General features: G+C 64.0%; 56 protein-coding genes, 1 tRNA gene, 1 pseudogene and 1 riboswitch (2 of these 59 cut by a window edge). Of the genes and pseudogenes, 26 read left to right on the top strand and 32 right to left on the bottom strand.

Features of this window, described 5'->3' with window-relative positions:
* From mce to X738_RS56050, 20 genes are all read right to left on the bottom strand, one after another.
* Window positions 1–295 carry the 5' portion of a methylmalonyl-CoA epimerase gene (gene mce, locus X738_RS56145; protein WP_023798869.1) on the bottom strand. Its footprint begins 110 nt before the window's first position, so 295 of the gene's 405 nt are visible here — the first part of the coding sequence; it begins with the start codon at window positions 293–295; its stop codon lies off the left edge, out of view.
* A gap of 97 nt (window positions 296–392) precedes the next feature.
* The gene (locus X738_RS56140) at window positions 393–2,063 is read right to left on the bottom strand and encodes a ribonuclease J (RefSeq protein WP_023798868.1); all 1,671 of its coding nucleotides are present in this window, start codon (window positions 2,061–2,063) and stop codon (window positions 393–395) included.
* A 117-nt stretch (window positions 2,064–2,180) separates the two neighbouring features.
* Window positions 2,181–3,002, bottom strand: coding sequence for a biotin--[acetyl-CoA-carboxylase] ligase (locus X738_RS56135; RefSeq protein WP_023798867.1), 822 nt, complete (start codon window positions 3,000–3,002; stop codon window positions 2,181–2,183).
* 4 nt (window positions 3,003–3,006) lie between these two features.
* A complete protein-coding gene (gene nuoN / locus X738_RS56130) occupies window positions 3,007–4,443 on the bottom strand; it encodes an NADH-quinone oxidoreductase subunit NuoN (RefSeq protein WP_023798866.1) in 1,437 nt (478 codons plus the stop codon).
* A 19-nt stretch (window positions 4,444–4,462) separates the two neighbouring features.
* On the bottom strand, window positions 4,463–5,968 hold the full coding sequence (locus X738_RS56125; RefSeq protein ID WP_023798865.1) for an NADH-quinone oxidoreductase subunit M: 1,506 nt from the start codon (window positions 5,966–5,968) through the stop codon (window positions 4,463–4,465).
* The gene (gene nuoL / locus X738_RS56120) at window positions 5,968–7,941 is read right to left on the bottom strand and encodes an NADH-quinone oxidoreductase subunit L (RefSeq protein ID WP_023798864.1); all 1,974 of its coding nucleotides are present in this window, start codon (window positions 7,939–7,941) and stop codon (window positions 5,968–5,970) included. Before nuoL ends, X738_RS56125 begins: the two co-directional genes overlap by 1 nt.
* Window positions 7,942–7,952: 11 nt before the next feature.
* Entirely contained in the window at window positions 7,953–8,261 is a 309-nt protein-coding gene (gene nuoK / locus X738_RS56115) for an NADH-quinone oxidoreductase subunit NuoK (protein WP_023798863.1), read from the bottom strand.
* A 1-nt stretch (window position 8,262) separates the two neighbouring features.
* Complete coding sequence (locus X738_RS56110) at window positions 8,263–8,883, bottom strand: NADH-quinone oxidoreductase subunit J (RefSeq protein WP_023798862.1); 621 nt, start codon at window positions 8,881–8,883, stop codon at window positions 8,263–8,265.
* A gap of 125 nt (window positions 8,884–9,008) precedes the next feature.
* The gene (gene nuoI / locus X738_RS56105) at window positions 9,009–9,500 is read right to left on the bottom strand and encodes an NADH-quinone oxidoreductase subunit NuoI (protein ID WP_023798861.1); all 492 of its coding nucleotides are present in this window, start codon (window positions 9,498–9,500) and stop codon (window positions 9,009–9,011) included.
* On the bottom strand, window positions 9,500–10,543 hold the full coding sequence (gene nuoH / locus X738_RS56100) for an NADH-quinone oxidoreductase subunit NuoH (RefSeq protein ID WP_023798860.1): 1,044 nt from the start codon (window positions 10,541–10,543) through the stop codon (window positions 9,500–9,502). The genes nuoI and nuoH overlap by 1 nt, the downstream gene beginning before the upstream one ends.
* Before the next feature lies 1 nt (window position 10,544).
* Window positions 10,545–12,626, bottom strand: a complete 2,082-nt coding sequence (gene nuoG / locus X738_RS56095) for an NADH-quinone oxidoreductase subunit NuoG (protein WP_023798859.1) — start codon at window positions 12,624–12,626, stop codon at window positions 10,545–10,547.
* The gene (locus X738_RS56090) at window positions 12,626–12,934 is read right to left on the bottom strand and encodes a pentapeptide repeat-containing protein (RefSeq protein WP_023798858.1); all 309 of its coding nucleotides are present in this window, start codon (window positions 12,932–12,934) and stop codon (window positions 12,626–12,628) included. The genes nuoG and X738_RS56090 overlap by 1 nt, the downstream gene beginning before the upstream one ends.
* An 8-nt stretch (window positions 12,935–12,942) precedes the next feature.
* A complete protein-coding gene (locus X738_RS56085; protein ID WP_023798857.1) occupies window positions 12,943–13,635 on the bottom strand; it encodes an NADH-ubiquinone dehydrogenase subunit in 693 nt (230 codons plus the stop codon).
* A gap of 104 nt (window positions 13,636–13,739) precedes the next feature.
* On the bottom strand, window positions 13,740–15,044 hold the full coding sequence (gene nuoF, locus X738_RS56080) for an NADH-quinone oxidoreductase subunit NuoF (protein WP_023798856.1): 1,305 nt from the start codon (window positions 15,042–15,044) through the stop codon (window positions 13,740–13,742).
* Between the two features lie 10 nt (window positions 15,045–15,054).
* On the bottom strand, window positions 15,055–16,386 hold the full coding sequence (locus X738_RS56075) for an NADH-quinone oxidoreductase subunit E (RefSeq protein ID WP_023798855.1): 1,332 nt from the start codon (window positions 16,384–16,386) through the stop codon (window positions 15,055–15,057).
* Window positions 16,387–17,577, bottom strand: coding sequence for an NADH-quinone oxidoreductase subunit D (locus tag X738_RS56070; protein WP_023798854.1), 1,191 nt, complete (start codon window positions 17,575–17,577; stop codon window positions 16,387–16,389).
* A gap of 48 nt (window positions 17,578–17,625) precedes the next feature.
* Entirely contained in the window at window positions 17,626–17,964 is a 339-nt protein-coding gene (locus tag X738_RS56065) for a four helix bundle protein (RefSeq protein WP_245277641.1), read from the bottom strand.
* 77 nt (window positions 17,965–18,041) lie between these two features.
* Window positions 18,042–18,641 (bottom strand): NADH-quinone oxidoreductase subunit C, encoded by a 600-nt coding sequence (locus tag X738_RS56060; protein ID WP_084833695.1) that lies wholly within the window; start codon window positions 18,639–18,641, stop codon window positions 18,042–18,044.
* Window positions 18,642–18,646: 5 nt separating this feature from the next.
* On the bottom strand, window positions 18,647–19,228 hold the full coding sequence (locus X738_RS56055) for a NuoB/complex I 20 kDa subunit family protein (RefSeq protein ID WP_023798851.1): 582 nt from the start codon (window positions 19,226–19,228) through the stop codon (window positions 18,647–18,649).
* A complete protein-coding gene (locus X738_RS56050) occupies window positions 19,219–19,584 on the bottom strand; it encodes an NADH-quinone oxidoreductase subunit A (protein WP_023798850.1) in 366 nt (121 codons plus the stop codon). The genes X738_RS56055 and X738_RS56050 overlap by 10 nt, the downstream gene beginning before the upstream one ends.
* A gap of 333 nt (window positions 19,585–19,917) precedes the next feature.
* Between X738_RS56050 and X738_RS56045 the strand changes: the two genes are divergently transcribed.
* The 8 genes from X738_RS56045 (at window position 19,918) to X738_RS56010 (ending at window position 30,142) form a co-directional block, all read left to right on the top strand.
* A complete protein-coding gene (locus X738_RS56045) occupies window positions 19,918–21,117 on the top strand; it encodes a winged helix-turn-helix domain-containing protein (protein ID WP_023798849.1) in 1,200 nt (399 codons plus the stop codon).
* A gap of 29 nt (window positions 21,118–21,146) precedes the next feature.
* Window positions 21,147–21,349, top strand: a riboswitch (cobalamin riboswitch).
* Window positions 21,350–21,387: 38 nt separating this feature from the next.
* Window positions 21,388–21,822, top strand: a complete 435-nt coding sequence (locus X738_RS56040; RefSeq protein ID WP_023798848.1) for a DUF1636 family protein — start codon at window positions 21,388–21,390, stop codon at window positions 21,820–21,822.
* Complete coding sequence (cobW, locus tag X738_RS56035) at window positions 21,819–22,856, top strand: cobalamin biosynthesis protein CobW (RefSeq protein WP_023798847.1); 1,038 nt, start codon at window positions 21,819–21,821, stop codon at window positions 22,854–22,856. Before X738_RS56040 ends, cobW begins: the two co-directional genes overlap by 4 nt.
* Window positions 22,857–22,874: 18 nt before the next feature.
* A complete protein-coding gene (gene cobN / locus X738_RS56030; RefSeq protein ID WP_023798846.1) occupies window positions 22,875–26,492 on the top strand; it encodes a cobaltochelatase subunit CobN in 3,618 nt (1,205 codons plus the stop codon).
* The gene (gene cobG / locus X738_RS56025; protein ID WP_023798845.1) at window positions 26,489–27,988 is read left to right on the top strand and encodes a precorrin-3B synthase; all 1,500 of its coding nucleotides are present in this window, start codon (window positions 26,489–26,491) and stop codon (window positions 27,986–27,988) included. The genes cobN and cobG overlap by 4 nt, the downstream gene beginning before the upstream one ends.
* A 2-nt stretch (window positions 27,989–27,990) precedes the next feature.
* Window positions 27,991–28,626 (top strand): precorrin-8X methylmutase, encoded by a 636-nt coding sequence (locus X738_RS56020; RefSeq protein ID WP_023798844.1) that lies wholly within the window; start codon window positions 27,991–27,993, stop codon window positions 28,624–28,626.
* Entirely contained in the window at window positions 28,623–29,381 is a 759-nt protein-coding gene (locus X738_RS56015; RefSeq protein WP_023798843.1) for a precorrin-2 C(20)-methyltransferase, read from the top strand. The genes X738_RS56020 and X738_RS56015 overlap by 4 nt, the downstream gene beginning before the upstream one ends.
* Window positions 29,378–30,142: a precorrin-3B C(17)-methyltransferase gene (locus tag X738_RS56010; protein WP_023798842.1), complete on the top strand. Its 765-nt coding sequence runs from the start codon at window positions 29,378–29,380 to the stop codon at window positions 30,140–30,142. The genes X738_RS56015 and X738_RS56010 overlap by 4 nt, the downstream gene beginning before the upstream one ends.
* On the opposite strand, the gene X738_RS56005 is transcribed toward X738_RS56010, so the two are convergent.
* Window positions 30,106–30,870, bottom strand: a complete 765-nt coding sequence (locus X738_RS56005) for a cobalt-precorrin-6A reductase (protein ID WP_023798841.1) — start codon at window positions 30,868–30,870, stop codon at window positions 30,106–30,108. The genes X738_RS56010 and X738_RS56005 overlap by 37 nt on opposite strands.
* A gap of 154 nt (window positions 30,871–31,024) precedes the next feature.
* Here X738_RS56005 and X738_RS56000 point away from each other — a divergent pair, with 154 nt between their 5' ends.
* From X738_RS56000 to X738_RS55965, 8 genes are all read left to right on the top strand, one after another.
* Entirely contained in the window at window positions 31,025–32,254 is a 1,230-nt protein-coding gene (locus X738_RS56000; RefSeq protein ID WP_023798840.1) for a bifunctional cobalt-precorrin-7 (C(5))-methyltransferase/cobalt-precorrin-6B (C(15))-methyltransferase, read from the top strand.
* A complete protein-coding gene (locus X738_RS55995) occupies window positions 32,251–32,637 on the top strand; it encodes a cobalamin biosynthesis protein (protein ID WP_023798839.1) in 387 nt (128 codons plus the stop codon). Before X738_RS56000 ends, X738_RS55995 begins: the two co-directional genes overlap by 4 nt.
* On the top strand, window positions 32,634–33,398 hold the full coding sequence (gene cobM, locus X738_RS55990; protein ID WP_023798838.1) for a precorrin-4 C(11)-methyltransferase: 765 nt from the start codon (window positions 32,634–32,636) through the stop codon (window positions 33,396–33,398). Before X738_RS55995 ends, cobM begins: the two co-directional genes overlap by 4 nt.
* Entirely contained in the window at window positions 33,395–34,213 is an 819-nt protein-coding gene (gene cobA / locus X738_RS55985) for a uroporphyrinogen-III C-methyltransferase (protein WP_023798837.1), read from the top strand. Before cobM ends, cobA begins: the two co-directional genes overlap by 4 nt.
* Entirely contained in the window at window positions 34,210–35,523 is a 1,314-nt protein-coding gene (locus X738_RS55980; RefSeq protein WP_023798836.1) for a cobyrinate a,c-diamide synthase, read from the top strand. Before cobA ends, X738_RS55980 begins: the two co-directional genes overlap by 4 nt.
* The gene (gene cobS / locus X738_RS55975) at window positions 35,520–36,281 is read left to right on the top strand and encodes an adenosylcobinamide-GDP ribazoletransferase (protein WP_023798835.1); all 762 of its coding nucleotides are present in this window, start codon (window positions 35,520–35,522) and stop codon (window positions 36,279–36,281) included. The genes X738_RS55980 and cobS overlap by 4 nt, the downstream gene beginning before the upstream one ends.
* 24 nt (window positions 36,282–36,305) lie before the next feature.
* On the top strand, window positions 36,306–37,316 hold the full coding sequence (gene cobT, locus X738_RS55970; protein ID WP_023798834.1) for a nicotinate-nucleotide--dimethylbenzimidazole phosphoribosyltransferase: 1,011 nt from the start codon (window positions 36,306–36,308) through the stop codon (window positions 37,314–37,316).
* A gap of 105 nt (window positions 37,317–37,421) precedes the next feature.
* On the top strand, window positions 37,422–37,958 hold the full coding sequence (locus X738_RS55965; protein ID WP_023798833.1) for an MgtC/SapB family protein: 537 nt from the start codon (window positions 37,422–37,424) through the stop codon (window positions 37,956–37,958).
* Window positions 37,959–38,069: 111 nt separating this feature from the next.
* On the opposite strand, the gene X738_RS55960 is transcribed toward X738_RS55965, so the two are convergent.
* A tRNA-Lys gene (locus X738_RS55960) sits at window positions 38,070–38,145 on the bottom strand.
* 105 nt (window positions 38,146–38,250) lie between these two features.
* Window positions 38,251–39,162 carry a PhzF family phenazine biosynthesis protein gene (locus tag X738_RS55955; RefSeq protein WP_023798832.1) on the bottom strand — a complete coding sequence of 304 codons (912 nt, stop codon included), beginning with the start codon at window positions 39,160–39,162 and terminating at the stop codon, window positions 38,251–38,253.
* A 126-nt stretch (window positions 39,163–39,288) separates the two neighbouring features.
* On the opposite strand from X738_RS55955, the pseudogene X738_RS55950 reads away from it, so the two are divergent.
* From X738_RS55950 to X738_RS55935, 4 genes and pseudogenes are all read left to right on the top strand, one after another.
* Window positions 39,289–40,532 (top strand): annotated as a pseudogene (locus tag X738_RS55950) (efflux RND transporter periplasmic adaptor subunit).
* Window positions 40,533–40,536: 4 nt separating this feature from the next.
* Window positions 40,537–41,241: an ABC transporter ATP-binding protein gene (locus X738_RS55945; RefSeq protein ID WP_031254763.1), complete on the top strand. Its 705-nt coding sequence runs from the start codon at window positions 40,537–40,539 to the stop codon at window positions 41,239–41,241.
* Between the two features lie 2 nt (window positions 41,242–41,243).
* Window positions 41,244–42,461, top strand: a complete 1,218-nt coding sequence (locus tag X738_RS55940; protein WP_023798830.1) for an ABC transporter permease — start codon at window positions 41,244–41,246, stop codon at window positions 42,459–42,461.
* 117 nt (window positions 42,462–42,578) lie between these two features.
* On the top strand, window positions 42,579–42,821 hold the full coding sequence (locus tag X738_RS55935) for a hypothetical protein (RefSeq protein WP_023798829.1): 243 nt from the start codon (window positions 42,579–42,581) through the stop codon (window positions 42,819–42,821).
* A 99-nt stretch (window positions 42,822–42,920) separates the two neighbouring features.
* On the opposite strand, the gene X738_RS55930 is transcribed toward X738_RS55935, so the two are convergent.
* Window positions 42,921–43,637: a hypothetical protein gene (locus X738_RS55930; RefSeq protein WP_023798828.1), complete on the bottom strand. Its 717-nt coding sequence runs from the start codon at window positions 43,635–43,637 to the stop codon at window positions 42,921–42,923.
* Between the two features lie 12 nt (window positions 43,638–43,649).
* On the bottom strand, window positions 43,650–44,762 hold the full coding sequence (locus X738_RS55925) for an endonuclease/exonuclease/phosphatase family protein (protein ID WP_023798827.1): 1,113 nt from the start codon (window positions 44,760–44,762) through the stop codon (window positions 43,650–43,652).
* Window positions 44,763–44,917: 155 nt separating this feature from the next.
* Here X738_RS55925 and X738_RS55920 point away from each other — a divergent pair, with 155 nt between their 5' ends.
* Window positions 44,918–45,559, top strand: coding sequence for a BA14K family protein (locus tag X738_RS55920; protein ID WP_023798826.1), 642 nt, complete (start codon window positions 44,918–44,920; stop codon window positions 45,557–45,559).
* A 180-nt stretch (window positions 45,560–45,739) separates the two neighbouring features.
* Window positions 45,740–46,024 (top strand): PilZ domain-containing protein, encoded by a 285-nt coding sequence (locus X738_RS55915; RefSeq protein WP_023798825.1) that lies wholly within the window; start codon window positions 45,740–45,742, stop codon window positions 46,022–46,024.
* A 206-nt stretch (window positions 46,025–46,230) separates the two neighbouring features.
* On the opposite strand, the gene ilvC is transcribed toward X738_RS55915, so the two are convergent.
* Both ilvC and X738_RS55905 read right to left on the bottom strand, forming a co-directional pair.
* The gene (ilvC, locus tag X738_RS55910) at window positions 46,231–47,250 is read right to left on the bottom strand and encodes a ketol-acid reductoisomerase (protein WP_023798824.1); all 1,020 of its coding nucleotides are present in this window, start codon (window positions 47,248–47,250) and stop codon (window positions 46,231–46,233) included.
* Between the two features lie 222 nt (window positions 47,251–47,472).
* A complete protein-coding gene (locus X738_RS55905; protein ID WP_023798822.1) occupies window positions 47,473–48,126 on the bottom strand; it encodes a TetR/AcrR family transcriptional regulator in 654 nt (217 codons plus the stop codon).
* Between the two features lie 179 nt (window positions 48,127–48,305).
* On the opposite strand from X738_RS55905, the gene X738_RS55900 reads away from it, so the two are divergent.
* Window positions 48,306–48,734, top strand: coding sequence for a DUF1772 domain-containing protein (locus tag X738_RS55900; RefSeq protein ID WP_023798821.1), 429 nt, complete (start codon window positions 48,306–48,308; stop codon window positions 48,732–48,734).
* 38 nt (window positions 48,735–48,772) lie between these two features.
* Here the strand turns inward: X738_RS55900 and X738_RS55895 are convergent, their stop codons facing one another.
* Complete coding sequence (locus X738_RS55895; protein ID WP_023798820.1) at window positions 48,773–49,225, bottom strand: MarR family winged helix-turn-helix transcriptional regulator; 453 nt, start codon at window positions 49,223–49,225, stop codon at window positions 48,773–48,775.
* 98 nt (window positions 49,226–49,323) lie between these two features.
* Between X738_RS55895 and X738_RS55890 the strand changes: the two genes are divergently transcribed.
* Complete coding sequence (locus tag X738_RS55890; protein ID WP_084833688.1) at window positions 49,324–50,085, top strand: glutathione S-transferase family protein; 762 nt, start codon at window positions 49,324–49,326, stop codon at window positions 50,083–50,085.
* Here the strand turns inward: X738_RS55890 and X738_RS55885 are convergent.
* Both X738_RS55885 and X738_RS55880 read right to left on the bottom strand, forming a co-directional pair.
* Window positions 50,048–51,319 carry an FAD-dependent oxidoreductase gene (locus tag X738_RS55885; RefSeq protein ID WP_023798818.1) on the bottom strand — a complete coding sequence of 424 codons (1,272 nt, stop codon included), beginning with the start codon at window positions 51,317–51,319 and terminating at the stop codon, window positions 50,048–50,050. The genes X738_RS55890 and X738_RS55885 overlap by 38 nt on opposite strands.
* 57 nt (window positions 51,320–51,376) lie before the next feature.
* Complete coding sequence (locus X738_RS55880) at window positions 51,377–51,787, bottom strand: winged helix-turn-helix transcriptional regulator (RefSeq protein WP_023798817.1); 411 nt, start codon at window positions 51,785–51,787, stop codon at window positions 51,377–51,379.
* Window positions 51,788–51,923: 136 nt separating this feature from the next.
* Here X738_RS55880 and X738_RS55875 point away from each other — a divergent pair, with 136 nt between their 5' ends.
* Window positions 51,924–52,814 (top strand): SDR family oxidoreductase, encoded by an 891-nt coding sequence (locus X738_RS55875; protein WP_023798816.1) that lies wholly within the window; start codon window positions 51,924–51,926, stop codon window positions 52,812–52,814.
* A 219-nt stretch (window positions 52,815–53,033) separates the two neighbouring features.
* Here the strand turns inward: X738_RS55875 and X738_RS55870 are convergent, their stop codons facing one another.
* Entirely contained in the window at window positions 53,034–54,947 is a 1,914-nt protein-coding gene (locus X738_RS55870) for a potassium transporter Kup (protein ID WP_023798815.1), read from the bottom strand.
* Window positions 54,948–55,049: 102 nt separating this feature from the next.
* Window positions 55,050–55,790: a pyridoxine 5'-phosphate synthase gene (locus X738_RS55865; protein ID WP_023798814.1), complete on the bottom strand. Its 741-nt coding sequence runs from the start codon at window positions 55,788–55,790 to the stop codon at window positions 55,050–55,052.
* Window positions 55,791–55,902: 112 nt separating this feature from the next.
* On the opposite strand from X738_RS55865, the gene X738_RS55860 reads away from it, so the two are divergent.
* Window positions 55,903–56,056, top strand: the beginning of a protein-coding gene (locus X738_RS55860) for an STAS/SEC14 domain-containing protein (RefSeq protein ID WP_023798813.1). It continues 251 nt past the right edge of the window; the window shows 154 of its 405 coding nt (coding positions 1–154); the start codon lies at window positions 55,903–55,905; its stop codon lies beyond the right edge, outside the window.

Below are 56,056 nucleotides of genomic sequence, written 5' to 3'. Positions count from 1 at the left end.
CGCCGCTGGCCTTGAGGTGATCTCGCGCGGCAAGAATGTCGTCGACCTCATAGCACAGATGATGCATGCCGCCCGATGGGTTCTTCTCGAGGAATGCCGCGATCGGCGAACCCTCACCAAGCGGCTCCAGCAATTCGATCTTGGTATTGCCGACATCGACGAACACCACCGTCACGCCATGCTCCGGCAGCGCCTGCGGCGCGGTCACCCGGGCGCCGAGCGTGTCGCGATAAGCCGCTGTCGCCGCAGCCAGATCCGGCACGGCAAGCGCGACATGGTTCAGGCGTCCAAGCATTGGTTTTCCTCAGGGCAGCAAGGCAATAGGGCAGTATGGGAGGAGGGAAAAACGACTTTCTCCCCCTACTGCCGTACTGCCCTACTCCCCTATTCCCTTACCTTGTGACGAACACCGTCACCAGCGGCTTCTTGCCCCAGGCTTCATTGGCGGCGCCACGGACGGCGCGGCGCACTGCCTCCTGCACGAGGTCGAGATCTCTTCGGCGCTGACGGGGGATGGAGTCCACGGCGCCGATTGCCGCATCGATCATCAGGTCCTCCAGGCTCTCGCCGCGGCCATCGGCCTCGGCGACGCCGATGGCGACCAGATCGGGATCGCCGGCGAGCTCATATTTGTCGTCGAGCACGACATTGACCGCGACATGGCCGGCGAAAGACAGCTTGCGCCGGTCGCGAATGCCCATCGCCTGGTCGGTGCCGATCAGCCTGCCGTCCTTGTAGATGCGGCCGAACGGCACCTGGTCGATGATCGCCGCCGCACCGGGATAGAGCCGCAGCATGTCGCCGTTGCGCACCTGCGCCACCTGGCCGATGCCGGACACCGACATCAGCGATCCCTGCGCCACCAGATGCGCCGCCTCGCCATGCACGGGAACGCCGATCTGCGGCCGCACCCATTCATACATCTTGCGCAGCTCGGTGCGGCGCGGATGGCCCGAGACATGCACCAGCGCATCACCGTCCTCGATGATCTTGATACCGAGATCGATCAGACGGTTCTTGATCTCAAGGATACCCTTCTCGTTGCCGGGAATGGTACGCGAGGAAAACACCACCGTATCGCCTGCCGTCAGCGACACCGATTTCATCTCCTCGCGCGAGAGTTTCGCCAGCGCCGCAAGCGGCTCGCCCTGGCTGCCGGTGCAGATGATGACGAGGTTTTCGCGCGGGATGAAGCCAAAGTCCTCCTCGGCGATGAATTCGGGCAGCCCATCCATGTAGCCGAGTTCGCCGGCAACATCGATGACCCGCTTCAGCGAGCGGCCGAGCACCAGGCACTGCCGGCCGGCATCGCGTGCCGCCTTGGCAATGGAGACGATGCGTCCGACATTGGAGGAAAAGGTGGTGACCGCAACGCGGCCCTTGGCGCTCTGGATGACGCCCTTGAGGCCCTCGCCAACCGCGACTTCCGACGGCGACACCCCTTCCCGCAGCGCATTGGTGGAATCGCAGATCAACGCCAGCACGCCCTTGTCGCCATGGGCGCGAAAGCGCGCCTCGTCGGTCAGCGGTCCGATCGTCGGCGCCGGATCGATCTTCCAATCACCGGTGTGGATGACGGTGCCGGCCGGCGAGGTGATCGCCAGCGACATCGGTTCGGGGATCGAATGCGCGACCGGGATGGCCTCGATCTCGAACGGGCCGACGCTGAACTTTTCACCGGCGCGGTAGATCGTCACCGGGATCTTTGGTGCGCCTTGCTCGCCCTGCCGCTTGGCTTCCAGCAATCCAGCGCCGAACGGCGTCATCCAGACCGGCGCCTTGAGCTTCGGCCATGTGTCGAGCAGCGCGCCGTAGTGGTCCTCATGCGCGTGCGTGATGACGATGCCACGCAGATTGGCGATGTTCTCCTCGATGAAGCGCGTGTCGGGCAGCACCAGGTCGACGCCAGGCAGGCTGGCATCGGGAAAGGTCACGCCGACATCGACGACGATCCATTCGCGCGCATTGGCCGGCCCGTAGCCATAGAGGGCGAAGTTCATGCCGATCTCGCCGACGCCGCCAAGCGGCACGAAGACGAGTTCGGCGTTTTCCGCTGTCGCCATGATCATTCCTTTCCTGGCCGGTCAACCCAAGCCCGTCAAACTCTGGGGCCAGTCAAACCTGAGCCCGTAAAAAACTTGGCCTGTCAAAACCTTGGCCTGCCAAACCTGGGGGGCCTGTCAAACCTTGGCCGACGCGACCGCACCGAAATGCACGTCGCCGGCGGCGATCGTCAGAACCGAACCCTCATCGTCGCGGATCACGAAACGGCAGTCCTCGTCAATGGTCTCGAACGTGCCGCGCACCACATTACCGTCAATTCTGACAGCAACCTGCCCGCCAAGCCCTGCCGCGCGCGCCAGCCAGCGCCGCCTGACGGCCGACAGCCCGCGCCCATCGTTCCACAGCCGCACATTCTCGCTCCAGGCATCCGACAGTGCCAGAAACAATGTCTCGGCATCGCAAGCAGCGCCCAGCGCGCCAAGCGATGTCGCGGGATAAGGCAAATCCTTGGGGTATGCCACCACATTGACACCGATGCCGACCGCCACCGCAAAGCGATCGCCTTCGAGTATCGCCGATTCCAGCAGGATGCCGGCAAGCTTGGCGCCGGAGGCAAGCACATCGTTCGGCCATTTCAGCTCGAAACGGTTTTTTCCATCGCTGCCGCCGTCGAGGCCGATTGCGATCCTGCCCTTCGGCACGACGGCGTCGAGCGCATCGGCCAGCGCCAGCCCGGCGACGAAGCCGAGCGTCGCGGCCAAGCGAAGCTCGGCATTGGTGACCACCAGCAGGGTCGCCGCCAGATTGCCCTCGGGCGTCGCCCAGACCCGGCCGCGCCGGCCACGCCCGCTTTCCTGTTTTTTCGAAACGACCCAGAGCTTGCCCGGATCTCCCGCCCGCGCACGGTCGAGCGCCAGCGCATTGGTCGAACCGACGGTGTCATGTGCCTCGAGCCGGAACCCTTCCGAGGCCGCTGTTGGAGCCAGCCGAAATGCCATCCTGTCAGAAGAATGTCTTGGCGGCGGCTTCGGCATAGGTGCCGATCGGCCCGCCGATCAGCACATAGAACAGCACGAAGGCGCCGCAGACGCCAAGCACGATGCGAAGCTCGGTCGCCATCGGCACGAAGCCGCCGACCGGTTCGTCGAACCACATGATCTTGATGATCCGCAGATAATAATAAGCGCCCACCACCGAGGCCAGCACGCCGATGATCGCCAGCGCGTAGAGGTTGGCGTTGATGGCGGCAAGGAACACGTACCATTTCCCCCAGAAGCCGGCGAGCGGCGGAATGCCGGCCAGCGAGAACATTAGGATGGTCAGGATCGTCGCCATGATCGGATTGGTCGATGACAGCCCGGCGAGATCGCCGATCTGTTCGACATTGCCTTCCTTGCGCCGCATGGCGAGGATGAAGGCGAAGGTGCCGAGCGTCATCACCAGATAGATCAGCATGTAGATGGCGACGCCGCGAACGCCGGCCTGGCTGTTGGCGGCGAGGCCGACCAGGGCGTAGCCCATATGGCCGATCGAGGAATAGGCCATCAGCCGCTTGATGTTGGTCTGGCCGATAGCCGCAAAGGCGCCGAGCAGCATCGAGGCGATCGAGATGAAGACGATGATCTGCTGCCAGTCGGCGGCGATCGGCTGGAAGGCGTCCATGGTGACGCGCACGATCAGCGCCATCGCCGCCATCTTCGGCGCCGCAGCGAGGAAGGCCGTCACCGGCGTCGGCGCGCCTTCATAGACGTCGGGCGTCCACATGTGGAACGGCACCGCCGATATCTTGAAGGCAAGGCCGGCCAGCACGAAGACCAGGCCGAAGACCAGGCCAAGCTGCCGCTCGCCGCCGCCAAGTGCTGCGGCGATCTCCTGGAAGCCGGTGTTGCCGGTGTAGCCGTAGACGAGGCTGATGCCGTAGAGCAGCATGCCCGACGACAGCGCCCCAAGTACGAAGTACTTGAGTCCCGCCTCGGTCGAGCGCAGATTGTCCCGGTTGATCGCCGCCAGCACGTAGATCGCCAGCGACTGCAGTTCGAGGCCGAGATAAAGCCCGATCATGCCGTTGGCCGAGATCATCAGCATCATGCCGAGCGTGCACAGCAGGATCAGCACCGGATACTCGAACTTGTCGAAATGCTCCGCCTTGGCGAAGCGCATCGACATGACCAGCGTCACCGCCGACCCGATCAGCGCCAGCACCTTCATGAAGCGGGCGAAGGGATCCTGGACGAAGGCTTCGCCGTAAGCGTTGCCCTGCCCGGTGGAAAGGATCGTCCAGAGGCCGGCAACCACCAGGACGGCGACGGCAAGGCCGCTGACCGTGGTGGTGGTGTTGGCGCGCGAATAGGCGCCGAGCATCAGCAGCGCCAGGGCGCCGACGGCGAGGATCAGCTCTGGCGTCGACAGCGACAGGCTGGAGAGAAGGTCCGGCGTCATGGTTCGCAAACCTCTCGGGTCAGTTCGCCGCCGCGGTCTGCGCGGTGTCGATGGATGCGGTGACATTGGTGACGAGCGCCTTGACCGATGCGGCGGTCGCGTCGAAGACCGGCGCCGGGTAGACGCCGAAGAAGATGACCAGCACGGCCAGCGGGTAGATGATCACCTTCTCGCGCGTCGACAGGTCGAGCAGGCCTTTCAGGCTGTCCTTGGTCAGCGCGCCGAAGATCACCCGGCGATACAGCCACAGCGCATAGGCCGCCGACAGGATGACGCCGGTGGCGGCGAAGAACGCCACCCAGGTGTTGACCCGGAACACGCCGAGCATGGTCAGGAACTCGCCGACGAAGCCGCTGGTGCCGGGCAGGCCGACATTGGCCATGGTGAAGATCATGAACACGGTGGCGTATTTCGGCATGTTGTTGACCAGCCCGCCATAGGCGTCGATGTCGCGCGTGTGCATGCGGTCGTAGATGACGCCGACGCACAGGAACAGCGCGCCGGAGACCAGGCCGTGCGACAGCATCTGGAAGATCGCCCCCTGGACGCCTTCCTGGTTCATCGCGAAGATGCCCATGGTGACGAAGCCCATATGGGCGACCGACGAATAGGCGATCAGCTTCTTCATGTCCTCCTGCATCAGCGCCACCAGCGAGGTGTAGATGATGGCGACGACGGACAGCGCGAAGACCAGCGGCGCAAACATCTCCGAGGCGATCGGAAACATCGGCAGGGAGAAGCGCAGGAAGCCGTATCCGCCCATCTTCAGCAGGATGGCGGCCAGGATCACCGAACCGGCCGTCGGCGCCTCGACATGCGCGTCCGGCAGCCAGGTGTGCACCGGCCACATCGGCATCTTCACGGCGAAAGACGCGAAGAAGGCGAGCCATAGCCAGGTCTGCATGGAGGCCGGGAAGTTGTGCGTCAGCAGCGTCGGGATGTCGGTGGTGCCGGACTGGAAGAACATCGCCATGATGGCAAGCAGCATCAGCACCGAGCCGGCCAGCGTATAGAGAAAGAACTTGAACGAGGCGTAGACGCGCCGTTTGCCGCCCCACACGCCGATGATGATGAACATCGGGATCAGGCCGGCCTCGAAGAAGACGTAGAACAAGACGATGTCGAGCGCGCAGAACACGCCGATCATCAGCGTCTCCAGCAGCAGGAAGGCGATCATGTAGGCCTTAACGCGCTTCTCGATCGATTCCCACGAAGCCAGGATGCAGAGCGGCATCAGGAAGGTGGTCAGGATGACGAACAGCATGGAGATGCCGTCGACGCCCATATGGTAGGAGATGCCGGAATCCAGCCAGGCAAACTTCTCGACGAACTGGAAGCCGGGCTCCGCATTGTCGAAGCCGGTCCAGATGAACAGCGAGATGATGAAGGTGATACCAGTCGTCCACAAGGCAATGGCGCGGATGTTGCGGCGGGCATTCTCGCTGTCGTCGTTGATCAGCAGAATGAACAGCACACCAACCAGCGGCAGGAAGGTGACCAGCGAGAGGATCGGCCAGGCGGTCATCAGAGCATCATCCAGGTGACGAATGCGGCAACGCCGATCAGCATGGCGAAGGCATAGTGGTAGAGGTAGCCGGTCTGCAGTTTGACGACCCGGTTGGTGACGTCGACGACGCGCGCCGAAACCCCGTCAGGACCAAGTCCGTCGATCACGGTGCCGTCGCCGGTCTTCCACAGGAAGTGGCCGAGGCGTTTTGCCGGCCGCACGAACAGGAAGTCGAAGAGTTCGTCGAAATACCACTTGTTGAGCAGGAAGGCGTAGAGCCCGCGATGCTGCGCCGCCAGGTTCTTCGGCATCTCCGGCGCGCGGATGTAGAATTGCCAGGCAATCGCAAAGCCGATCAGCATGGCGACGAACGGCGCCAGCTTCACCCAAAACGGCACTTCGTGGATATCGTGCAGGATGTGGTTGTCCGGCAGCGTGAACAGCGACGCCTTCCAGAACTCGGCATAGCCCTCGCCGATGAAGGCGCCATGGAAGATCACGCCGGCCAACAGCGCGCCGGCCGCCAGGATGTACAGCGGCACCAGCATGACCGGCGGCGATTCATGGACATGGTGCATGACCTCGTGGCTCGCCCGCGGCTGGCCGTGGAAGGTCATGAAGATCAGCCGCCAGGAATAGAAGCTGGTGAAGCAGGCGGCGACGACCAGCAGCACGAAGGCAAGGCCGGCGACCGGATTGTGCGCGGCAAAGGCGCTTTCGATGATCGCGTCCTTGGAGAAGAAGCCGGCGGTGCCGATGACCGTCACCGGAATGCCGACGCCGGTCAGCGCCAGCGTGCCGATCACCATCATCCAGTAGGTCTTCGGAATGAGCGTTCTGAGGCCGCCCATCCTGCGCATGTCCTGCTCATCAGAGACGGCGTGGATCACCGAGCCCGAGCCGAGGAACAGCAGCGCCTTGAAGAAGGCATGCGTGAACAGATGGAAGATCGCCGCGCCATAGGCGCCGACGCCGAGCGCCACGAACATGTAGCCGAGCTGCGAGCAGGTCGAATAGGCGATGACGCGCTTGATGTCGTTCTGGACGAGGCCGACGGTCGCCGCGAAGAAGGCGGTGAAGGCGCCGATGAAGGTGACCACGATCAGCGCCGAATGCGACAGTTCGAACAGCGGCGACAGCCGCGCCAGCATGAACACGCCGGCCGTCACCATGGTGGCGGCATGGATGAGCGCCGAGACCGGCGTCGGGCCTTCCATGGCGTCCGGCAGCCAGGTGTGCAGCGGCACCTGCGCCGACTTGCCCATGGCGCCCATGAACAGCAAGAGGCAGACGACGGTCATCGCAGCCTGCTTGTCGAGGGCATAGCCGAGGAAGGTCAGCACGGCAGCGCCCTCCGGCGCGCCTTCGGCCGGAATGAACGTCGCCGCATTGGCGAAGATGGTGCCGAGATTGACCGAGCCGAACAGCACGAACACGCCGAAGATGCCGAGCGCGAAACCGAAATCGCCGACGCGGTTGACGACGAAGGCCTTGATCGCGGCGGCATTGGCCGACGGCTTCTTGTACCAGAAGCCGATCAGCAGATAGGAGGCGAGGCCGACGCCTTCCCAGCCGAAGAACATCTGCACAAGGTTGTCAGCCGTCACCAGCATCAGCATGGCGAAGGTGAACAGCGACAGATAGGCGAAGAAGCGCGGCCGGTTCGGGTCGTGATGCATGTAGCCGATCGAGTAGATGTGGACCAGCGCCGACACCGTGTTGACGACGACCAGCATCACCACCGTCAGCGTGTCGATGCGCAGCGCCCATGCCGCCTCTAGCCCGCCCGACTGGATCCAGCGCAGCACCGGCACGGTGAACACCTCGCCCTCGCCGAAGCCGACGGCGAAGAAGGCGACCCACGACAGCACGGCTGATATCACCAGGAAGCCGGAGGTGATGTATTCGGACGCCTTGGCGCCGAGCGACGTGCCGAACAGGCCGACGATCAGGAAGCCGAGCAGAGGAAGGAAGACGATGGCCTGATACATGGTGGTTCCCGTCAACCCTTCATCATGTTCACGTCTTCGACCGCGATCGAGCCGCGGTTGCGGAAGAAGACGACGAGAATGGCGAGGCCGATCGCCGCTTCAGCCGCTGCGACCGTCAGCACGAACAGCGCGAACACCTGTCCGACGAGATCGCCGAGTGCTGCTGAGAAGGCGACGAAATTGATGTTGACCGCGAGCAGGATCAGCTCGATCGACATCAGGATGACGATGATGTTCCTGCGGTTGAGAAAAATGCCGAACACGCCGAGCGTGAACAGGATCGCCGATACGGTCAGATAATGTGCGATGCCGACGACCATCTCAGATTCCTTCGCCCGTCTTGACCTTGCGGATTTCCATCCCCGTTGCCGGCGTGCGGCCGACCTGTGCGGCGATCGACTGCCGTTTGATGCCCGGCTTGTGGCGCAGCGTCAGCACGATGGCGCCGATCATGGCGACCAGCAGCACAAGGCCGGCAATCTGGAAATAATAGAGGTAGTCGGTATAGAGGATGTCGCCGAGCGCTGCCGTGTTCGAGCGCGCGGCAAGGTCCGGAGTGGGTTTTGCAACCGTCGCCGCCAGTTGCGGCGCGAATGTATAGCCGCCAAGCACGACGATCAGCTCAGCCGCCAGGATCAGCCCGACCAGCGCGCCGATCGGCGCGTATTGCAGGGCGCCTTCTTTCATCTCGGCGAAATCGACGTCGAGCATCATGACGACGAACAGGAACAGCACCATGACCGCGCCGACATAGACGACGAGCAGGATCATCGCCAGGAACTCGGCGCCGGTCAGCATGAAGAGGCCCGCGGCATTGAAGAAGGTCAGGATCAGGAACAGCACCGAATGCACGGGATTGCGCGCCGAAATGACCATGAACGCCGACGCCACCGCGACAAAGGCGAAGAGGTAGAAAAAGGCCGCCTCTAGTCCATTCAGCATGGGTTCCCCCGGGTTCCTGTCCGAACAGGACGTTCGTCCTGTTCGATGTGTGCTTCGTTCCGCCTCCGGTGCCGAAGCCGCGTGTTCCTTAGACGAGGCCTCTCGCCCCGTCCATGCGTCAAATGTCAGCGGTACGGCGCGTCCAGCGAGATGTTGCGCGCCAGTTCGCGCTCCCAGCGATCGCCATTGGCCAGGAGCTTGTCCTTGTCGTAATAAAGTTCCTCGCGCGTCTCGGTCGCGAATTCGAAATTCGGCCCTTCGACGATCGCGTCGACCGGGCAGGCCTCCTGGCAGAAGCCGCAATAGATGCACTTCACCATATCGATGTCGTAGCGCACGGTGCGGCGGGTGCCGTCGTTGCGGCGCGGGCCGGCCTCGATGGTGATCGCCTGCGCCGGACAGATCGCCTCGCACAATTTGCAGGCGATGCAGCGTTCCTCGCCGTTCGGATAGCGGCGCAGCGCATGCTCGCCGCGGAAGCGCGGGCTGGTCGGGCCCTTCTCGTGCGGATAGTTGATCGTCTCCTTCGGCGCGAAGAACTGGCGCATCGACAGGAAGAAAGCGCTGACGAAATCCTGCAGCAGCAGGGATTTTGCGGCTTGGGCTAGAGCAGACATCACGCAAACCCCGTGATCTTGAGGAACGCGGCGACAATCACCACCATCGCCAGCGAGATCGGCAGGAAGACCTTCCAGCCGAGCCGCATCAGCTGGTCGTAGCGGTAGCGCGGCACGAAGGCCTTCACCATCGAGATCATGAAGAACACCAGGCAGACCTTGAGCACGAACCAGATCAGCCCCGGCACCCAGGTGAAGGGAGCGAAATCGAAGGGCGGCAGCCAGCCGCCGAGGAACAGGATGGTGGCCAGCGCGCACATCAAGACGATGGCGACATACTCGCCGAGGAAGAACAGCAGGAACGGCGTCGACGAATATTCGACCATATGGCCGGCGACGAGTTCCGATTCGGCTTCCACCAGGTCGAAGGGCGGGCGGTTGGTCTCGGCCAGCGCAGAGATGAAGAAGATGACGAACATCGGGAACAGCGACAGCCAATGCCAGTCGAGGAAGGTGTTGGGCAGGCCAACCCTTGTGCCAAGGCCGTCCTGCTGCGACAGCACGATGTCGGACAGGTTGAGCGAGCCGACGCAAAGCAGCACCGTGACGATGACGAAACCGATCGAGACCTCGTAGGACACCATCTGCGCGGCCGAGCGCAGCGCGCCGAGGAACGGATATTTCGAGTTGGACGCCCAGCCGCCCATGATCACGCCATAGACCTCGAGCGAGGAGATGGCGAAGACATAGAGGATGCCGACATTGACGTTGGCGATCGCCCAGCCCTCATTGACCGGGATCACCGCCCAGGCCGAGATCGCCAGCACCGCCGAAACCAAGGGCGCCAGCAGAAAAACGCCCTTGTTGGCGCCGGACGGAATCACCGGCTCCTTGAACACGAACTTCAGAAGGTCGGCGAAAGCCTGCAGCGTGCCCCATGGGCCGACGACGTTCGGGCCGCGGCGCAGCTGCACCGCCGCCCAGATCTTGCGGTCCGCGTACAGGATGTAGGCGACGAAGATCAACAGCACGACGATCAGCACGACCGACTTCAGCAGGATGAGAAGCGCCGGCAGCACGTAGAAGGAGAAGAAGGTGTCCATGCTATTCCGCCGCCTGCCTAAAACCGTTTTTCGCCAGCGCCGAGCACTCCGCCATCACTGCGGAAGCCCGCGCGATCGGGTTGGTCAGGTAGAAATCCTTGACCGGCGAGGTGAAGGCGCCCTTGCCAAGCCGCCCGCCAAGCTTCGCCACCTTGGCGATATCGTCAGCATTGCCGGCCGCGACCTGGTCGATGCGGGCAAGATGCGGGTATTCGCCATAGAGTTTTGCGCGCAGCTGCGGCAGCGAATCGAACGACAATCTCTTGCCCAGCACATCCGACAGCGCCCGCAGGATCGCCCAGTCCTCGCGCGCATCGCCCGGCGCGAAGCCGGCGCGGTTGGTCTGTTGCACCCGGCCCTCGGTGTTGACGTAGGTGCCCGATTTTTCGGTATAGGCGGCGCCCGGCAGGATGACGTCGGCGCGGTGCGCGCCGTGGTCGCCATGCGTGCCGATATAGACGACGAAGGCGCCGCCGGTGCTGGCCATGTCGATCTCGTCGGCGCCGAGCAGGAACAAAACGTCCATCTCGCCCAGCATACCGGCGACGTTCTTGCCGCCCTCGCCCGGCACGAAGCCGACATCGAGACCGCCGACACGCGCCGCCGCAGTGTGCAGCACGGCAAAGCCGTTCCAGTCGGCTCTCGCGGCATTGACGGCCAGGCTGAGCTTCGCCGCCTGGCCGAGCACGGCCGCGCCGTCCGAGCGCGACAGTGCGCCCTGACCGACGATAACAAGCGGATGCGTCGCCTGCTTCAGCACCTGGAAGAATTTGCCGTTGCCGTCGGCCAGATCCTTCAGCGATTCCGGTCCGGCGCCGAGCTGCTCATAGTCGTAGCGCGTATCGCCGACATCGCCGATGACGGCGACCGGCAGGTTGCCGACCCGCCAGCGCTTGCGGATGCGGGCGTTGAGCAAGGACGCCTCGAAGCGCGGATTGGCGCCGATGATCAGCACCGCGTCGGCCTGCTCGATGCCCTCGATGGTCGGGTTGAAGAGATAGCTTGCCCGGCCAAGCGACGGATCGAGCGCGGCGCCATCCTGGCGGCAGTCGGTGTTCTTCGAGCCGAGCGAGGCCATCAGCAGCTTCAGCGCATAGATCTCCTCGACGGCGGCGAGATCGCCTGATATGGCGCCGATCTTGTCGGGCGCGGTTCGCGACACCGCTTCCTTGATCGCGGAAAAAGCCTCGGCCCAGCTTGCCGGAGCCAGCTTGCCGTTCTTGCGGACATATGGCCGGTCGAGGCGCTGGGTGCGCAGACCGTCCCAGATGAAGCGGGTCTTGTCGGAAATCCACTCCTCGTTCACCGCCTCGTTGGTGCGCGGCAGGATGCGCATCACCTCGCGGCCTCTGGAATCGACGCGGATCGCCGAGCCGACGGCGTCCATCACATCGATGGATTCGGTCTTGGTCAGTTCCCACGGCCGCGCCTGGAAGGCGTAGGGCTTGGAGGTTAGCGCGCCGACCGGGCAAAGATCGATGACGTTGCCCTGCAGTTCCGATGTCATCGCGCTTTCGAGATAGGTGGTAATTTCGGCGTCCTCACCGCGGCCGATCAGGCCGAGTTCGGAAATGCCGGCAATTTCGGTGGTGAAGCGGACGCAGCGCGTGCAATGGATGCAGCGGTTCATGATCGTCTTGACCAGCGGCCCGATATATTTGTCTTCGACCGCCCGCTTGTTCTCGTGATAGCGCGAGGAATCGACGCCGAACGCCATCGCCTGGTCCTGCAGGTCGCACTCGCCGCCCTGGTCGCAGATCGGGCAATCGAGCGGATGGTTGATCAGCAGGAATTCCATCACGCCTTCCCGGGCCTTCTTGACCATCGGCGTGTTGGTGAAAATTTCCGGCGTTTCGCCATTTGGTCCCGGACGCAGATCGCGCACGCCCATGGCGCAGGACGCCTGCGGCTTGGGCGGCCCGCCCTTCACCTCGATCAGGCACATGCGGCAATTGCCGGCGATCGAGAGCCGCTCATGGAAGCAGAAGCGCGGCACTTCGGCGCCGGCGTCCTCGGCTGCCTGCAGCAGCGTGTAGTGGTCGGGTACAGTAATCTCTTTCCCGTCGACCTTGAGCTTTGCCATCAATTGCCCCCGGCGGTCTTCGCCGTCTCATATGCCTGGAACAGGTCTTCAAGGCTGATGCCGTTGATCATCATGCCCGCAACCTGCGCGTCTATCTTCACGTTGCTCATGTTCACGTTGGTGAAATACGCGTTCGAAAGATTGGCGTCTTCCACCTTGGTGTTGCTCAGGTTGGTGCGGTGGATCCTGGCCGCCGACAGGTTGACGTCGTGAAACCGGGTGTTCGACATGTTGACGTCATCGAAACTGGAATTGCTGACGATGGCGTTGCGCACGTCGAGAACATCGCGCCTGTCGTGGACCTCCATCGCGTCGCCTACCTCTCGGCCTTGGCGGCCAGCGCCGCTGCCTGGCCAAGCCAGTTGTCGCGACCGATGCGGCCCTTGAACGACAGATAATCGTCGACCCAGGCGATCTCTTCCGGCGTCCATGTCGCGATCTGGCCGTAGGTCCAGATGCCCAGGCCGTTCAGCACCTGTTCCAGCTTCGGCCCGATGCCCGATATTGCCTTGAGGTCTGCCGGGTTTTCCGGACGATCCATTGCCTTGGGCTGCTTGAAATCCTCCGGCATCAACCCGGCCGGTGCGGCAGCCGCATCCACCACGCTGCGTGCATCATCCATGCTGTTCGCGGCTATGTCATTCACGTTCCTGGCGAAGGACTGGGCCTCGGCGATCAAGGTTTTCGTCGCCGCGCGCGCCTTGGTCGAGGAGCTTGTCCCTGTCTGCGAAAAGCGTTCTACCCTGGCATCGAAATCGTCGACGATCGGCTGGAAGAGCCGCTGCGAGGCCTCGGCGGCTCCCGAGAGCACGCCCATCCACAACCCAAAGGCATGATTGGCAAGCCCGATGCCGAGCGCCGACATCGCTGCCGCACCCGCGACAGGGTGCGCCAGGAGATTGACGGCGCTGGCCATCTCCTTCGGCATCATCCTGGTCAGGTCCTGGTTCATCTTCTCGAACGGGTCCAAATCTGGCATCAAATGTTCGGGTCTCGAATTCAGCGACATAGGTAGTCTCCTGGTCGTTTCTTCCGTATGCCCCGGCCTGTTTCCTCAGATCGGGCTCTTGCCCGTATTTCAGATCGGGCATTCGCCCGTCTTTCAACTCTCGTCTATTCCGCCGCCACCATCACCGGCTCTGCCCGGTGCGCATTGCGCGAAAACTCGTCGATACGCCGCTCCACCTCGCCGCGGAAATGCCGCATCAGGCCCTGGATCGGCCACGCCGCCGCATCGCCCAGCGCGCAGATCGTGTGGCCTTCGACCTGTTTGGTCACGTCGAGCAGCATGTCGATCTCGCGCTTCTGCGCCTCGCCGCGCACCAGCCGCTCCATCACCCGCCACATCCAGCCGGTGCCTTCGCGGCACGGTGTGCACTGGCCGCAGCTCTCGTGCTTGTAGAAGTAGGAAAGCCGGGCGATTGCCTTCACGATATCGGTCGATTTGTCCATGACGATGACAGCCGCCGTGCCGAGACCCGATTTCAGGTCGCGCAGCGCATCGAAATCCATCGGTGCATCGATGATCTGCTCCGCCGGCACCAGCGGCACCGAAGCGCCGCCCGGAATGACCGCCAGCAGATTGTCCCAGCCGCCGCGAATGCCGCCGCAATGCGTCTCGATCAGCTCGCGGAACGGGATCGACATCGCCTCTTCGACGGTGCACGGCGTGTTGACGTGGCCCGAAACGCAGAACAGCTTGGTGCCGACGTTGTTGGGCCGGCCGAACGACGAGAACCACGCCGCGCCGCGGCGCAAAATGGTCGGCGCCACCGCGATCGACTCGACATTGTTGACCGTCGTCGGGCAGCCATAGAGGCCGACATTGGCCGGAAACGGCGGCTTCAGCCGCGGCTGGCCCTTCTTGCCTTCGAGGCTTTCGAGCAGCGCCGTTTCCTCGCCGCAGATATAGGCGCCGGCGCCATGATGCATGTAGATGTCGAAATCGTATCCGGAGGTATTGTTCTTGCCGATCAGCCTGGCCGCATAGGCCTCGTCGATAGCGCGCTGCAGCGCCTCGCGCTCGCGGACGAACTCGCCGCGCACATAGATGTAGGCGGCGATCGCGCCCATGGCGAAGCCGGCGATCAGGCAGCCTTCGACCAGCGTGTGCGGGTCATGGCGCAAAATGTCGCGGTCCTTGCAGGTGCCGGGCTCGGATTCATCGGCGTTGACGACGAGATAGCTCGGCCGGCCGTCGCTCTGCTTGGGCATGAACGACCATTTCAGCCCGGTCGGGAAGCCGGCGCCGCCGCGGCCGCGCAGGCCTGACGCCTTCATCTCGTTGACGATCCAGTCGCGCCCCTTGGCGATGATGCCGGGCGTGTTGTCCCAGGCGCCGCGCGCCATCGCACCGGCCAGCGACTTGTCGAAGCGGCCGTAGATGTTGTTGAAGATGCGGTCTCTGTCCTGAAGCATTGTTCGTCCCTCAGACCGGTTTCTTGCCGAAGACGCGGATATATTCGGCGACCCCGCCCTTGGCCAGCGCCTTGGCCTGCTTGACCCAGTCATCGCGCTCGATGCGGCCCCGCAGGCTGAGATAGCCGTCGACCCACGCGCGCTCGGCCTTGGTCCATGACGCGACTTGCACATAGGTGAAGATACCAAGTGAATGCAGGGTGCCTTCGATATTCGGGCCGACGCCCGAGATCAGCTTGAGATCGTCGACCAGTGCCGGCCTGGCGATGCCGGCCGGACGGTTCTTGTCCTCGAGCGAAGGATTGCCCGTCTTGGCACTGGTCGTCTTGACGGGTTTTTTGCCGGCAGCGCCGATCGGCGCTTCCTTCAACTCCGGCGCCTTGAAAGCAGCCGTGGGCTCAGCCTTGGTCTTGGGACCGCTGCGCTGTTTCAAAACTTTTTCGACTTGCGGCGCGGCCTTGTTGGCATTGGCCGCCGAATGCCGCGGTGCTCTGACGCTCGCCGCCTTTTCCGTCTCTGGTGCGACCTTTGCCGGGGAAGGCGTCTCCAGCGCCGGGCTGGTTTCGGGCGCATCGGTCTTCGGCTTGCTGGCTTTCGACGGCGCAACGGGGGCCGCCGGTGCCTGTACGGCCGGAGCCGCTGGCGTCGCGACAATTGCCGCTGGTGCAGCCGCCCTGGCGGCCTTGGCAGCCGCCTTGGCTTCCCTGTCGCGGGTGGTCTTCAGGATTGCCTTTTCGCTCTTCAGCGTCGTCAGGCCGGTGATCGGCTCGGAGGTGATGCGGCCGTTCTGCGGCCCCGGCTTCACCGAGGCGCCCTTGCCGGCATCATAGAGGTCGATGATCTCGGCAAGCCGCTCCGGCGTCAGATCCTCGAAAGTGTCCTTGAAAATCATCACCATCGGCGCGTTGACGCAGGCGCCAAGGCATTCGACCTCTTCCCACGACAGCGTGCCCTTGTCGTTGGTGTGGAACTGGTCGTGATGGATTTTCGAACGGCACACGTCCATCAGCGCTTCCGAGCCGCGCAGCATGCAGGGCGTGGTGCCACAGACCTGGATATGCGCGCGGGTGCCGACCGGATTGAGCTGGTACTGCGTGTAGAAGGTCGCGACTTCGAGCCCTCTGATGTAGGGCATGCCGAGCATGTCGGAGATCGTCTCGATCGCAGCCTTGGTCACCCAGCCTTCCTGCTCCTGCGCAAGCATCAGCAACGGGATGATCGCCGACTGCTCGCGGCCCTTCGGATATTTGTTGATCCATTGCTTCGCCGCCGCCGCATTCGCCCGGTTGAAGGCGAAGGAGGCTGGCTGGAGGCTGGCTTCTGCGAGACGGCGGACTGACATTTATCGATCGACCTCACCAAACACGATGTCGAGGGAGCCGAGAACGGCGGTGACGTCGGCCAGCATGTGGCCGCGGCACAAAAAGTCCATGGCTTGCAGATGCGCGAAGCCGGGCGCGCGCAGCTTGCAGCGATAGGGCTTGTTGGTGCCGTCCGAGACCAGGTAGACGCCAAACTCGCCTTTCGGCGCTTCCACCGCCGCATAGACCTCGCCGGCCGGCACGCGATAGCCCTCGGTGTAGAGCTTGAAGTGATGGATCAGCGCCTCCATCGAGCGCTTCATCGCCGTGCGCTTCGGCGGCACCACCTTGCCGTCGAGGTTCGACACCGGCCCGCTGCCTTCCTTGCCGAGCAGCAGGTCGACGCACTGGCGCATGATTTTCGCCGACTGGCGCATCTCTTCCATGCGCACGAGATAACGGTCGTAGCAGTCGCCGTTCTTGCCGATCGGAATGTCGAAATCCATCTCGGCATAGCATTCATAGGGCTGCGACTTGCGCAGATCCCAGGCGACGCCGGATCCACGCACCATGACGCCCGAAAAACCCCAGGCCCAGGCATCGGCCAGCGAGACGATGCCGATGTCGACATTACGCTGCTTGAAGATGCGGTTGCCGGTGAGCAGTGCGTCGAGATCGTCGAGCGATTTCAGGAACGGGTCGATCCACGTGCCGATATCCTCGACCAGCTGCTGCGGCAGGTCCTGGTGGACGCCGCCGGGCCGGAAATAGGCTGCATGCATGCGCGAGCCGCTGGCCCGCTCATAGAACACCATCAGTTTTTCGCGCTCGACAAAACCCCACAGCGGCGGCGTCAGCGCGCCGACATCCATTGCCTGTGTCGTCACATTGAGGATGTGCGACATGATGCGGCCGATTTCGCAATAAAGCACGCGGATCAGCTGGCCGCGCTTCGGCACGTCGATGCCGAGCAACCGCTCGGCGGCCAGCGCGAAGGCATGCTCCTGGTTCATCGGCGCGCAATAGTCGAGCCGGTCGAGATAGGGCACGGCCTGCAAATAGGTCTTGGCTTCGATCAGCTTCTCGGTGCCGCGATGCAACAGCCCGATATGCGGATCGACGCGATCGACGACTTCGCCATCGAGTTCTAGCACAAGACGCAAAACACCATGCGCCGCCGGATGTTGCGGGCCGAAATTGATGTTGAAGTTGCGGACGGAAGTTTCAGCCATGGATCGCCTTTGGCGATGAGTGAATGGTGAATAGTGAATGGTGAATGGTCATTGGCTTGAACTGACCTCCAGCGATCGAATGAACGAACGCATCATCTTTCCTAACTTCTCGAACCTGACCGACAACAGCCCTGCACTCTTCTCGTCCAACAATCCCACGCTCATCGCAAGAAGCGTATGGGTTTCCAGTTCCTTCAACGAACCTTGCGCAATACGAAGGAACTGAACGAAGGGCTTGCGCTGACCGCGGCCGAAACCCTCGGCGATATTTGCCGGTATCGACGATGCCGCGCGCCGCATCTGCGATGTCATGCCGAACATTTCCTCTCGCGGGAATGCTTTCGTCGCGAGATAAATGTCCGCAGCCAATCCATCGAATCTTTCCATACGTTCAAATCTCGATAGTCGTTGATTTTCCCGGACGTCTCATCCCGTCTTTCCATTCACTATTCACTATTCACCATTCACTGTTTCGCCTTCTCGTCGCCCGGCAGAACGTAGTCCGTCCCTTCCCATGGCGAGAGAAAATCGAAATTGCGGAATTCCTGTTTCAATTCCACCGGCTCGTAGATGACCCGCTTGGCTTCGTCGTCGTAGCGCACCTCGACGAAACCGGTCAGCGGGAAATCCTTGCGCAGCGGATGACCTTCGAAGCCGTAGTCCGTCAGGATCCTGCGCAAATCGGGATGGCCCGAAAACAGCACGCCATAGAGATCGTAGGTCTCGCGTTCGAACCAGTCGGCGCCGGGATAAACGCCGGTGATCGATGGCACCACCGTCTCCTCGTCGGCCTGGACCTTGATGCGGATGCGAATATTCTGCTTCGGCGACAGCAGGTGATAGACGACGTCGAAGCGCTTGGCCCGCGACGGATAATCGGCGCCGCAAACGTCGATGATCGAGATGAACTGGCATTTTGGATCGTCGCGCAGGAAGCTCACCACCTCGATCAGATCGTGCGGCTCGAGCGAGATCGTGAGTTCGCCATAGGCAAGCACCGCATCGCCGATCCGGCCGCTCAGCTTCTCGCCGAGATAGGTCGAGAGTTCATTCAGGCTCATCATCGCGCTCACCGCTCGATCGTGCCGGTGCGGCGGATCTTCTTTTGCAACAGAAGGATGCCGTAGAGCAGCGCTTCCGCGCTAGGCGGACAGCCGGGCACATAGATGTCGACAGGCACGACGCGATCGCAGCCGCGCACCACCGAATAGGAATAGTGATAGTAGCCGCCGCCATTGGCGCAGGAGCCCATCGAGATGACGTAGCGCGGCTCCGGCATCTGGTCGTAGACCTTGCGCAGCGCCGGCGCCATCTTGTTGGTCAGCGTGCCGGCGACGATCATGATGTCGGACTGGCGCGGCGAGGCGCGCGGCGCAACGCCGAACCTCTCCGAGTCATAGCGCGGCATCGAGGTGTGGATCATCTCGACCGCACAGCAGGCAAGACCGAAGGTCATGAACATCAGCGAGCCGCTGCGCGCCCAGGTGATCAGCGCCTCGGTCGAGGTGACGAGAAAGCCCTTGTCGGCAAGCTCGTCGTTGATCTCGAGGAAGAAGGGATCATTCGCCCCCACCGGCTTTCCGGTGCTGGGGTCGAGAATGCCTTTTGGCTTCGGCGCGACGAGCGTGCCGGAATTGTCGCTCAATCCCATTCCAGCGCTCCTTTCTTCCATTCATAGGCAAAGCCGATGGTCAGCACCGCCAAAAACACCATCATCGACCAGAAACCCAGCATGCCGATCTGGCTGAAAGACACTGCCCACGGAAACAGGAAGGCCACTTCCAGATCGAAGATGATGAACAGGATCGACACCAGGTAGAAGCGGATGTCGAACTTCATGCGGGCATCGTCAAAGGAGTTGAAGCCGCATTCATAGGCGGAAAGCTTTTCCGGATCGGGATTGCGGTAGGCCACCAGAAAGGGTGCGGCAAGCAGCGCCAGGCCGACGACCAGCGCCACGCCGATGAACAGGACGATGGGCAGGTACGAACTCAACAATGCGTTCATGCTGCAGCTTTCCGTTGGCGGCCAATCCACTCTGATTACAGCACCGGACCCACTTGCGGAAGCGTGACAGTTTAACCACTGAACCGTTTTAGGAGGCGCTATGCTGCAACGCGGCGAGGGTTAGCGCAGGGCTTTCGGCGAAGCAAGTCAAACCTTGTTCAAAACACGGTGCTCGACGGCATATCCGGATAAACTGGTCCAATCCGCTCCTGTTTGATTTCCTTCACTTTTTACTCCACTTTTCTCTCCTGACATGGATACCGCCAAAACCCTGCTAGCATGGCGGAATCATCTCTCCCACCTTTGGTCGAACGCCGACAGAGTGCCGTCTGCATGAAGGAAAAAATCTCGCTCGCCATGGCCCGGCGCATCGCGCTTGCCGCACAGGGGTTTGCCGATCCTCGCCCTAACGGCACGCCCGATCGCCGCCATCTGGCCCGTGTGCTTGGCCGGACCGGTCTGCTGCAGATCGATTCCGTCAGCGCGGTGGTGCGTGCCCATTATATGCCGCTCTATTCGCGGCTTGGCCCCTACCCGCTCGCCCTGCTCGACAACGCCGCCGTGACGCGCAAGCGCAAAGTCTTCGAATATTGGGCGCACGAAGCCTCCTTTCTGCCGGTCGAGACCTATCCGCTGATGCGCTGGCGCATGGAACGGGCCGAACGTGGCGAGGAAATGTATAACGGGCTGGCCAAGTGGGGCCGCGAGCGCGCCGCCTACATTGAAGATATTTATCGCGAGGTCGTCGAACGCGGCCCGATCGCCGCTTCCGCCCTGGAAGGCCAGAAAGGCTCCGGCGGCTGGTGGGGCTGGAGCGACGCCAAGCACGCTTTCGAATGGCTGTTCTGGGCCGGCCGCATCACCACGGCGTCACGTCGTGGCTTCGAGCGGCTTTATGATCTGCCGCAGCGCGTGCTGCCGCCGGAAATACTTGCCCTGCCGGTGCCCTCGCCTGAGGATGCGCACCGCGAATTGCTGCGCATCTCCGCCCGCGCCCACGGCGTCGCCACAGCAGGCGACCTGCGCGACTATTTCCGCCTCTCTCCCGCTGATATCAAAGGCCGCATCGAGGAACTGGTCGACGGCGGTGATCTTTTGCCGGTTCGGGTCGAAGGCTGGAGCAAGCCCGCCTATCTTCACAAGGACGTTCGTTTTCCGCGCAAGATCGAGGCGCGCGCCTTGCTCGCTCCGTTCGATCCGGTTGTCTTCGAACGGACGCGTACGGAAAGACTGTTCGACTTCCGCTATCGCATCGAGATCTACACCCCTGCTGAAAAGCGCCAATACGGCTATTATGTGCTGCCGTTCCTGCTCGGCGAAAGGATCGTGGCGCGCATCGACCTTAGGGCTGACCGCCGGGCCGGCGTGCTGCGCGTCCATGCCGCCTATGCCGAGCCCGGCGCGCCGCCGCAAACCGCCGCCGAACTTTTTGAGGAATTGCAGTTGATGCAAGGCTGGCTCGGGCTCGAACGCATCGAGGTGACGCCTGCCGGGGATCTGGGTTCGGCTCTCGCCGACATTGCGGCGTCGTAGACGTGCGTTGACACGACTGCCTCCACAAGCCTAAATCCGGTTCAGACGGTCTCCTCTCGGCAAAGGGAGGAGCCAAGAGGGAATGCGGTGCGAAATCCGATTTCAAATCCGCGGCTGTCCCCGCAACTGTAAGCGACGAGCCAAGGCCGATAACCACTGGGAAAATCCCGGGAAGGCGGCACCAAGGCGATGACCCGCGAGCCAGGAGACCTGCCGTCTAGGACATAAGAATCCGATCGCCTGGCGGGTTTTCCGGGCAAGGAGCCTGATTTGGAACGCGACAGCAGTTTTTCGGCTGAGACAGCGGGCGTATTGTCCGGCGATGATGATGCTCTGGCCGACGTCACCGTGATCGTCTGCGCCTCCTGCCGTGACGAGACCGGCTCCGACGGCCATCCCCGCGCCGGCGAATTGTTGGCCGAAGATACGCGCCGCGCCGCCTCGGGCGAAAACATCCGTATCCGCAGCGTCGAATGCCTCGGCAACTGCAAGCGCCGCCTCAGCGCCGCTATCCTGCGCGACGGCTGCTGGAGCTATGTCTTCGGCGACTTGACCGTGACCAGCGGCGCCGATCTCATCACCGGCGCAAGACTCTTCGCCACCTCGACCGACGGCCTCATGCCATGGCGCGGCCGCCCCGATTGCCTGAAGCGCGGCCTCGTTGCCCGCATCCCTCCCCTCGACCTTTTGAAGGACCAGATATGACCACTTCCGTCTCGCGCGTGCCCTGCACCGTCGTCACCGGCTTCCTCGGCGCCGGCAAGACGACGCTGATCCGCCATCTGCTCGAAAACGCTGGCGGCAAGCGGCTGGCCATCATCGTCAACGAGTTCGGCGACATCGGCATCGATGGCGAGATTCTTAAGGGATGCGGCATCGACACCTGCCCTGAGGAAAACATCGTCGAGCTGGCCAATGGCTGCATCTGCTGCACCGTCGCCGACGATTTCGTCCCGGCGCTCGACCAGATCCTGTCGCTGACGCCCAGGGTCGACCATATCCTGATCGAAACCTCCGGGCTGGCCCTGCCCAAGCCGCTGGTCCAGGCCTTCCAGTGGCCGACGGTGAAGAGCCGGGTGACGGTCGACGGCGTCATTGCCGTGGTCGACGGACCGGCGCTGGCCGAAGGCCGCGTTGCCAACGACATGGACGCCCTGCAGGCGCAGCGCGCGCAGGACGAGACGCTCGACCACGACGATCCGGTCGAGGAGGTGTTCGAGGACCAGCTCGCCTGCGCCGACCTGATCATATTGTCGAAGAGCGACCTGATGGACGCCGCCGGCTCGGCCCGCGCCAATGCCGTCATCGGCAAGCACGCCGCCCGCGCGGTGAAGATCGTGCCGGCCTCGCAGGGCAAGGTCGATCCCTCCGTGCTGCTCGGCCTCGGCCTTGCCGTCGAGGACGACATCGAGAACCGCAAGACCCACCACGACGACGAGCTCGATCACGAGCATGACGATTTCGACTCGTTCGTCATCGACATTCCGTCGATCGCCAATCCCGATGAGCTGGCTTTGCGTGTCGCCACGGCGGCGGAGGAAGAAAACGTGCTGCGCGTAAAAGGCTTCGTCGAGGTCGGCGGCAAGCCGATGCGACTGTTGCTGCAGGCTGTCGGGCCGCGCGTCAACCACTACTACGACCGCGCCTGGACTGCCGACGACGACCGCCGCTCGCGCCTCGTCGTCATCGGCCTGAAAGGGCTGAACCGCCCGGCCATCGAGCGTATTCTCGCCGGCTGACCTCAGGCACGAGCCGCTATGCACATCCTCACCACCACATCCGCCTCGCTCGACGATCTCGCCGAGCCTGTCGATCTCAGGCAGACGCCTGCGGATGTCGTGGCGCTGTCCTTCACCGACAGCGACCTGGCCGGGCTGGCGGCGGCGTGGCAGGCGGACGCGGATCGGCTGCCGTCGATGCGGCTGGCGGCTCTACGTGACCTGCGCCATCCGATGTCAGTAGACCTCTGGATCGACAGCGTCGCCCGGCACGCCAGGGTTGTTCTGGTTCGCATCCTCGGCGGTTACGACTGGTGGCGCTATGGCTGCGACCAGCTCGCCTCGACCGCCCGCGCGCACGGCATAAAACTGGCGCTGCTGCCCGGCGAATGCCGCGACGAGGATTTGCGGCTGATCGAAGGCTCGACGCTGCCGCGCCAGGAGCTCGACGGCCTGCTCGGCTATTTCCGCGAAGGCGGCCCGGAGAATATGACGGCGCTGGTGCGGAGGCTGGCAAGTCTCGCCGGATCAGACGTGGCGGTCGCGGAGCCGGTTGTCGTGCCGAAGGCGGGATTTTATGAGCCGGGATTGGGGGGCGTAGAAAGACCGGACTTTTCAAATGCCGGCGTTCCTTCGCGCCCCCCTCTGTCCTGCCGGACATCTCCCCCACTTGGGGGGAGATTAGCCGTCACTGACCGCATCGCGAATTCTGTAACGTCTAACGTTGACAACAGCGTCGATGACGGGGCGATCTCCCCCCTTGTGGGGGAGATGTCCGGCAGGACAGAGGGGGGGGCGAAGGAACGCGGCCTTGCAGCCATAGAATCCGCCCCCATCATCCCCATTCTCTTCTACCGCTCGATGCTGCTCGCCGCCGACGTCGCGCCGATCGACGCATTGTTTGAAGCGCTGCGGCAGCGCGGCATGGCCCCCGTGCCGATCTTCGTCTCCAGCCTCAAGGACCCGGCCTCGCTCGCCTTTGTCGAAACCGCGCTTGCCACGCTACACCCTGCCGCCATCATCACCGCGACCGCCTTCGCCTCGGGTGCTGAGCCCGGCGTCGAAACCCCGTTCGACCGCGCCGGCGTTCCTGTCTTCCAGGTCATCGTCGCGACGACACGCCGCGATATCTGGCAAGACAACCAGCGCGGCCTGGCGCCCGCCGACCTCGCCATGCATGTCGTCCTGCCGGAACTCGACGGCCGCATCCTTGCCGGCGCCGTTTCCTTCAAGGGCGAAAGCGAGGTCGATCCAGCATTGGCTTTCCGCGCCTTCGCCAACCGGCCGGAGCCGGACCGCGTCGCCCAGGTGGCGAACCGTGTCGACGCGTTCGTGCGCCTGCAGCGCACGCCGCGCGAAAAGCGCAAGCTCGCCATCCTGATCCCCGACTATCCGAGCGCCCCCGGCCGCACCGGCTACGCCGTCGGCCTCGACGTGCCGTCCAGCGTGCTGGCGATGCTGCACGACCTGAGCGAACAGGGCTACGTCGTTGAAGGGATTCCGCAAACGCCGCGTGCATTGCTGGAGATGCTGGAGTCGGTCGATCAAGGGTTGGCATTGAAGGAGTATCTGACCTTCTCGAAGGAATTGCCTGCTGAGGCAATGGCTGTGGTAGAGGCCGCATGGGGGAATGCTGAAGATGAGACAGGTTGGTGCGAGGCACCCCCCTCTGTCCTGCCGGACATGTCCGGCAGGACAGAGGGGGGTGTTCAAGCGCCCGCTTCTGCAAATTTCCCCTTCCGCGCCGCCACCTTCGGCAACATCACCGTTGCGCTCGCCCCTGACCGCGGGCGTTCAGTCGACCGTCGCGCCGACTATCACGACCCGACGCTGCCGCCGCGCCATGCGCTGATCGCCTTTGGCCTGTGGCTGCGCAAGGCGCTCGATGTCCATGCCCTCGTCCATGTCGGCGCCCATGGCACGCTGGAATGGCTGCCCGGCAAGACAGTGGCGCTCAGCGAAACCTGTTTTCCCGAGATCGTCACCGGGCCCCTGCCCGTCATCTATCCCTTCATCGTCTCCAACCCGGGAGAGGCAGCGCAGGCCAAGCGGCGCATTGCCGCCGTCACCCTCGGCCATCTGCCGCCGCCTCTGACCGGCGCCGGTCTGGACGAGAACCAGCACCAGCTTGAGCGGCTGGTCGACGAATATGCCCAGGCCGACGGGCTCGACCGCCGCCGCCGCGACCGCCTGGCGAGGCTGATTGTCGAAACCGCTGAAAAGACCGGGCTCGCCTCCGAGGCCGGCGTCGCCGGAACCGACGCGCCCGACGAAGCGCTGCGCCGCATCGACGCCTGGCTCTGCGACCTCAAGGACTTCGCCATCAAGGACGGGCTGCACATCTACGGCCGCTCAGCCGAGGGCGAGGCCGATCAGCTGCGCCAGCAAAGTGCGGCGGCCGAGAAATCAGCATTGATCGCGGCCCTCGACGGCCGCCATGTCGCTGCCGGTCCTGCCGGCGCGCCGGCGCGTGGCCGGCGCGATGTCCTACCGACTGGCCGCAACCTGTTCACATCGGATCCACGCACCATGCCGACGCCGACATCCTTCGATCTCGGCAGGGCGGCGTCCGACGAGGTCTTGCGCACCTACATGCAATCGCATGGCGACTGGCCGCGCTCGCTGGTCATCGACCTCTGGGGCTCGGCCTCGCTGCGCACCGGCGGCGAAGAGATCGCGCAAGGCCTGGCGCTGATGGGTTGCCGGCCGCAATGGGACGGCGCCACCGGCCGCGTCACCGGCATCGAGGTGCTGCCGCCGGCCACCCTTGGCCGCCCGCGCGTCGATGTCACCTGGCGCATTTCAGGCCTGTTCCGCGACATGTTCCCGACCCAGATCGCCCTGATCGATGCGGCCGCCGACGCCGTCGCCGCCCGCGACGAGGACGCGACGGAAAACCCGCTCGCCGCAAAAACCCGCGCCGATGGCAAGGTCAGCCCGCGCATTTTCGGCACCTCGCCCGGTACCTACGGCGCCGGTGTCGAGGCGTTGCTGTCGAGCGGCGACTGGGCCAAGCGCGAAGAAATCGGTCGCGCCTATCTCGACGCCACCTCGCATGCCTATGGCGGCGCCGGGGGCGAAGCGATTTCAGCGCCCGGCGCCTTCGAGGATCGTATCGCCGAGGCCGACCTTCTCGTCCATACCGGAGACGACCCCGGCCGCGACATTTTGGAAGGCTCTGCCGATGTCGCCTTCATCGGTGGTTTTTCGGCGGCGCTTGCAGCGCTTGGCAAGAACGCCGACGTCATCGTCCTCGACACCACGGATCCGCAAAAGCCGAAGCCGCGCTCGCTTGGAGAAGCCGTATCTCGGGTGGTTCGCGCCCGCGCCGTCAACCCGCGCTTCATTGCCGGCCAGATGCGGCACGGGCCGCGCGGCGCTTCGGAATTCGCCGAGACCGTCGACCGTCTCGTCGGTTTCGCCGAGACCACCCATGCCATACCGGGCACGCTGATCGAGGCCGTGCACGACGCCTATCTCGGCGATCCCGCGGTGCGCGCCTTCATCCTGCGCGAAAATCCGGCGGCCGCGAAAATCATCGCCGAGCGTTTTTTGTCGGCGCGGCGGCGCGGTCTCTGGCATCCGCTGCGCAATTCCGTCGATGACGATCTCGCCGCACTGATCGCCGAGGCCCAGGCGCTGGGGGTGGCGGCATGAACGCCTTCTCCCGCCGCGGCGCCTGCCCCGCTTTGTCCGCGCCGATGCAGACCGGCGACGGGCTTCTGGTGCGGCTCAACCCGGTCGCTGGAGGACTCTCGCCGAAATGCTTGATCGGGCTCGGTGAATCCGCCTTGCGGCATGGCAACGGCATCATGGAAATGACCGCGCGTGGCAGCCTGCAGATCCGCGGCCTGACATCGGCAAGCGCCCGGCTGCTGGCAATGGAAGTCGACGCCCTCGGCATTGCAGTGCGCACCGGCGTGCCGGTCGAGACCGGACCGCTGGCGGGGCTGGACCCGCAAGAGATCGCAGATCCGCGCCCGCTGGCGGAGCGGATTCGGGCGGCAATTGCTGAAGCTGGGCCGGCACACCGCCTTGGCCCTAAGGTTTCGGTGATTGTCGACGGCGGCGGACAGTTGGCTATGGATGTGATGACAGCCGATGTGCGGCTGGCAGCGGTGCGCACCAATGCGGGAATCAGGTGGCAGGTATCTGTTGCGGGTGATGGGCAGAATGCGAAGCCGCTCGCTACGGTGGGAGACGATGCGGCCCGCGATATCGCCATCGCGATGTTGAGGATGGTCGCCGAAAAAGGCCGCGAAGCCCACGCGCGGGATTTGACGGCTAGGCAGCTGACATCTCTCGCAAGCTGGCATTCCTTCGCGCCCCCCTCTGTCCTGCCGGACATCTCACCCACGAGGGGGGAGATTGCGCCCTGGTCTCCGCTTCCGCCAATCGCTACGGGTGCTAAGGGGGAGCCGGCGGCGAAGCTGCCGATCTCCCCCCAAGTGGGGGAGATGACAAGTGGTGGCAAAGAGGGCAGGACAGAGGGGGGCACCGTGGAGCGCCTTCCTGTGCCGGCTCGCTTCCCCATTGGAATTTTCGATCTGACAGATGGCATCGCCCTCGGCATCGGCCTGCCCTTCGGCAGCATGCCGGCGCAAAAACTCATCGGCCTCACGCAACACGCCCTCACCCTTGGCGCGGCCGAAATCCGCCTGGCGCCACGACGCGCGCTGCTTTTCATCGGCCTCTCCCCGACCGCCTGCCACGCGCTCCAGCAGGCCGCCGCCACCCTCGGCTTCGTTATTGACGCTGCCGACCCGCGCACAAAAATCGCCGCTTGCCCCGGTGCGCCGGCCTGCGCCTCCGGCCGGATCGCGACGCGCGACATCGCCGAGACCATCGCCGCAGAAAACCGCGACCTTCTCGATGCCTCCGTCACCCTCCATATTTCCGGCTGCGCCAAGGGCTGTGCCCATCCCGGCCGGGCGGCGCTGACACTGGTCGGCGGCGAAAACGGGGCCGGACTTGTCGTGGACGGGACGGCGAAGGCCCTTCCCGCCGGATACAGGCCAGGCTATGACGCCGCGCGCGGCGTTGGCCGCATTGCCGCAGCGATCCGCGAAGAACGATTTCGAGGTGAGACCACCGCCGCCTGCCTGACAAGGCTTGGCGCGGCCGGTGTCACCGAACTCTACCGACAGGATTGAACATGCCCGCCCCCTACGACTACATCCATGACGGCACGGCGATCTATGAGCGCTCCTTCGCCATCATTCGCGCCGAGGCCGACCTGTCGCGGTTTTCCGATGCCGAAGCCGATGTTGCCATCCGCATGATCCATGCCTGCGGCCAGGTCGAGGCCGCGCAGAACTTTGTTTTTTCGCAAGCTTTTGTTGCCGCCGCCCGCGCGGCACTGGCGGCCGGCGCGCCGATCTTCTGCGACGCCGAGATGGTCTCGCACGGCATCACCCGCGCCCGGTTGCCGACCGGCAACGAGGTGATCTGCACGCTGCGCGACCCGCGGACGTCCGACATAGCGAAAAGGATCGGCAACACCCGTTCGGCCGCAGCCATTGACCTGTGGGGCGAGCGCATAGCCGGTTCGGTCGTCGCCATCGGCAACGCGCCGACCGCACTTTTTTACCTGCTGGAGAGACTGCGCGACGGTGCGCCGAAACCGGCTGTCATCATCGGCATGCCAGTCGGTTTCGTCGGTGCTGCCGAATCGAAGGACGCGCTAGCCGAGAATTCCTACGGCGTTCCTTACGCCATCGTGCGCGGCAGGCTGGGCGGCAGCGCCATGACCGCCGCCGCGCTCAACGCATTGGCGAGGCCGGGCCTGTGAACGCGATTGTAAAAGGCAGGCTTGTCGGCGTCGGCACCGGTCCCGGCGACCCCGAGCTGCTGACGCTCAAGGCCGTGCGCGCGCTGGCCGAGGCCGACGTGGTGGCGCATTTCGCCAAGCGCGGCAACAACAGCAACGCGCGCGCCATCGTCGGCGCGCATTTTCGTCCTGATTTGATCGAGTTGCCGCTGCTCTATCCCGTCACCACCGAAATCGACAAGGATCACAGCGATTATCGGTCGCAGATAGCGGATTTCTACGAGGAGTCGGCCGAAAAGGTCGCCGAGCATCTCAGCGCCGGCAGGATGGTCGCGGTGCTCTCGGAAGGCGACCCGCTGTTCTACGGCTCCTACATGCACCTGCATGTCAGGCTGGCGCACCGCTTTCCAACAGAGGTCATTCCCGGCGTCACTGCCATGTCCGGCTGCTGGTCGGCCACCGGAACGCCGATCGTCCAGGGCGACGATGTATTGACCGTGCTGCCGGGCACGATGAGCGAATTCGAGCTGACCCGCCGCCTCGCCGACACCGATGCTGCCGTCATCATGAAGGTTGGCCGCAACCTGCCCAAGATCAGGCGCGCGCTGGAGGCGACCGACAAGCTGGCGCGTGCCGTCTATGTCGAGCGCGGCACCATGCCGGGCGGCGTTTCGATGCGGCTGGCCGACAAGCAGGACCACAACGCGCCCTACTTCGCCATCGTGCTGGTCGCCGGCTGGTCAGGCCGGGCCGCCGCATTGGGAGCCGAAACATGAGCGGCCGCCTGACCGTAATCGGCCTTGGGCCCGGCAATGCCGACCAGGTGACGCCGGAAGCGAGCCGCGCCGTCGCCGAGGCAAGATTCTTCTTCGGCTACAAACCGTATCTCGACCGGCTCGACCTGCGCCCGGACCAGACCCGCGTCGCCTCCGACAATCGCGAGGAGCTGTCCCGCGCCAAGGACGCGCTGGCAATGGCTGCGCAGGGCCACAATGTCGCCGTTGTCTCGGGCGGCGACCCCGGCGTCTTTGCCATGGCGGCAGCCGTCTGCGAGGCGATCGAGGCCGGCCCGGCCGAATGGCGTGCCGTTGACGTTTCGATGCTGCCCGGCATCACCGCAATGCTCGCGGTCGCGGCCCGCATCGGCGCGCCGCTCGGCCATGATTTCTGCGCCATCTCGTTGTCAGACAATCTAAAACCATGGGATCTCATCGAATTGCGGCTGCTGGCTGCGGCCGGCGCCGGCTTCGTCATCGCGCTCTACAATCCGATCAGCAAGGCGCGCCCCTGGCAACTTGGCCGCGCCTTCGAATGCCTGACTGCGATCCTGCCGGGCACCACACCGGTCGTCTTCGGCCGTGCCGCCGGCCGTCCCGACGAGCGCATCGAGATTTTTCTGCTGGCGGACGCCGACGCGGAAAAGGCCGACATGGCGACCTGCATCATCATCGGCTCGCCGGAAACCAGGATCATCAAGCGCGGCGAAAGACCGGCGCTGGTCTACACGCCGCGTTCGGCGGCGGGCCCAAGAAAATGATCGACCATCGCGGCAAGGGCTTCGACGGTTTCAGCCGACGCAACGTCCGGCAGCGTCGGCCTGCGGATCATGACCACCTCGACGCCGAGCGCCCGCGCTGCGGCGATCTTGCCGTAGGTCGCCTCGCCGCCGCTGTTCTTGGACACGACGATATCGATGCGGTGTTCCAGAAGCAGTGCGCGTTCGTCGGCTTCCCGGAACGGCCCGCGCGCCAGGAGATAGGTCGCGTCGGGCACAGCGAGCCTTGGCTCGACCGGATCGACGCTGCGGATGAGATAATGATGCTGGGGCGCCGCCTCGAAGGCGGCGACCTCCTGCCGGCCAAGCGCCAGGAAAACGCGGCGTGGCGCAGCGGCCAGGGCCGTCACCGCGCTGCCAACGCTGTCGACCAGCGTCCAGCGGTCGCCTTCGGCAGGCTCCCAGCCCGGGCGCCTGAGCGCAACGATCGGCACGCCGGCCTCTCGCGCCGCTGCCGCGGCATTGGCCGAGATCTGCGCCGCATAGGTATGCGTGGCGTCGACCAGCAGCTCGATGCGGGTCTCGCGGAGGTAGGCAGCCAGCCCGTCGGCGCCGCCGAAACCGCCTACCCTCGTCGGCACGCCTTGCGCGACAGGATTTTCAGTGCGGCCGGCCAGCGACAATGTGATCGCAAGATCGGCACGCGCGGCCAGCTTTCCCGCCAGTTGCCGGGCTTCGGTGGTTCCGCCGAGGATCAGAATGCGCTTCATTGGCACCACGTCAGGCCACGCCGAGCTGCCCCTCACCCTTACCCTCTCCCCGTGAAGGACGGGGAGAGGGGGACGCCAGCGTTGCGGCCAGTTCCCTTCTCCCCGTCACTATACGGGGAGAAGGTGCCGGCAGGCGGATGAGGGGCGGCGCGGCATGTCAAACAATAAACAGCCAACACCAAAATGGCTCACAATCGTCGGCATCGGCGAGGACGGTGTAGCGGGTCTCGGTGACGAGGCCAAGCGGCTGATCGCCGAGGCCGAATTCGTCTTCGGCGGCACGCGCCACCTTGCGCTCGTCGTGTCGCTCGCCAAAGGCGAAGCCCGTGCCTGGCCGACCCCTTTCGATGCCGAGATGCGCGACGTGCTGGCGCTTTCCGGCAGGCGAGTCTGCGTGCTGGCGTCGGGCGATCCGTTCTTCCATGGCGTCGGCGTCACTCTTGCTCGCAAAATTCCTTCCCAGGAGATGCAGGTGATTCCTGCGCCTTCGGCCATGTCGCTGGCCGCCGCCCGCCTCGGCTGGGCGCTGCAGGATATCGAGACCATTTCGCTGCACGGCCGCTCGCTCGACCTGATCCGGCCGTTGCTGCATCCGGGCACCCGCATCCTTGCGCTGACCTCGGACGGCGATGCACCAGCAACGATTGCGCGCCTGCTGGCCGAACTCGGCTTCGGCGTCTCGCAGATGACGGCACTTGAGGCGCTGGGCGGCCCGAACGAAAGGCTGCGCTCGGTGCGCGCAGACGCCTTCGATCTGGAAAAGATCAATCCGCTCAACGTTCTGGCGGTCGAAGTTGACTCAACATCGGGAGCACGCATCCTGCCGCTGACATCGGGCCTTGCCGATCACTTGTTCGAGCATGACGGCCAGATCACCAAGCGCGAGGTGCGCGCCATCACCCTGTCGGCCCTCGCCCCCAGGCGCGGCGAGTTGCTGTGGGACATCGGCGCCGGCTCCGGCTCGATCGGCATCGAATGGATGCTCGCCCATCCGACGATGCGCGCTACTGCCATCGAGGCCGATCCAACCCGCGCCGCCCGCATCCGCCGCAACGGTTCCGCCTGCGGCGTGCCCGGACTTGCCGTGATAGAGGGTTCGGCGCCGCAGGCGCTCGCCGGATTGGAGACGCCGGACGCGATCTTCATCGGCGGTGGCGGCAGCGATACCGGCGTGCTGGAAACGGCCCTCGAGGCCCTGCGTGCTGGCGGCCGGCTGGTCGCCAATGCGGTGACGCTGGAGATGGAGGCGCTGCTGCTCGCCCGTCACGCGTCGCTCGGCGGCGATCTCACCCGCATCGCACTATCCCGCGCTTCGCCGGTTGGCTCGATGCAGGCCTGGCGGCCGGCCATGCCGGTCAGCCAATGGAGCTGGGTCAAGCCATGATGGTCGCGGGCATCGGCAGTCGCAAGGGCGTCAGCGCAAGGGATGTGCTTGCCGCCATAGAAACCGTTCTGGAAGCACATGGGCTGGCGATGACGGCGCTTTCGGCGCTCGCCACCGCTTCTCAGAAGCAGGACGAGCAGGCAATCTTCTCTGCGGGCCGCGAACTCGCTCTTCCAGTGATCGTTGTCGAGGACGCTGCGCTCGAGGCCGCGTCGCCGCGCGCAATCAGCCGTTCCGACCTGTCGCAGGCGCGTGCCGGCACGCCGTCGGTTTCCGAAGCCTCGGCGCTTGCTGCCGCGGGCAAAGGCGCAAAACTGCTCGGGCCGCGCACCGTGCTTGGCCCGGTCACCTGCGCCATCGCCATCAGCGGAGACGCCGCATGACCGTCCACTTCATCGGCGCCGGTCCCGGCGCGGCCGACCTCATCACCTTGCGCGGCAGCCGGCTGCTGGCAAGCTGCCCGGTCTGCCTCTATGCCGGCTCGATCGTCGCCCCGGAACTGTTGCAGCACTGCGCGCCCGGCACGAAGCTGATCGACACCGCGCCGATGTCGCTCGACGAGATCGAAGCGGAGTACCTGGCGGCCCACCAGGCCGGCCACGATGTCTCCCGCCTGCATTCCGGCGACCTGTCGGTGTGGAGCGCTGTCGCCGAGCAGATCCGCCGGCTGGAGAAGCACGGCATCGCCTATACGCTGACGCCGGGCGTGCCCTCCTTCGCGGCTGCCGCGGCAGCGCTTCGCCGCGAGCTGACCATTCCCGAAGTCGCGCAAAGCCTGGTGCTGACCCGCATCTCCGGCCGCGCGTCCAAAATGCCGCCTGGCGAAACCCTGGCCGGCTTCGGCCGCACCGGCGCGACGCTCGCCATTCATCTTGCCATCCACGTCATCGACCGCATCGTCGCCGAGCTGACGCCGTTCTATGGCGCCGATTGCCCGGTAGCGGTCGTCTTCCGTGCCTCCTGGCCGGACGAGCGCGTGCTGACCGGCACGCTGGCGACGATCGAGGCGCAACTGGCCGCCGATCCGATGGAGCGCACGGCAATCATCTTTGTCGGCCGCTCGCTGGCAGCGGAAAACTTTGGCGAGAGTTCACTTTACGACGCCCACTACCAGCGGCGTTTTCGCGGACGGGACGGATTGTGAACGACGGCACCGGAAACAACAGAGGAAACACCACGATCGAACAGGCTTTGGCCCGGCTCAACTTCAAGCCGCGCCAGCTTGAGCCCGGCCATGTCTGGCTGGCCGGCGCCGGCCCTGGCGATCCCGGCTGCCTGACGCTGGAAGTGCTGGCCGCACTTGGGCAGTGTGATGCCCTCGTCTACGACGCACTGGTCTCTCCCGATATCGTGGCAGTGGCGTCGGGCGCCGAGCTTTTTTACGCCGGCAAGCGTGGCGGCCAACCGTCGATGAAGCAGGACGACATCACCGCTTTGCTGGTGCGGCTGGCGCGAGAAGGCCGCCGCGTCGTCAGGCTGAAAGGCGGCGACCCCTATATTTTCGGCCGCGGCGGCGAAGAGGCGCTGGCGCTGGCGCGCCAAAACATCCCGTTCCGCGTGCTGTCCGGCCTGACCTCGGGCCTCAGCGCGCTTGCCGGAGCCGGCATCCCGGCCACCATGCGCGGCATCAACAAGGCGGTGATCCTGGCCACCGGCCACGCCGCCGGCACCGACGACGACCTCGACTGGAAAGCAATCGCCCGCACCGGCCAGCCGGTCGTCGTCTATATGGGCATGGCCAATCTGCCGTTGATATCAGCCTCGCTGCTTGGCGGCGGCCTGCCGCCTTCGACGCCTGCTGCAGTGATCGTCGCCGCGACGACGCCGCAGGAGCGCATCGTCGTCGCCACCCTCGCCACCATTGCCGAGGAGGCGGCCGCCGCCGGGTTGACCGCGCCGGCGCTGATCGTCGTCGGCGGCATCGTCGCGATGCGCGCGGCATTGGCGGGCGAGCCATGACCCGCGCGATCATCATCGGCGCGCCGCGCTCAGGCTCGGGCAAGACCAGCGTCACCATCGGTATCTTGCGCGCGCTTTCCCGGCGCGGCCTCAAGGTGCGCGGCGCCAAATCCGGCCCCGATTATATCGACCCAGGTTTCCACACCGCCGCGACAGGCCTTTCCGGCGTCAATCTCGACAGCTGGGCGATGCCGCCTGCTTTGCTCAACGCGCTGGCCGGCGACGCAACTGAAGATGCCGATTTCATCTTCCTGGAAAGCGCCATGGGCCTGTTCGACGGGATTCCGGCTGCTCCGGGCCGCACCGGCTCGGCGGCCGATCTCGCACGGCTCTACGGCCTGCCGGTGCTGCTGGTGCTCGACGTTTCCGGACAGTCGACCACGGCGGCAGCCGTCGCCAAGGGGTTTGCCAGCTATGACCCCGATGTGCGCATGGCCGGCGTCGTGCTCAACCGGCTGGGCAGCGAGCGCCACCGCCGTCTCTGCAGCGACGCGATCGAGGCGATCGGCCTGCCGGTGGTCGGCGCGATCCTGCGCGATCCCTCGCTCAACCTGCCGGAGCGGCATCTCGGCCTCGTCCAGGCCGGCGAATACGAGAATCTGATGGCGCATCTCGACCGGCTGGCCGACATGGTCGAACGCTCGCTCGATCTCGACGCCATCATGGCGCTGGCGGCGCCCTTCGCACCCGCTACCGGCAGTTACGGCGACGCGCTGCCACCGCCCGGCCAGCGCATCGCACTGGCAGAGGATGCCGCCTTCACCTTCCTCTATCCGCATGTCGCCGCGCATTGGCGCAAGGCAGGGGCTGAAATCATCCGCTTCTCGCCGCTTGCCGACGAAGCGCCCGGCGAAAATTGCGATGTCTGCTGGCTGCCCGGCGGCTATCCCGAGCTTCACGCCGGCCGGCTTGCGGCGGCTGCGAATTTCAGGGCCGGCATCGAGGCGTTTGCGGCAACACGGCCGGTGCATGGCGAGTGCGGCGGCTTCATGGTGCTCGGCAAAGCGCTGGAGGACGCATCGGGCGAGACGCACGCCATGCTCGGCCTGCTCGGTCACTCGACCAGCTTTGCCAAGCGAAAGATGAACCTCGGCTACCGCGAGGCGCGGCTGCGCGCCGATTGTCCGCTGGGAGACCGAGGCGCGCTGATCCGCGGCCACGAATTCCACTATGCGCAGATGATTGCCACCGGCAGTGACGAACCCTTGGCCGACCTCGCTGATGGCCAAGGCAATCCGCTCGGCACCTCCGGCTACCGCCGCGGCCATGTCAGCGGCACATTCTTCCATGCCATTGCGAGAGGCGAATGACACTCTCCACTCGGCAAATCCTCGATGACATCGCGCTCTGCGTCGTCTTCTTCACCCGGCTGCCGCTGCCGGTCGTCGATTTTCGGGACCGCAGCCTTGCTGCCGCGATCTGGGCAGCGCCGGTTGCCGGCCTCGCCGTCGCTCTGATCGGCGCCCTGGTCTACGCGGTCGGGACCTGGCTCGGTCTTGCCGCCGGCCCGGCAGCAGCCCTTGCCCTTGCCGCGACCTTGCTCGCCACCGGCTGCATGCATGAAGACGGGCTTTCGGATGTCGCGGACGGCTTTGGCGGCGGCAGGACACGCGAGAAAAAACTGGAGATCATGCGCGACAGCCGTATCGGCGCCTACGGCGCCTGCTCGCTCGCCCTGTCGCTGCTGATCCGCTGGAGCGTGCTTTCGGAATTCGCCGGCCCGGCCCAGATGTTCTGGGCTCTGATTGCCGCGCATGCCGCCTCGCGCGGCTTGTTCGGCGCTTTCATGCATCTTTTGCCGGCGGCGCGCAGCGACGGCCTCTCGGTGGATGCAGGCACCATGTCGGCCGAAACCGCCATTGCCGGCGCCGCGCTCGGCACCGTCGCGCTGCTGGCGCTAGGGTTCGGTGGCGCGGTCGCCGCGCTTATCCTGCTCGGCCTGTTGTTTGCCGCCTTCCGCGAGCTGTGCCGCAGCCAGATCGGCGGCCAGACCGGCGATACGGTCGGCGCGCTGCAGCAGTCTGGCGAGATCGCAATCCTGCTCGTCGCTTCCGTTTTCCTTTCCTGATTCTGTTTCGGAGATTTTTCCCCCATGCCTTTCAAATCGCTTGATGAATTGCGCGCGGCATGCCTCGATCTGCCTGCCGGCAGCGACGCCGCGGCAAATGCTGTCGCCCGCCGCCAGGACACGCTGACCAAGCCGCAAGGCAGCCTCGGCCGGTTGGAAACCATAGCGGCTTGGCTTGCCCGCTGGCAGGGCCGCGACATGCCGCAGCTCGATCGCGTAAAAGTCCTGGTTTTTGCCGGCAACCACGGTGTCACCGCACAGGGCGTGTCTGCCTTCCCGTCGGAAGTCACCGTGCAGATGGTGGCGAATTTCGCAGGCGGCGGCGCCGCCATCAACCAGCTTGCCCGCATCGCCGGTGCGGAGCTCGACGTCATTCCGCTCGACCTCGATTATCCGACCGGCGATTTCACGCAAGTGCCGGCAATGGACGGCGAAGCCTTCCTCGCCGCCGTCTCGGCCGGCTACGGCGCGGTGACCAAAGACCTCGACCTCGTCTGTTTCGGCGAAATGGGTATCGGCAACACCACGCCGGCGGCAGCCATTTCGGCCGCCTTGTTCGGCGGCGGCGCGGAAAAATGGACCGGGCGCGGCACCGGCGTCGACGATGCCGGCCTGGTGCGCAAGATCACTGCCATCGAAGCCGGCCTCAAGCGCCACGCCGAGGCCCTTGCCGATCCGCTGGGGATCGCGGCAGCCCTTGGCGGGCGTGAACTCGCCGCCATTTTCGGTGCGACGCTGGCCGCGCGCCATTCAGGCGTGCCGGTGCTGCTCGACGGCTTCGTCAGCACCGCCGCCGCCGCGCCCTTGGCAAGGTTGCACCCCGCCGGCCTCGCCCACACGCTTGCCGCCCATGTCTCGGCCGAATCCGGCCATCGCCGGCTGCTCGAGGCGCTCGGCCTGCCGCCGCTGCTCGACCTCGGCATGCGGCTCGGCGAAGGCTCCGGCGCCTGCCTCGCCGTCAACATCGTCCGCTCCGCGCTCGAATGCCATGCCCGCATGGCAAGCTTTGCCGAGGCCGGTGTTTCGGAGAAGTAATCTCGTCAAACTGATCAAGTCTTGACCGATTGCTCGATGGATCACGGCAGCATCGGGGAACCTGGCCGGCCCGAGCACGTTGTGGCCGGTCAGCCCGGGTTACGCATGCAACAGCTTTTCCAGGAATTCGGCCATCCGACCTACGTCCCGTTCCCCGTTATTGCGGCGAGGCTTCTCTTGGCGTCGATCTTCGGTGCGGCGATCGGCTTCGAACGCGAATGGCGAAATCGGCCTGCCGGGCTTCGCACCCATATCCTGGTCTGCGTGGCGGCGGCTACCTTCGGTATTCTGACGATTGAAATTATTCACGCGCCGATGTTTCAGCAGGATTCCGTAAGGGTCGATCCGATTCGCGTTGTCGAAGCGGTCACCGCCGGCGTCGCGTTCCTTGCTGCCGGAACGATTTTGTTTTCGAAGGGCGAGGTTCACGGGCTGACGACCGGGGCTGGCATGTGGCTCTCCGGGGCAATCGGCGTGGCCTGCGGGCTCGGTCTGTGGCAAGTGGCGGCACTCGGCACGCTTTTGGTGCTGGTCGCGGCAGGCCTTCTCTATAGTTTTGCCCACAAGTCCGGTATTGGCGAGAACGCCGGACCAGAAAAGCCCAAGTCGGAAGAAGACGTGCCCAAGCGGCCCAGAGGCTGAGGCTGCAACTGGAACCGAACGCGAATTGGAAACCAACCGTCAGATTTGGAACCGCTATGTTCGCGACACTCTTTCAGGCAGCGAGAAAGCGAGTAATATCAACGGATTAAATGGTGGGTGCGACAGGGATCGAACCTGTGACCCGCTGATTAAGAGTCAGCTGCTCTACCAACTGAGCTACGCACCCACTCGCCGGTAAAACCAGCGTCGGCGGGCATATAGCCGCCGCCATCCGCCATGTCCAGCCCTGCCGGATTCATTTCCCGACAAATCGCTGAAGTGCCGCACATCGTCAGACGAACAGCTTGCCTTCCGCCACCTTGACGGCATGGCCGCCGATGCGGGCGGCGGCCAGTTTGCCGCCTTCGACATTCAGTTCGAGGCGGATGCGCGAAGGCCGCCCCATCTCCAGCCCTTGTTCGATCCAACGCTGGGAAACACCCTCTCTCGGACCGTCGAAATGCATGATCGCGCCGGCGAAGGCGGCGGCCGCCGAACCGGTCGCCGGATCTTCATAGGATGGATTGCCCGGCACGATCATGCGGACATGGAAGGCGCTGTCGTGGTTCACCGTCTCGCGGCAATAGACATACGGGCTGGCGAGGGCCCAATCGCTCTTGCGGGGCGCCAGTTCCGACCACGCCTGGTTGTCCAGCCTTATCCGGGCCGCCGCCTCCAGATCGGCGACCGGAATGGTCACGTAGGGCACGCCGGCCGACCAGAACGAGACGCGGTGGTTTTCGAAGCCGACTTCGTGCGGCCCCAGGCCAAGTGCCGCCCCGATCGCTTCCGGGTCGGCGGACAATTCCAGCCGCTCCGGCAGCTTGGCCAGGTCGAACTCGGCAAAGATGGCGCCATCGTGCTTGCTGACGGCGCAGCGCACCGGGCCGATGTTTTCCTCCAGCACGAAGATGCCGGCAGTGTCGCCATCGCCAGCCATTTCGGCAAGCGCAATCGCAGCGCCCACCGTCGGATGGCCGGCGAACGGCATCTCATGGTCGGGCGTGAAGATGCGGATGCGGGCGCGGTGCTTGGGATTGTCGGGCGGCAGCACGAAAACGGTTTCCGACAGGTTGAACTCGCCCGCGATAGCCTGCATCGCGGCAGTGTCCAGTCCCTTGCTGTCAAGCACGACGGCCAGCGGATTGCCGCCCAGCCGCTCGGTGGTGAACACGTCGTAAAGTAAGTAATTCCGGGTCAGCATTGTAGAAAGCCTTCTGCCTCAATCCCAACAGGGGCCCAAACATGGGCGAAATTTAATTTGATATTTGAACCATTCGGCCTGATCAGTGCACCGGTTGGGACATCACTGGTATTATAGGGGTCCGGCGTGGACCAGATTGTCAATCTGCCAAAGACGGAATCCACTTCCGACATAAAGACGGCACTCGGGCTCGACCGCCTGGGTCTGAAGAAGAAACGGCGTCGCGGCTGGCTTTATGGCCTGCTTGTGCTGGTCGTCGTCGCCGCAAGCCTGGCGGGGTACCAATGGTATGCCGCGTCTCCCGCCAAGATCGACTATACCACTGTGCCGGCCGCTGTCGCCGACCTCACGGTCGAAGTATCGGCGACCGGCACGCTGCAGCCGCTCACCCAGGTCGACATTTCGAGCGAGCTGTCCGGCGTCGTCCGCTCGGTCGCGGTCAACGAGAACCAGCAGGTGAAGAAGGGCGATGTGCTGGCGGCGCTCGATACGGCCAAGCTGGAGGTGCAGATCGAGCGCGCCGAGGCTTCCGCCAAGGCGGCGGCTGCCAATGTCGAGACCGCCACCGTAACCCTCACCGAAAACGAAAGGGCGGTTGCGCGCGCGGCGGCGCTCACCAAGCGCGGCATGGCGACTGACCAGTCGCTTGAAGCGGCGACAGCGACGCGCGACCGCTCAAAGGCAGCGCTCGACAGCGCCAAAGCCAATCTGGCCATCGCCAATGCCGATCTCAAGGCGCAGCAGACGGACTTCGCCAAAAGCACCATCTATGCGCCCATCGACGGCATCGTTCTGACGCGCTCGGTCGATCCCGGCCAGACGGTTGCCTCCTCGCTGCAAGCGCCGGTGCTGTTCGTCATCGCCGCCGACCTGAGGAACATGGAGTTAAAGGCAGCGGTCGACGAGGCCGACATCGGCGCGGTCAAGCCCGGCCAGCATGCCCGCTTCACCGTCGACGCCTTTCCCGAGCGGCCGTTCGATGCCGAGATCCGCGACATCTCCTATNCGACAACAACGAGCTTCTGTTGCGGCCCGGCATGACTGCCACCGTTTCGGTCGTCACCAGAGAGGCCAAGGGCGTGCTCACCGTGCCGTCGACAGCTTTCCGTTACCGTCCGGCGGCATCTGCTGCCCGAGCGTGGAGCCTGAGCGACCTGTTCACGGGCCGCATGGGCCGTCCACGCGGCAACCGCCAGCGCCAGGCGACGGCGCAGCCCACCGACGGCTCGCGCACGCTCTACGTCCTGGAGAATGGCTGGCCTCGGCCGGTCAACGTCAAAGTCGGCTCCACCGATGGCGAACTGACCGAGATCACCTCCGGTCTCGCAGAAGGTGCGCAAGTCATCACCGCAGCGCAGCAGCGGAGCTGAAATTATGTCAGGCTCGCTGCTCATCACCTTCGACAAGGTCTGGAAGAGCTATGGCCAGGGCGAGGCCACGGTCCATGCGCTGGCTGGCGTCGATCTTGCCATCCGCAGCGGCGAATCCGTCGCCATCATGGGTCCGTCCGGCTCGGGCAAATCGACGGCGATGAACATCATCGGCTGCCTCGACACGCCGACGGCCGGAACCTACAGCTTCATGGGCATCGATGCTGGCCGCCTCGACCGCAACCGCCGCGCCATGCTGCGCAATCTCTATGTCGGCTTCGTCTTCCAGGGCTACAATCTCCTGCCGCGCACCACCGCGGTGGAGAATGTCGAACTGCCGCTGATCTATCGCGGCGTCGCCGCCCGCGAGCGTCACGACCTCGCGATGAAGGCGCTGGCCGAGGTCGGCCTTGTCGGCCGCGAGCACCACACGCCGGCCGAGCTCTCCGGCGGCCAGCAGCAGCGCGTGGCGATCGCGCGCGCCATCGTCACCAGGCCGACCCTGCTCGTCGCCGACGAACCGACCGGCAATCTCGACACCGCACGCACGCACGAGATCATGGAGCTGCTGACGCGGCTGAACACCGAGCTTGGCCTGACCATCGCCATGGTCACCCACGAGGCCGATGTCGCTGCTTATGCCGAGCGCACAATTCGCTTCCTTGACGGCCACGTCGCCTCCGATGCCATGAACCTTGAGGTGGTGTAACCATGATCTGGGAAACCGTCCGCCTCTCGCTGCTTTCAGTGCGCCGCAACGTGCTGCGCTCGTTTCTGACGCTGCTCGGCATCGTCATCGGCGTTGCCGCCGTCATCGCCATGCTCACCATCGGCTCGGGCACCACTGAAAAGGTAAAGGCCGACATTTCCAAGCTCGGCAGCAATTTGCTCGTTGTCCGCCCCGGCCGCCCTGCCGGGCCCGGCGGACCGGGAGGGCTCGACCAGGCCACACGTCCGCTCGGCAGCAAGGAACTTGCCGCGCTTGTCGCACATTTGAGCGGCGCCCGCGCCATCTCGCCCGCCTCGCAAAAGCAGGTCCGCGTCATCTTCGGCACCGAAAGCCTGACGTCGGGTGTCACCGGCACCGACAGCGCCTATCTCGATGCGCGCGACTGGAAGCTGATCTCGGGCCGACCGTTCAGCGATTCGGAAATCCGCTCGGGCACCGGCGTCTGCCTGATCGGCGAAACCGTGCGCCAGCAGTTCTTCGGCGCCGGCGACCCCGAAGGCGAGATCATTCGCGTCAACCGCACCTCGTGCAAGATCATCGGCCTGCTCGAGCCGAAGGGCTATACCGGCTTCGGCCAGGATCAGGACAATGTCGTGCTGATGCCGCTCGCCGCCTACCAGCGCCGCATCGCCGGCAACCGCGACATCGACTCGATCTACGTCGCCGCCGACGACAGGACGCCGACCACCGAACTGCTGCCGCGGGTCGAGGACATCTTGCGCGATGCACGCCGCATCCCGCCGGACCGCGAAGACGACTTCTCGATACGCGACATGACCCAGATTGCCGACGCCATGGCGAGCGCCACCACTACGATGACCGGCATGCTGGGAGCGGTCGCCGGCGTCAGCCTGTTGGTCGGCGGCATCGGCATCATGAACATCATGCTGGTGTCGGTCACCGAGCGCACCCGCGAGATCGGCATAAGGCTGGCCATCGGCGCGCATGAAAAGCACATCCTCATCCAGTTCCTCGTCGAGGCGACCGTGCTGTCGCTGCTCGGCGGCATCATCGGCATCCTGATCGGCCTGGCGTTGGCCGGCGTCGCCTCGCTGACGCTGGCCATCCCGTTTGCGCCAAGCCCGGCGGTGATCCTGCTCGCCGTCGGCTTCTCGGCGCTGATCGGCATGGTATTCGGTTTCTTCCCGGCGCTGCGCGGCGCGCGGCTCGATCCGATCGACGCGCTGAGGCATGAATAGCGCGGCGCAGCGTGCGTCGCCTTCAGATGTCCCCAAAATATTGACGCGGCCGCCCTGCCCCTGTCGCGGAACAGCCCGCGGTGCTAGCAATCGCCTTGAGGATAGGGGGATAGTGGGATGAGCAAGAAAGAGCGAGTGGCTTTGGTGACGGTGATCATCGAGGCCGCATTGGCGGGGCTTTGGTGGTACTTGGCCAGCTATGGCATGGCCAACCCCGATCATGTCACCGCCGACTTCCAGCAGGTTGTCGGTCAGACGATGGGAACGGCGATGGGTGCGGTGCTGGGTATCGGCGTCATGCTGTTTTTCGTCGCCGCCCGCTACGACCGCAAAACCATCGAAAACAAAATGCGTCATTAGAGCGACGTGCGTCCACTTGGACGCACAAAGTACGCCCTAACACTTTGAATCTGCGCATCGTGCTTTCCGAAAATCGATTCCGATTTTCGGCCCGATGCGTTAGTCCTTGTCGGCAAAATGCCACTCGATCAGTGGCTTCATGTGCGGCATCAGCCCGTCCGGCAGGTCATCGGCACTGCGGATGATGACAGGCCCGTCGATCTCCGGCTCTGCCTCGGTGGCGACAAAGGCGCTGATGCGCTGCGCGATCTCGTCGGCGGATGCCGCTTCGCGATAGCGGCGAAAGATCACCGTGCCGGTTGCCGTCGACAGGGCATAGTAGCGCCTGCCGCGCGCCGCGCCGGCAAGGTCGAGGCCGGTTTCTTCCTGCACCTCGCGGATCATGTTGAAGTCGACATCGACAAGGCCGTCGCGGAAATCGGTTGGCTCGAACGAGCCGGCGGCGAAGTAGACGCGACCGGCATTGACGGTGTGCGACGCCATGCGGATCGCCACCAGCGCATTGTCGCCGGCGACCAGCATGGCATGGGCATAGGCGTGCTCGGCCCCCGCCACCTGGCGATTGCCGCGCCAAAGCATGAAGGTCGAGTAGCGCACCGCATGGCAGCGACCGACGAGGCTGTTGTCGCGATAGCGGAGCGCCGAAAGCAGCACCACGGTGCCGTCGAACAACGCCGGGTTGGCTGCGGTCTCGCGCCGCCAATTCTCGGCGATCGCTTGCGCATTATAGCGTTCGAACGGATGCGGGCCGGGGTCGAGCCTGACGTCGACGGCGTCGACCGGCAGGATGATGTTGCGTGGCAGGTCGAAGCTCAACGAAAACGATCCTCAGGCTATTTCCAGGGTGATCGCCACCGGACAATGATCCGACGCCTTCGGCCGGTCCCAGCCGGCACGCGGAAAGCGGTCCACCTCCTGGCCCGCCGGAAGGATCGTGCGCCAGGGCTGGCCGTTGCGGATGATGTCGGGAACGGCGGTCGCATTCTTGGCTGCCAGTGCCTTCGACAACAGGATGTAGTCGAGCTGGCACAGATGCCGCTCTTGCGGTCCGCGCGTATGGTATAAGGTCCAACGGTCCATTTCCGGGCGCCGCTCGACCGCATTCTCGCAAAAGCCGCCGGCGGTGAGCACGTTGAGGCAGGACTGGCTCTCATCGATCACCTCGAAGCGGTAGCCGTCAAAGGCGTCGCCGGAGATCTTCACGCGCTGCCGATAGTCATTCATGTCGCCGCAGATCGCCCAGCTTTTATCGGCGGCATGGTCCCCACCGAAACGCTCCTCGATGATCCGGCGCACCGCTTGCGCCTCGGCGATGCGCAGCGGCATTGTCGCCTGGCGCCCGTCGAGACCGTTGCGGGGCGAGCCCATCGACTTGAAGTGCACCAGATAGAGCGTCAGCGGCACGCCACCGACGGTCAGGTCGATTTCCAGGCAGTCGCGCCGGAAGATGCGCTGGTTGGCCTGATGCCCAAGCGCTGCCAGTTCCGGCGTGTGCAGGCCGAATTGTTCGAACGTGACATAGGCGTGGCTTGTCATGCGCACGAATTCGACCGGCTGGCCCTGCGCGGTCTCGTTACGCATCATCACGGCGACATCGATGCCGCGCGAATCATTGCCGGCTGTGGTGTATTTCTGGCGGTAGCCATGCCCGACCATCTTGAACAGATAGCCGTATTCGAAAGCCTTCAGCGCCTCGATATTGTCGACCTCCTGCATGCAGATGATGTCGGCGCGGGTGGCTGCGATGGCCAGTGCCGTCAGCTGGCGCGTGTCGTCGGATAGCGCGATCGCCCGCGCCTGTTCCAGCATTTTGTATTCGGCCTCGCTCTGGATATCGAAGAGCGCCAGCGTGCGATCTTCATGGAGCTGGTTGCGGTATCCGGAAAAATCGAACCTGTTCATCAGGTTTTCCACATTGAAGGTGGCGAGGCGCAGGGACATGGCGGTGACCTTTGCCCACAAGCGCAGCCGAAAACAAGGGGGCTGGGCGATGCCCATTCATGGTTGATGGAACGTTTCCGTTCATCTTCCGTTCAGACGCAAAGGTCCATGATTAAGGGTTAGTCTGAGTGGGGCCTGAATTTTCGGAGAGTGAAATGAAACCGCTCTTTTTGACTACCATTCGATCGGGCATGTTGACCTTGGGTCTTGTTTCCGGCCTCTCGGCGCCTTCCATGGCCGGGCCCATTCAGCCTGACGTCCCGCTCCCAACTGCTGCCGCGGCACGCGAAATCGTGCCGGTGCGCGAGAGCTGGGCTGGCGGCAATAATAACGTCTGGATGCGTGGCCGTAATTTCTCCCGGAACTGGAACCGTGGCAATTGGAACCGTGGCAACTGGAACGGTGGGCGGCACTGGCGCCGCAACTGGAACGGTGGGCGGCACTGGCGCCATAATCGTGGCCGGTACTACGGTGGCGGCCATTACGGCCGGTACTACGGTGGCGGCTATTACGGCCGTTACTACGACGACGACGACAACGGCGCCGCCGCGCTTCTCGGTTTGGGCCTTGGGTTCGGCCTTGGCAGCCTGTACCAGGGCTACTACAACCAAGGCTACTACAACCGGGGCTACTACAACAACGGTTACTATGCGCCGCGCCGCTATTATCGTGCCGGGCGGCTTTCCAGCGCTCACGTCCGGTGGTGCTACAATCGTTACCGGTCGTATCGCACCTGGGACAACACGTTCCAACCCTATAACGGCCCGCGCCAGCAATGCTGGTCGCCCTATAGCTGATCGACTGATGCATTCCAGGCGGCGCCGCCCCTCGCGGCGCCGTTTCCGTCTGGCTAAGCCTTCTTCTGAACTGTTCTTTGTCCGGCCAGGGCACCGCGAAATCGTTTCGCCACCGACGATAACGCTATGTTTATCAGGCGGGCCTAATTATCCTGCCGATCGCACCAGGGATTATGCGCGATGGCTGAAGACGAAAACAGGGACAAACGCAGGCAGCGCGTCTTCAAGGGCGCGACGATCCTGACCGGCATCACCAGGTCCGAGGTCACGTGCACGGTGCGCAACATGCATGACGGCGGCGCCGAATTGATGGTCTCGATCGACGCTCGCGTGCCCGACGAGTTCCTGCTCTATGTGCCGACCGACGGCATCGCCTACAAGGCAGTGGTCCGCTGGCGCCGCGAGGACCGCATCGGCGTGATGTTCACCGGCACCGAGCCAAAGCCCCCCTGGCACTACGGCTAAATCCCCTGAACCGCATTCTCCAACCACCCAACCACACGGCCTTCATGTAAAAGCCGGCGGAGCGCTCCGCCGGCTTTTCCTGTGCAACGATAAAATTGCGGATTTCGGTCAGTTCTTGGCCTTGTCGACCAATTTGTTCTTCGAAATCTCCGCGCGCCCGCAGGGCGAAGCCCGAGGACGCGCAAGGAAACGAACGGGGATTTCGGTCAGTTCTTGGCCTTGTCGACCAGCTTGTTCTTCGAAATCCACGGCATCATCGCGCGCAGCTTGGCGCCGACTTCCTCGATCTGATGGCTGTCATTGTTGCGGCGGATGCCCTTGAAGCGCGACATGCCGGCGCGATACTCCTGCATCCATTCTGAGGTGAACTTGCCGGTCTGGATATCCTTCAGCACGCGCTTCATCTCGGCCTTGGTCTCGGCGGTGATGATGCGCGGGCCCGAAACATATTCGCCCCATTCGGCGGTGTTCGAGATCGAGTAGTTCATGTTGGCGATGCCGCCTTCATAGATCAGGTCGACGATCAGCTTGACCTCGTGCAGGCACTCGAAATAGGCCATTTCCGGTGCGTAGCCGGCCTCCACAAGCGTCTCGAAGCCAGCGCGGATCAGCTCGACCAGACCGCCGCACAGCACCACCTGCTCGCCAAACAGGTCGGTCTCGCATTCCTCGCGGAAATTGGTCTCGATGATGCCCGAACGGCCGCCGCCGACGCCGCAGGCATAGGACAGAGCGAGATCAAGCGCGTTGCCCGAAGCGTCCTGGTTGACCGCGACCAGGCACGGCACGCCGCCGCCCTTCTGGTATTCGCCGCGCACCGTGTGGCCGGGCCCCTTCGGCGCGATCATGACGACGTCGACCGAGGCCTTCGGCTCGATCAGGCCAAAGTGCACGTTGAGGCCGTGGGCAAAGGCGATCGCCGCGCCATCGCGGATGTTCGGCGCGATTTCGGACTTGTAGATGTCGGCCTGCAGCTCGTCCGGCGTCGCCATCATCATCAGGTCGGCCCATTTGGCGGCGTCCGCCACGCTCATCACCTTGAGCCCGTCGGCCTCGACTTTTTGGGCGGTCGCCGAGCCGGCCTTGAGGCCGATGGCGATTTCCCCAACGCCAGAATCCTTGAGATTGAGCGCATGCGCCCGGCCCTGGCTGCCATAGCCGATGATGGCGACCTTCTTGCCCTTGATCAGGTTGAGATCGGCGTCGCGATCGTAATAGACACGCATTTTTCTTCCTTCCCGTTTTTGAATTCAGAGCATAATGCCGAAAAGTGTGAAGCGGTTTTCGGACGACATCATGCTCTATCTCTTTGATTTAGAGCCGGATTCAGATTTCNAGAGCATGATGCCGAAAAGTGTGAAGCGGTTTTCGGACGACATCATGCTCTATCTCTTTGATTTAGAGCCGGATTCAGATTTCAGGTCGACTTGACCTGAAATCATCCGGCTCTAGGGGCCTTGCGGCCCGGTTTTTGCTCCGTAAAGAGCGAGAAACTGCTGCGTCGCCCGGACGGCATCGCCGCCAATCGCCGCATCAGTCAATTTTAGCCGGTCGCCGAGCAGCAGGCGGATCTGCACGTCGCGGGCGACCAGCCCGAAAAAGGTGCGGAATGCCTCTTCGGCATCCGAGAACTCGAGAAGCCCGGCCTGCCGGCCGGCCTCCAGCACCGGCTTCAGGCGCCGGGCCAGCGCGAAGCGCCCGTTCTCCAGCACGATGGCGCCAAGATCGTCGTTCCCCGACCCGGCACGGCCAATGGCGACGCGGTTCAGCGCGATCGATGTGTCGCTCGAAATCACCTTGAGCCAGTCCGAAGCGAAACGTGCGAGGCTCACCGTCAGCGAAGCAAGGTTAAGCCCCTTGCCGTCGACCGGCACCACCCGCACCTTGGAGGCCTGCCATTGAACAATTGCCGTCAACAGCCCGTCGCGATCGCCGAACCATTTGTAGAGCGTTTCCTTGGAACAGCTTGCCCGCCGCGCCACCGCGGTCATGGTCAACTGATCGCCCTCCTCGACCAGCAGGCGAAGTGCGGCGTCGAGCACGGCTTTCTGCCGCTCGGTCAGCGCTTCGCTGGTGTCGATGTCGACGCTTGCCTGCAACAAACTCTTTTCCTGCTCGATAACGGCGGCGGCCAGGACCGTACCGTACGTTACGGTTCGGCATCTCTATGACGTATTGTCGGACCCGGGGCAAGCCCTATCTCCGCTTTTTGACACTTCCAGGCCGGAACGGCCACCGCTCGAAACGGCGACCGCTCGTACGGCTTATCGCGGAGAGAAAAATGCTCGTCGGCCTGCTTGCATTGACTGTTGCCGCCGCTTTCGCGGGCGCCGCCATCTATATCAGCGTTGCCGAGCAACCGGCGCGGCTTCGCCTCGACGACCGTGCACTGCTGCAGGAATGGCAGCCTTCCTACAAGCGCGGCGCCGCTATGCAGGCGTCGATTGCCGTCGTCGCCTGTGTTCTTGGTGTCGTTGCCTGGTGGCAGACCGGCAGTCTCGCCTATCTCACGGGGGCGGTGCTGATCATCCTGCCATGGCCATGGACGCTGATCGTAATGATGCCGACAAACCGGTTGCTGGAGGCGATGGACGCGGCCGCCGTCAATCTGCAAGCGAGGGCGCTGATCGTCAAATGGGGCAATCTGCATCTGGGTCGCGTCATGCTTGGCGTGCTGGCGGCACTGGCATTCCTCCGGGGAAGTGTCTGACGTCGCTGCAAGCGACCTTCAGCGCCAGCCGGACCACATCACTCCGGCATCGCCGGATGACGCAGCCGCCCGAGCAGAGCCGACAAGGTTTCCAGGTCATCATTGGAGAGCCTGGCGCCGACCAGCTCGGCAATCGATCGCCCGTAGACGGCCCACATCCGGCGGCGCGTCTCGCGCCCCTTCCGCGTAATGCGGACAGTCTGTCCGCGACCGTCATCGGCAACCCTGAGCTTCTCGACCAGCCCGTCCGCTTCGAGCCGCGCCAGCAGCCGCGAGACGTTGTACTGCGCAAACAGCGTGCGCTCGATCAGCTGGAACGGCCGCAAGCCGCCCTCGCCGGCTTCGGCAAGCTCATGCAGCACGTCGTACCAGGCAAGCGGCGGCAAGCCGGCGTCCTTCAGCGCGTCTTCGGCTCTTTCCAGCAGCTGGCGCGAAACGCGCATCAGGCGCGCCCAGGCTTTGATGGCCGCCGGCGAAGGATTCTCCGTCATGATGCAGCATAGGCGATAGATGCAATTGCATCAAGCTTGCCAGTGGATGCAAATGCATCTATATAGATGCAACTGCATTTATATCGGAAGGCCCTGTCATGAAGCATGAAACTTCGGAGATCGCCGACATCCCGGAGACGGGCGGCCTGGTGACCGACAAGCTCGTTCTCGTCAGCCACCACCTTTGTCCCTATGTGCAGCGCGCGGCGATCTCGCTCGCCGAAAAGGACGTGCCGTTCGAACGCCTCACCATCGATCTCGCCAACAAACCGGCCTGGTTCAAGGCGATATCGCCGCTCGGCAAGGTACCGCTGCTGCGTGTGCCGCAGAATGGCGAGGAAGCCGTGATCTTCGAATCGGCGGTCATCCTCGAATTTCTCGAGGAAACGCTGGCCAACCCACTGCATCCTGCCGACCCGCTGGCCCGCGCCCGGCATCGCGCCTGGATCGAGTTCGGCTCGGCCATCCTCAACGCCATTGGTCGGTTCTATTCCGCTCCGACCGAGGCCGCCTTCCTTGCCGAAAGCGAAGCTCTGTCGGCAATGTTCGATCGTCTCGAAGCGGAACTGGCGGCTGGCCGGGCTGGGCCATGGTTTGCTGGCGAGCGCTTTTCACTGGTCGATGCAGTCTATGGGCCAGTCTTCCGCTATTTCGACGCCTTCGATCGGATCGGCGCGTTCGGCATCCTGAGCGGAAAGCCGCGTGTCGAGGCTTGGCGAAAGCGATTGCACGAACGCAAGTCGGTGATGGACGCCGTCACCCCGGACTATCCACAGCGCCTTCATGCATTTCTGCAAGCGAAGGGTTCGCACCTTTCGAAACTCATCCGCCGCAACCAGGCGGCCACCGCGCTTCCTTGATACCGATCCGCCTGAACGGATCGACCACGGTTCCAGCCACCATCGAGGCAAGGATGTTTGGCGCCGGCGGGATTTTTGCCACCGACGCCACCAGCCTGTCGCGGACGAACGGCATCACGGTCGAATCCGACTGGTAGAACGGCGTCAGCATCAGCGACAGCGCCTGAAACACCCGGACATGCCATCGCCGCGCCTGGACATAGACCTCCAGCGCAGTATCGACACGATCCGTTCCTATGAGCGCATAGTTGAGCGCTGCCGCGTCGAGCAGCGCCATGTTCGCCCCTTGCCCGAGCTGCGGGCTGGTCGAATGCGCCGCGTCGCCGATGATCGCCCATCGCCGTCCGGCCGGCACCTTGAGCGTGTGATGGCCGTAACGCGCCAGCGAAAGCTGATCGAAACTGTCGATCTGGCGCGTGAACGCGTCGCATTCGGGCCACAGCCGAACCAGCCTCGCCTTCCAGGTGTCGAGGCCTGTCGCCCTGACCTGCTCTGCATCCGCCGGCTTCAGGCTCCAGAAGAATGCCGCCATCTTCTCGACGCCCGGCTCCGGCCTGCCGATCGGCAGCACGCCGATCATCACGCTCGCTCTGTCGTAGCGCTGCAGCAGCGCGTGCTCGTCGAAACCGTCGCCGCGCCAGCCGAGTGACGCCCAGAACGCGCCATAGGCGAGCGGCCGCGGCTCCCCCGAATTCCCTACGCGCTGCCGCAATTTGGAGCGCGAACCGCTGGCATCGACGACCAGATCGAACGGCCCTATCCTTCGCCCGTTGCCGCAGATCAGCGTTGCCCGTTCGCCGGTTTCCAGCGTCTCGAGCTCGACGCCGGTTTCGATGGCGATCGCCTGGCGCCGGACGGCGCGGAAAAGCACGCCGAACAAGGCCGCCCGGTGCACCGCCAACCCGAAACGACTGCGGCGCTGCGCAGCATAGCGGACGTCGAGCACGGTGCGGCCGGTTTTCGCGTCGGCGCCATGCAGGCGGTCGATGCGGCTGCCCAGCGCCAGGATGTCGTCGAGCACACCAAGATCGGCAAGCACCGTCAGCCCGGTCGGCTGCAGGATCAGCCCGGACCCGACCGGCTTTGGCTCGTCGAAGCGCTCGAAGATGGTGACCCGATGCCCGGCACGTTTCAGATAGAGCGCCGCGGCCAGTCCGGCCGGGCCGGCGCCGGCAATCGCGATGTCCAGAGAAATGCCCATTGCCGCCGAATCGTCTCGCCCAGGCCGGACCATCCTTCAGCGCTATCGGCAAATCAAGCCGTCGCTCTGGTATCTCCTGGTATCGATGCGTCAGGTCTCGGCAGCGTCGAAAGCGTTCCGCGCGGCGCGCACCGCGCCATGATTGAGCTCGGCCCATTGGAGCAGCTGATGCAGGGGCCCGAACATCGAGCGTCCGAGATCGGTCAGACTGTATTCGACGCTCGGCGGTTTGGTCGGGAAGACTTCGCGATGGACATAGCCGTCGCGCTGCAGATCGTGCAGCGTCTGGGTGAGCATGCGCTGTGAAATGTCGGGCACCAGCCGCCGCAATTCGCCGAACCGGTACGGCTTTTCGGCCAGCGCCATCATCAGCAGCGAACTCCATTTGTTGCTGATGCCCTGGATCACGTCGCGCACCGGACAGTCGGCAAGGTTGCCCCCGCCGCTGCACGCTTTGTAAATCTCGAGCTTCGACTTCAGACTGACGACCTTGCTGTCCATCGCTGGTTCCCTGCGCCTGCCTACCTCCCGCAAAACTGCCTTCTTTACGAGGGTCGGTCAATTCCTATTTTAGTGCTGGTCTCTTTTTGAGACTTATACAAGCACCCGCCGCTCCGGCGCAACGACAGGACTTCCCATGACCGATACCCTTCTCGTCACCGGCGCCTCCGGCCAGCTTGGCCGCGGCGTCGTCGATCATCTGCTGGACACGCTCAAGGTTCCGCCCGCACGCATCATCGCCGCCACCCGCAATCCGGAAAACCTCGCCGAGCTGACGGCGCGCGGCGTCATCATCAGGCAAGCCGATTTCGATGACACCGCGTCGCTTGTCGAAGCATTCAAGGGCGCCGACAGGATCCTGATCGTCTCGACCGGCGAGATCGACCTTGGGGGCAAGCGCCTCAAGCAGCACGAAAATGCCGTCGCAGCCGCGCGGCAGGCCGGCGTTTCGCATCTGCTCTACACCTCGATGCCCAATCCTGAGCCGGGATCGCCAGTGCTGTTTGCGGGCGATCACTACGGTACCGAGCAGGCGATCAAGGCGAGCGGCATCCCCTACACGATTTTTCGCAACGGCTGGTATCAGGAGAACCTGTTCATGTCGCTGCCGCACGCCATTGCCTCGGGACACTGGTATACATCCGCAGCTGACGGCCGCATCGCCCATGGCGCTCGCGACGACATGGCCGCGGCGATCGCTGCCGGTCTTGCCTCGGGCGCCACCGAAAGCACGACATACACGCTGACCGGTCCGCAGGCCCATACCGTCGCCGAGATCGCGGCCCTGGTGACCGACGTCACCGGCAAGCCGATCGAGGTCGTCCAGCTTTCGGACGAGGCGTTGACCGAGGGCCTGAAGGCTGCCGGCGTTCCCGAGGGCTTTGCCCCAATCGTCACGTCCTTCGACACCAACACGCGCTCCGGCCGCATCGGCATGGTGACCGACGCGATCGAGACGCTTTCAGGCAGGAAGCCGCAATCGCTGAAGCAGTTTCTTGAAGCGAACAAGGCAGCGCTGGCCGGCTGAGCCAGAATAGAGCGCCGGACTTCCGAAGCCGGCGGGACAGCGCCCCCCTCTGTCCTGCCGGACATCTCCCCCACACGGGGGGAGATTGGCCGTCACGAGGTTTTCGCCAATCTTCAGCGTCGCAGGAAGGCTGTAAGGCCGAAGCTGCCGATCTCCCCACTTGTGGGGGAGATGTCCGGCAGGACAGAGGGGGGCGCGAAGGATCGCGACGAAGCGGCTCTAAATCGCCACCTGCGTTCCGATCTCAACCACACGTCCAGTCGGGATCTGGAAATACTCGGTCGCATCGGCTGCCGTGCGCGCCAAGCCGATGAACAGCTTGTCCTGCCACACCGGCATGCCGGAATTGGGTGAGGCCTTGAGCGAGCGCCGCGACAGGAAGAAGGAGGTCGTCATAATGTCGAATTTCCAGCCCTGCTTGCGGCAGATCGCCAGCGCACGCGGGATGTTGGGCTGTTCCATGTAGCCGAAGGTCAGTGTCACCCGCATGAACAGATCGTTGATCGTTTCCATCTTGACCCGGTCACTGTCTGGCACGACAGGCTGCTGCGCCGTCACCACCGAGAGGATGACGTTCTGTTCGTGCAGCACCTTGTAGTGCTTCAGGCTGTGCATCAGCGCGGTCGGCGCGCTGACCGGATCGCTGGTCAGGAACACGGCCGTGCCGGACACCAGCTGCGGCTTCTTCTTCAACAAATTGGCGGCAAGGAAATCGAGCGGAATCTCGTTCCTGCGCGTCTTGTCGAACAGATAGCGGCTGCCGCGTATCCAGGTCCCCATGATCAGCCCCATGATACAGGCCACGGCGATTGAAACCCATCCGCCTTCCACGAATTTCACGATATTCGCCAGGAAGAAGCCGGTGTCGATCGTGCCAAACAGCAGCGCCAGCGCCGCAGCGAGCGCGGTCTGCCATTTCCATTGCCACCGCATCACCACGAACAGCAAGATCGTCGTCATCAGCATCTCGCCTGTCACCGAAATTCCATAGGCGGAAGCCAGCGAACTCGAACTGCCAAAGCCGACGACCAGCAGCATTACGCCGAGCGCGAGAATGAGGTTCACGCGTGGCATGTAAATCTGGCCAAGCTGCATCTCGGAAGTATGCTGAACTTCGATTCTGGGCAGAAGATTGAGCTGCACCGCTTGCCGGGTCAGCGAAAACGCTCCGGAGATAACGGCTTGACTGGCGATGACAGTCGCTGCTGTTGCGAGCCCGACCATCGGTATCAGTGCCCACTCCGGCAGCATCTGGAAGAACGGATTGTCGGGCACGCCCCCATGAGCAAGAACGAATGCGCCTTGCCCAAAATAGCTGAGCAGCAGGCAGGGAAAGACGATCCAGAACCAGGCCAGCACGATTGGACGGCGACCGAAATGTCCGAGATCGACGTAAAGCGCTTCGGCACCGGTAACCGCCAGAAAAACCGCGCCGACGGTGAGAAACGCGCCCGCTTTGGCCTCGGCAAGGTAGGCCACCGCATAATAGGGATTGATTGCCAGAAGGACCGAGACATCGTCGAGGATATGCACCAATCCGGCAATGCCGATCGCCAGAAACCAGAGCGCCGTCACCGGCCCGAAAACCGAGGCCACCCTGCCGGTCCCGAAGCGCTGCACGGCGAACAAGACGGCAAGAATCACCAATGTAATGGGAACCACATATGGATCGAACGCCGGGGTCACGACGCTCAGCCCTTCCACCGCCGAAAGCACCGAAATGGCCGGCGTTATGATCGCATCGCCGAAAAACAGTGCGGCTCCGCACAGACCAATGACAAGAATGATGCCGGAACCAGCCGGATAGGCTTTCCGGGCCAGCGCCATAAGCGACAGGGTACCGCCTTCACCCTTGTTATCCGCCCGAAGCACGAAGGCGACATACTTTATGGTCACGATAATCGTCAGTGCCCAGACGATCAGCGACAGTATGCCCAGAACGGCACTGCGCGGATCGGTGCCCGACGAAGCATGCAGTGCTTCGCGAAGCGCATAAATAGGGCTGGTGCCGATATCGCCATAGACCACGCCGAGAGCGCCCAGCATCAGGACCTTGGTGCTGTGCTTTTCGACCTCAGGATGGCTGGATTGTTCGACTGGTTCTGCCTCACTACCACTGTTGGTAAGGGCCATGGACGACACTCCGATAAGCGCGCGGTGCTCTACGCTTGCTGCGATGCAATATCAAGTGCCCCAACGTGATGGCTGCCATTCCGCAAAGCGAGGCTTCCATCTCTACCACCCACAAGCCTTCAGAAATCTTTTGACCGTACCGGCCATGCCATACTCCAACGCATCGGCTGTCAACCCATGTCCGATCGACACTTCAGCCAATGCCGGGATGCGTTTTGCCAATGCGGGCAGGTTGTTCACCACCAGATCGTGGCCGGCATTGACCTGAAGCCCGGCGGCAAGTGCTGCATCCGCGGTTTTTCCCAATCTTTCCAGCTCATTCGCCGCTTTTGCCGAATCGGAATGAAAGCTGCCATACGGCCCCGTGTAGAGCTCGATCCGGTCGGCGCCGGTGTCGCGCGCGGCGTTCATGCCTGACGGATCCGGGTCGGAAAACAACGACACGCGAAAGCCCCCTTTCTTCAGCCGTTTGACCATCGGTGTCAGGAACGCCGCCTCGGCGGCAAAGTTCCAGCCATGGTCGGAGGTGGCCTGGGCAGGGTCGTCGGGCACCAGCGTCACCTGCTCCGGCTGGTGCTTTTCCACAAGCGCCAGGAAATCCTCGCTCGGATAGCCCTCGATGTTGAACTCTGCCTTGGGGAATTCGTCGTCGATCAGCGCCCTGATCTGCGGCAGGTCGGAATGCCTGGTGTGCCGCTCGTCGGGCCGCGGATGCACGGTCAGGCCATGCGCGCCCGCGGCCAGCGCCAGGCGCCCGAGCCCGATGAGGCTTGGCCACGGCAGGTCGCGCCGGTTGCGCAGCATGGCGATGGCATTGAGATTGACGGAGAGTTTTGCAGGCATGGCTTCTCGGGTCCGGACATAATCGCGGCCATCTATACCGCCTTTGGCCGGAACAGACAGGGGGTTTTCGGTGTTCCAGAGGGACGTATAATATCCAGCAAGAGGAAGACCCGTGAATTATCTTGAAGACGTGCCGGCGGTTCGCCGCATCGACACCGACCGCGACGACCTGTTCGCCATCGACGTCGTCGGCCATGTCACGGCTGCCGACGCCGAAAACCTGTTCGGATTGCTGGAGGCGGCCTACGCGCTGCACCCGAAGATCG

This window comes from Mesorhizobium sp. L48C026A00, assembly GCF_000502375.1.
In the GTDB taxonomy this organism is placed as follows: Bacteria; Pseudomonadota; Alphaproteobacteria; order Rhizobiales; family Rhizobiaceae; genus Mesorhizobium; species Mesorhizobium muleiense.
The sequence above is the reverse complement of the archived record's forward strand: the minus strand, read 5'-3'. Positions and strand labels throughout refer to the sequence as shown.

Coding starts and splice junctions, on each gene's coding strand:
- cobT (WP_023798834.1), top strand. CDS start 36,306: ATGCCTTTCAAATCGCTTGATGAATTGCGCGCGGCATGCCTCGATCTG.
- X738_RS55925 (WP_023798827.1), bottom strand. CDS start 44,762: ATGTCCCTGCGCCTCGCCACCTTCAATGTGGAAAACCTGATGAACAGG.
- X738_RS56070 (WP_023798854.1), bottom strand. CDS start 17,577: ATGGCTGAAACTTCCGTCCGCAACTTCAACATCAATTTCGGCCCGCAA.
- cobM (WP_023798838.1), top strand. CDS start 32,634: ATGACCGTCCACTTCATCGGCGCCGGTCCCGGCGCGGCCGACCTCATC.
- cobW (WP_023798847.1), top strand. CDS start 21,819: ATGACCACTTCCGTCTCGCGCGTGCCCTGCACCGTCGTCACCGGCTTC.
- X738_RS56065 (WP_245277641.1), bottom strand. CDS start 17,964: ATGGAAAGATTCGATGGATTGGCTGCGGACATTTATCTCGCGACGAAA.
- X738_RS56000 (WP_023798840.1), top strand. CDS start 31,025: ATGTCAAACAATAAACAGCCAACACCAAAATGGCTCACAATCGTCGGC.
- X738_RS56140 (WP_023798868.1), bottom strand. CDS start 2,063: ATGGCGACAGCGGAAAACGCCGAACTCGTCTTCGTGCCGCTTGGCGGC.
- X738_RS55920 (WP_023798826.1), top strand. CDS start 44,918: ATGAAACCGCTCTTTTTGACTACCATTCGATCGGGCATGTTGACCTTG.
- X738_RS55915 (WP_023798825.1), top strand. CDS start 45,740: ATGGCTGAAGACGAAAACAGGGACAAACGCAGGCAGCGCGTCTTCAAG.
- cobS (WP_023798835.1), top strand. CDS start 35,520: ATGACACTCTCCACTCGGCAAATCCTCGATGACATCGCGCTCTGCGTC.
- X738_RS56090 (WP_023798858.1), bottom strand. CDS start 12,934: ATGGAGGTCCACGACAGGCGCGATGTTCTCGACGTGCGCAACGCCATC.
- nuoN (WP_023798866.1), bottom strand. CDS start 4,443: ATGACGCCGGACCTTCTCTCCAGCCTGTCGCTGTCGACGCCAGAGCTG.
- cobN (WP_023798846.1), top strand. CDS start 22,875: ATGCACATCCTCACCACCACATCCGCCTCGCTCGACGATCTCGCCGAG.
- X738_RS56125 (WP_023798865.1), bottom strand. CDS start 5,968: ATGACCGCCTGGCCGATCCTCTCGCTGGTCACCTTCCTGCCGCTGGTT.
- X738_RS55935 (WP_023798829.1), top strand. CDS start 42,579: ATGAGCAAGAAAGAGCGAGTGGCTTTGGTGACGGTGATCATCGAGGCC.
- nuoK (WP_023798863.1), bottom strand. CDS start 8,261: ATGGTCGTCGGCATCGCACATTATCTGACCGTATCGGCGATCCTGTTC.
- X738_RS55880 (WP_023798817.1), bottom strand. CDS start 51,787: ATGGACAGCAAGGTCGTCAGTCTGAAGTCGAAGCTCGAGATTTACAAA.
- X738_RS56135 (WP_023798867.1), bottom strand. CDS start 3,002: ATGGCATTTCGGCTGGCTCCAACAGCGGCCTCGGAAGGGTTCCGGCTC.
- nuoI (WP_023798861.1), bottom strand. CDS start 9,500: ATGTCTGCTCTAGCCCAAGCCGCAAAATCCCTGCTGCTGCAGGATTTC.
- X738_RS55865 (WP_023798814.1), bottom strand. CDS start 55,790: ATGCCTGCAAAACTCTCCGTCAATCTCAATGCCATCGCCATGCTGCGC.
- X738_RS55995 (WP_023798839.1), top strand. CDS start 32,251: ATGATGGTCGCGGGCATCGGCAGTCGCAAGGGCGTCAGCGCAAGGGAT.
- X738_RS55945 (WP_031254763.1), top strand. CDS start 40,537: ATGTCAGGCTCGCTGCTCATCACCTTCGACAAGGTCTGGAAGAGCTAT.
- X738_RS56060 (WP_084833695.1), bottom strand. CDS start 18,641: ATGATGAGCCTGAATGAACTCTCGACCTATCTCGGCGAGAAGCTGAGC.
- X738_RS55940 (WP_023798830.1), top strand. CDS start 41,244: ATGATCTGGGAAACCGTCCGCCTCTCGCTGCTTTCAGTGCGCCGCAAC.
- X738_RS56085 (WP_023798857.1), bottom strand. CDS start 13,635: ATGTCGCTGAATTCGAGACCCGAACATTTGATGCCAGATTTGGACCCG.
- X738_RS55965 (WP_023798833.1), top strand. CDS start 37,422: ATGCAACAGCTTTTCCAGGAATTCGGCCATCCGACCTACGTCCCGTTC.
- X738_RS55875 (WP_023798816.1), top strand. CDS start 51,924: ATGACCGATACCCTTCTCGTCACCGGCGCCTCCGGCCAGCTTGGCCGC.
- ilvC (WP_023798824.1), bottom strand. CDS start 47,250: ATGCGTGTCTATTACGATCGCGACGCCGATCTCAACCTGATCAAGGGC.
- X738_RS55900 (WP_023798821.1), top strand. CDS start 48,306: ATGCTCGTCGGCCTGCTTGCATTGACTGTTGCCGCCGCTTTCGCGGGC.
- X738_RS56110 (WP_023798862.1), bottom strand. CDS start 8,883: ATGCTGAATGGACTAGAGGCGGCCTTTTTCTACCTCTTCGCCTTTGTC.
- cobG (WP_023798845.1), top strand. CDS start 26,489: ATGAACGCCTTCTCCCGCCGCGGCGCCTGCCCCGCTTTGTCCGCGCCG.
- X738_RS55885 (WP_023798818.1), bottom strand. CDS start 51,319: ATGGTCCGGCCTGGGCGAGACGATTCGGCGGCAATGGGCATTTCTCTG.
- X738_RS55890 (WP_084833688.1), top strand. CDS start 49,324: ATGAAGCATGAAACTTCGGAGATCGCCGACATCCCGGAGACGGGCGGC.
- X738_RS56020 (WP_023798844.1), top strand. CDS start 27,991: ATGCCCGCCCCCTACGACTACATCCATGACGGCACGGCGATCTATGAG.
- X738_RS55895 (WP_023798820.1), bottom strand. CDS start 49,225: ATGACGGAGAATCCTTCGCCGGCGGCCATCAAAGCCTGGGCGCGCCTG.
- X738_RS55870 (WP_023798815.1), bottom strand. CDS start 54,947: ATGGCCCTTACCAACAGTGGTAGTGAGGCAGAACCAGTCGAACAATCC.
- X738_RS56045 (WP_023798849.1), top strand. CDS start 19,918: ATGAAGGAAAAAATCTCGCTCGCCATGGCCCGGCGCATCGCGCTTGCC.
- X738_RS55980 (WP_023798836.1), top strand. CDS start 34,210: ATGACCCGCGCGATCATCATCGGCGCGCCGCGCTCAGGCTCGGGCAAG.
- nuoL (WP_023798864.1), bottom strand. CDS start 7,941: ATGTATCAGGCCATCGTCTTCCTTCCTCTGCTCGGCTTCCTGATCGTC.
- X738_RS56075 (WP_023798855.1), bottom strand. CDS start 16,386: ATGTCAGTCCGCCGTCTCGCAGAAGCCAGCCTCCAGCCAGCCTCCTTC.
- X738_RS56050 (WP_023798850.1), bottom strand. CDS start 19,584: ATGAACGCATTGTTGAGTTCGTACCTGCCCATCGTCCTGTTCATCGGC.
- X738_RS55955 (WP_023798832.1), bottom strand. CDS start 39,162: ATGCTGACCCGGAATTACTTACTTTACGACGTGTTCACCACCGAGCGG.
- X738_RS56010 (WP_023798842.1), top strand. CDS start 29,378: ATGAGCGGCCGCCTGACCGTAATCGGCCTTGGGCCCGGCAATGCCGAC.
- X738_RS56055 (WP_023798851.1), bottom strand. CDS start 19,228: ATGGGATTGAGCGACAATTCCGGCACGCTCGTCGCGCCGAAGCCAAAA.
- nuoH (WP_023798860.1), bottom strand. CDS start 10,543: ATGGACACCTTCTTCTCCTTCTACGTGCTGCCGGCGCTTCTCATCCTG.
- X738_RS56005 (WP_023798841.1), bottom strand. CDS start 30,870: ATGAAGCGCATTCTGATCCTCGGCGGAACCACCGAAGCCCGGCAACTG.
- nuoF (WP_023798856.1), bottom strand. CDS start 15,044: ATGCTTCAGGACAGAGACCGCATCTTCAACAACATCTACGGCCGCTTC.
- nuoG (WP_023798859.1), bottom strand. CDS start 12,626: ATGGCAAAGCTCAAGGTCGACGGGAAAGAGATTACTGTACCCGACCAC.